Annotated in this window: 53 protein-coding genes and 1 pseudogene (1 of these 54 cut by a window edge); 19 read left to right on the top strand and 35 right to left on the bottom strand. The window is 71.9% G+C overall.

From position 1 onward, the window contains the following. Positions 1-65 precede the first annotated feature (65 nt). The gene (locus tag ABZT17_RS29250) at positions 66-1,025 is read right to left on the bottom strand and encodes a helix-turn-helix domain-containing protein (protein ID WP_356352995.1); all 960 of its coding nucleotides are present in this window, start codon (positions 1,023-1,025) and stop codon (positions 66-68) included. 71 nt (positions 1,026-1,096) lie between these two features. Between ABZT17_RS29250 and ABZT17_RS29255 the strand changes: the two genes are divergently transcribed. Then, complete coding sequence (locus tag ABZT17_RS29255; protein ID WP_356352997.1) at positions 1,097-2,047, top strand: NADP-dependent oxidoreductase; 951 nt, start codon at positions 1,097-1,099, stop codon at positions 2,045-2,047. 1 nt (position 2,048) lies between these two features. On the opposite strand, the gene ABZT17_RS29260 is transcribed toward ABZT17_RS29255, so the two are convergent. After that, positions 2,049-3,155 carry an NAD(P)-dependent alcohol dehydrogenase gene (locus ABZT17_RS29260; RefSeq protein WP_356352999.1) on the bottom strand — a complete coding sequence of 369 codons (1,107 nt, stop codon included), beginning with the start codon at positions 3,153-3,155 and terminating at the stop codon, positions 2,049-2,051. A 48-nt stretch (positions 3,156-3,203) separates the two neighbouring features. Next, positions 3,204-4,658 (bottom strand): aldehyde dehydrogenase family protein, encoded by a 1,455-nt coding sequence (locus tag ABZT17_RS29265; protein ID WP_356353001.1) that lies wholly within the window; start codon positions 4,656-4,658, stop codon positions 3,204-3,206. 103 nt (positions 4,659-4,761) lie between these two features. On the opposite strand from ABZT17_RS29265, the gene ABZT17_RS29270 reads away from it, so the two are divergent. After that, on the top strand, positions 4,762-5,199 hold the full coding sequence (locus tag ABZT17_RS29270; RefSeq protein WP_356353003.1) for a MarR family transcriptional regulator: 438 nt from the start codon (positions 4,762-4,764) through the stop codon (positions 5,197-5,199). A 139-nt stretch (positions 5,200-5,338) separates the two neighbouring features. After that, positions 5,339-5,719 carry an anti-sigma factor antagonist gene (locus ABZT17_RS29275; protein ID WP_356353005.1) on the top strand — a complete coding sequence of 127 codons (381 nt, stop codon included), beginning with the start codon at positions 5,339-5,341 and terminating at the stop codon, positions 5,717-5,719. A gap of 44 nt (positions 5,720-5,763) precedes the next feature. Here ABZT17_RS29275 and ABZT17_RS29280 read toward each other — a convergent pair whose 3' ends face one another. Further along, complete coding sequence (locus ABZT17_RS29280; protein ID WP_356353007.1) at positions 5,764-6,717, bottom strand: ribose-phosphate pyrophosphokinase; 954 nt, start codon at positions 6,715-6,717, stop codon at positions 5,764-5,766. A 190-nt stretch (positions 6,718-6,907) separates the two neighbouring features. On the opposite strand from ABZT17_RS29280, the gene otr(A) reads away from it, so the two are divergent. Next, entirely contained in the window at positions 6,908-8,770 is a 1,863-nt protein-coding gene (gene otr(A), locus ABZT17_RS29285) for a tetracycline resistance ribosomal protection protein Otr(A) (RefSeq protein WP_356353009.1), read from the top strand. A 30-nt stretch (positions 8,771-8,800) separates the two neighbouring features. Here the strand turns inward: otr(A) and ABZT17_RS29290 are convergent, their stop codons facing one another. Continuing rightward, entirely contained in the window at positions 8,801-9,991 is a 1,191-nt protein-coding gene (locus tag ABZT17_RS29290; protein WP_356353011.1) for a cytochrome P450, read from the bottom strand. Between the two features lie 145 nt (positions 9,992-10,136). Here ABZT17_RS29290 and ABZT17_RS29295 point away from each other — a divergent pair, with 145 nt between their 5' ends. After that, positions 10,137-10,799: a DUF4230 domain-containing protein gene (locus tag ABZT17_RS29295; RefSeq protein WP_356353013.1), complete on the top strand. Its 663-nt coding sequence runs from the start codon at positions 10,137-10,139 to the stop codon at positions 10,797-10,799. Here ABZT17_RS29295 and ABZT17_RS29300 read toward each other — a convergent pair whose 3' ends face one another. The 6 genes from ABZT17_RS29300 to ABZT17_RS29325 are packed head-to-tail and all read right to left on the bottom strand — an operon-like array spanning position 10,800 to position 14,537. Beyond that, positions 10,800-12,560, bottom strand: a complete 1,761-nt coding sequence (locus tag ABZT17_RS29300; RefSeq protein WP_356353015.1) for a complex I subunit 5 family protein — start codon at positions 12,558-12,560, stop codon at positions 10,800-10,802. Continuing rightward, positions 12,560-12,919 carry a cation:proton antiporter subunit C gene (locus tag ABZT17_RS29305; protein WP_356353017.1) on the bottom strand — a complete coding sequence of 120 codons (360 nt, stop codon included), beginning with the start codon at positions 12,917-12,919 and terminating at the stop codon, positions 12,560-12,562. The genes ABZT17_RS29300 and ABZT17_RS29305 overlap by 1 nt, the downstream gene beginning before the upstream one ends. Continuing rightward, positions 12,916-13,656, bottom strand: a complete 741-nt coding sequence (gene mbhE, locus ABZT17_RS29310; RefSeq protein WP_356353019.1) for a hydrogen gas-evolving membrane-bound hydrogenase subunit E — start codon at positions 13,654-13,656, stop codon at positions 12,916-12,918. Before mbhE ends, ABZT17_RS29305 begins: the two co-directional genes overlap by 4 nt. Beyond that, entirely contained in the window at positions 13,653-13,913 is a 261-nt protein-coding gene (locus ABZT17_RS29315; RefSeq protein ID WP_356353021.1) for a hydrogenase subunit MbhD domain-containing protein, read from the bottom strand. The genes mbhE and ABZT17_RS29315 overlap by 4 nt, the downstream gene beginning before the upstream one ends. Next, on the bottom strand, positions 13,906-14,358 hold the full coding sequence (locus tag ABZT17_RS29320; protein WP_356353023.1) for an MrpF/PhaF family protein: 453 nt from the start codon (positions 14,356-14,358) through the stop codon (positions 13,906-13,908). Before ABZT17_RS29320 ends, ABZT17_RS29315 begins: the two co-directional genes overlap by 8 nt. Continuing rightward, entirely contained in the window at positions 14,355-14,537 is a 183-nt protein-coding gene (locus ABZT17_RS29325) for a hypothetical protein (RefSeq protein ID WP_356353025.1), read from the bottom strand. Before ABZT17_RS29325 ends, ABZT17_RS29320 begins: the two co-directional genes overlap by 4 nt. 418 nt (positions 14,538-14,955) lie before the next feature. Here ABZT17_RS29325 and ABZT17_RS29330 point away from each other — a divergent pair, with 418 nt between their 5' ends. Next, positions 14,956-15,441 carry a VanZ family protein gene (locus ABZT17_RS29330; RefSeq protein WP_356353092.1) on the top strand — a complete coding sequence of 162 codons (486 nt, stop codon included), beginning with the start codon at positions 14,956-14,958 and terminating at the stop codon, positions 15,439-15,441. Positions 15,442-15,454: 13 nt separating this feature from the next. Here ABZT17_RS29330 and ABZT17_RS29335 read toward each other — a convergent pair whose 3' ends face one another. After that, entirely contained in the window at positions 15,455-15,691 is a 237-nt protein-coding gene (locus ABZT17_RS29335) for a hypothetical protein (RefSeq protein ID WP_356353027.1), read from the bottom strand. 151 nt (positions 15,692-15,842) lie between these two features. Here ABZT17_RS29335 and ABZT17_RS29340 point away from each other — a divergent pair, with 151 nt between their 5' ends. The 3 genes from ABZT17_RS29340 (at position 15,843) to ABZT17_RS29350 (ending at position 18,874) form a co-directional block, all read left to right on the top strand. Beyond that, a complete protein-coding gene (locus ABZT17_RS29340; RefSeq protein WP_356353094.1) occupies positions 15,843-16,883 on the top strand; it encodes a PHP domain-containing protein in 1,041 nt (346 codons plus the stop codon). Between the two features lie 37 nt (positions 16,884-16,920). Beyond that, entirely contained in the window at positions 16,921-17,583 is a 663-nt protein-coding gene (locus ABZT17_RS29345) for an HAD family hydrolase (RefSeq protein ID WP_356353028.1), read from the top strand. A gap of 328 nt (positions 17,584-17,911) precedes the next feature. Further along, complete coding sequence (locus ABZT17_RS29350; protein WP_356353030.1) at positions 17,912-18,874, top strand: SDR family NAD(P)-dependent oxidoreductase; 963 nt, start codon at positions 17,912-17,914, stop codon at positions 18,872-18,874. Here the strand turns inward: ABZT17_RS29350 and ABZT17_RS29355 are convergent. After that, entirely contained in the window at positions 18,871-19,758 is an 888-nt protein-coding gene (locus ABZT17_RS29355) for an alpha/beta hydrolase (RefSeq protein WP_356353032.1), read from the bottom strand. The two genes, ABZT17_RS29350 and ABZT17_RS29355, sit on opposite strands and share 4 nt — an antisense overlap. A gap of 163 nt (positions 19,759-19,921) precedes the next feature. Here ABZT17_RS29355 and ABZT17_RS29360 point away from each other — a divergent pair, with 163 nt between their 5' ends. Continuing rightward, entirely contained in the window at positions 19,922-20,950 is a 1,029-nt protein-coding gene (locus ABZT17_RS29360) for an SDR family oxidoreductase (protein ID WP_356353034.1), read from the top strand. A 76-nt stretch (positions 20,951-21,026) separates the two neighbouring features. Here ABZT17_RS29360 and nrfD read toward each other — a convergent pair whose 3' ends face one another. From nrfD to ABZT17_RS29395, 7 genes are all read right to left on the bottom strand, one after another. Further along, entirely contained in the window at positions 21,027-22,010 is a 984-nt protein-coding gene (gene nrfD / locus ABZT17_RS29365) for an NrfD/PsrC family molybdoenzyme membrane anchor subunit (protein ID WP_356353036.1), read from the bottom strand. Further along, positions 22,007-22,861, bottom strand: a complete 855-nt coding sequence (locus ABZT17_RS29370; RefSeq protein WP_356353038.1) for a 4Fe-4S dicluster domain-containing protein — start codon at positions 22,859-22,861, stop codon at positions 22,007-22,009. The genes nrfD and ABZT17_RS29370 overlap by 4 nt, the downstream gene beginning before the upstream one ends. Then, positions 22,858-26,100: a formate dehydrogenase gene (fdh, locus tag ABZT17_RS29375; protein WP_356353040.1), complete on the bottom strand. Its 3,243-nt coding sequence runs from the start codon at positions 26,098-26,100 to the stop codon at positions 22,858-22,860. The genes ABZT17_RS29370 and fdh overlap by 4 nt, the downstream gene beginning before the upstream one ends. A gap of 20 nt (positions 26,101-26,120) precedes the next feature. Beyond that, positions 26,121-26,339, bottom strand: a complete 219-nt coding sequence (locus tag ABZT17_RS29380) for a hypothetical protein (protein WP_356353042.1) — start codon at positions 26,337-26,339, stop codon at positions 26,121-26,123. An 81-nt stretch (positions 26,340-26,420) separates the two neighbouring features. After that, the gene (locus ABZT17_RS29385; RefSeq protein WP_356353044.1) at positions 26,421-27,710 is read right to left on the bottom strand and encodes an ROK family protein; all 1,290 of its coding nucleotides are present in this window, start codon (positions 27,708-27,710) and stop codon (positions 26,421-26,423) included. 91 nt (positions 27,711-27,801) lie between these two features. Next, positions 27,802-28,785, bottom strand: coding sequence for an aminoglycoside phosphotransferase family protein (locus tag ABZT17_RS29390; RefSeq protein ID WP_356353096.1), 984 nt, complete (start codon positions 28,783-28,785; stop codon positions 27,802-27,804). A 150-nt stretch (positions 28,786-28,935) separates the two neighbouring features. Further along, positions 28,936-29,979: a LacI family DNA-binding transcriptional regulator gene (locus ABZT17_RS29395; protein WP_356353046.1), complete on the bottom strand. Its 1,044-nt coding sequence runs from the start codon at positions 29,977-29,979 to the stop codon at positions 28,936-28,938. Between the two features lie 135 nt (positions 29,980-30,114). Here ABZT17_RS29395 and ABZT17_RS29400 point away from each other — a divergent pair, with 135 nt between their 5' ends. Next, positions 30,115-31,752: a glycoside hydrolase family 13 protein gene (locus tag ABZT17_RS29400; protein ID WP_356353048.1), complete on the top strand. Its 1,638-nt coding sequence runs from the start codon at positions 30,115-30,117 to the stop codon at positions 31,750-31,752. A gap of 99 nt (positions 31,753-31,851) precedes the next feature. Here the strand turns inward: ABZT17_RS29400 and ABZT17_RS29405 are convergent, their stop codons facing one another. After that, on the bottom strand, positions 31,852-32,754 hold the full coding sequence (locus ABZT17_RS29405; protein ID WP_356353050.1) for a DUF3626 domain-containing protein: 903 nt from the start codon (positions 32,752-32,754) through the stop codon (positions 31,852-31,854). A gap of 35 nt (positions 32,755-32,789) precedes the next feature. Further along, positions 32,790-33,788, bottom strand: coding sequence for a zinc-binding dehydrogenase (locus ABZT17_RS29410; RefSeq protein ID WP_356353052.1), 999 nt, complete (start codon positions 33,786-33,788; stop codon positions 32,790-32,792). A gap of 138 nt (positions 33,789-33,926) precedes the next feature. Here ABZT17_RS29410 and ABZT17_RS29415 point away from each other — a divergent pair, with 138 nt between their 5' ends. The 4 genes from ABZT17_RS29415 to ABZT17_RS29430 all read left to right on the top strand — a co-directional run bounded on the left by ABZT17_RS29415 (position 33,927) and on the right by ABZT17_RS29430 (position 38,323). After that, positions 33,927-34,505: an ABATE domain-containing protein gene (locus ABZT17_RS29415; protein WP_356353054.1), complete on the top strand. Its 579-nt coding sequence runs from the start codon at positions 33,927-33,929 to the stop codon at positions 34,503-34,505. Between the two features lie 115 nt (positions 34,506-34,620). Further along, positions 34,621-35,892 (top strand): aromatic acid exporter family protein, encoded by a 1,272-nt coding sequence (locus ABZT17_RS29420; RefSeq protein ID WP_356353057.1) that lies wholly within the window; start codon positions 34,621-34,623, stop codon positions 35,890-35,892. Between the two features lie 34 nt (positions 35,893-35,926). After that, positions 35,927-36,973, top strand: a complete 1,047-nt coding sequence (locus ABZT17_RS29425; RefSeq protein WP_356353059.1) for a hypothetical protein — start codon at positions 35,927-35,929, stop codon at positions 36,971-36,973. A 114-nt stretch (positions 36,974-37,087) separates the two neighbouring features. After that, on the top strand, positions 37,088-38,323 hold the full coding sequence (locus ABZT17_RS29430; RefSeq protein ID WP_356353061.1) for a lactonase family protein: 1,236 nt from the start codon (positions 37,088-37,090) through the stop codon (positions 38,321-38,323). On the opposite strand, the gene ABZT17_RS29435 is transcribed toward ABZT17_RS29430, so the two are convergent. Both ABZT17_RS29435 and ABZT17_RS29440 read right to left on the bottom strand, forming a co-directional pair. Further along, on the bottom strand, positions 38,291-39,010 hold the full coding sequence (locus tag ABZT17_RS29435) for a DUF2470 domain-containing protein (protein ID WP_356353063.1): 720 nt from the start codon (positions 39,008-39,010) through the stop codon (positions 38,291-38,293). The two genes, ABZT17_RS29430 and ABZT17_RS29435, sit on opposite strands and share 33 nt — an antisense overlap. 124 nt (positions 39,011-39,134) lie before the next feature. Next, entirely contained in the window at positions 39,135-39,743 is a 609-nt protein-coding gene (locus ABZT17_RS29440) for a TetR/AcrR family transcriptional regulator (protein ID WP_356353065.1), read from the bottom strand. Positions 39,744-39,861: 118 nt separating this feature from the next. On the opposite strand from ABZT17_RS29440, the gene ABZT17_RS29445 reads away from it, so the two are divergent. Next, on the top strand, positions 39,862-41,418 hold the full coding sequence (locus ABZT17_RS29445; RefSeq protein WP_356353066.1) for a cytochrome P450: 1,557 nt from the start codon (positions 39,862-39,864) through the stop codon (positions 41,416-41,418). Here ABZT17_RS29445 and ABZT17_RS29450 read toward each other — a convergent pair. Next, complete coding sequence (locus ABZT17_RS29450; RefSeq protein ID WP_356353068.1) at positions 41,380-42,210, bottom strand: pentapeptide repeat-containing protein; 831 nt, start codon at positions 42,208-42,210, stop codon at positions 41,380-41,382. The genes ABZT17_RS29445 and ABZT17_RS29450 overlap by 39 nt on opposite strands. A gap of 125 nt (positions 42,211-42,335) precedes the next feature. Beyond that, positions 42,336-43,094, bottom strand: a complete 759-nt coding sequence (locus ABZT17_RS29455; RefSeq protein WP_356353069.1) for an aminoglycoside phosphotransferase family protein — start codon at positions 43,092-43,094, stop codon at positions 42,336-42,338. 104 nt (positions 43,095-43,198) lie between these two features. Here ABZT17_RS29455 and ABZT17_RS29460 point away from each other — a divergent pair. Next, positions 43,199-43,315: pseudogene (locus ABZT17_RS29460) on the top strand (DUF5999 family protein); the annotation flags it as partial. On the opposite strand, the gene sigJ reads toward ABZT17_RS29460, so the two are convergent. From sigJ to ABZT17_RS29505, 9 genes are all read right to left on the bottom strand, one after another. Then, a complete protein-coding gene (gene sigJ / locus ABZT17_RS29465) occupies positions 43,314-44,204 on the bottom strand; it encodes an RNA polymerase sigma factor SigJ (RefSeq protein ID WP_356353071.1) in 891 nt (296 codons plus the stop codon). The pseudogene ABZT17_RS29460 and the gene sigJ sit on opposite strands and share 2 nt — an antisense overlap. 109 nt (positions 44,205-44,313) lie before the next feature. Continuing rightward, positions 44,314-45,615, bottom strand: a complete 1,302-nt coding sequence (locus tag ABZT17_RS29470; RefSeq protein ID WP_356353073.1) for an alpha/beta fold hydrolase — start codon at positions 45,613-45,615, stop codon at positions 44,314-44,316. A 102-nt stretch (positions 45,616-45,717) separates the two neighbouring features. Beyond that, entirely contained in the window at positions 45,718-46,743 is a 1,026-nt protein-coding gene (locus ABZT17_RS29475) for a LacI family DNA-binding transcriptional regulator (protein ID WP_356353075.1), read from the bottom strand. An 82-nt stretch (positions 46,744-46,825) separates the two neighbouring features. Further along, positions 46,826-48,238: a BNR repeat-containing protein gene (locus ABZT17_RS29480; RefSeq protein ID WP_356353076.1), complete on the bottom strand. Its 1,413-nt coding sequence runs from the start codon at positions 48,236-48,238 to the stop codon at positions 46,826-46,828. A 25-nt stretch (positions 48,239-48,263) separates the two neighbouring features. Continuing rightward, positions 48,264-48,584: an L-rhamnose mutarotase gene (locus ABZT17_RS29485; RefSeq protein ID WP_356353078.1), complete on the bottom strand. Its 321-nt coding sequence runs from the start codon at positions 48,582-48,584 to the stop codon at positions 48,264-48,266. A 17-nt stretch (positions 48,585-48,601) separates the two neighbouring features. Beyond that, positions 48,602-49,681, bottom strand: a complete 1,080-nt coding sequence (rhaS, locus tag ABZT17_RS29490; RefSeq protein ID WP_356353080.1) for a rhamnose ABC transporter substrate-binding protein — start codon at positions 49,679-49,681, stop codon at positions 48,602-48,604. A gap of 30 nt (positions 49,682-49,711) precedes the next feature. Then, complete coding sequence (locus ABZT17_RS29495) at positions 49,712-50,704, bottom strand: ABC transporter permease (protein ID WP_356353082.1); 993 nt, start codon at positions 50,702-50,704, stop codon at positions 49,712-49,714. After that, on the bottom strand, positions 50,697-51,803 hold the full coding sequence (locus tag ABZT17_RS29500; RefSeq protein ID WP_356353084.1) for an ABC transporter permease: 1,107 nt from the start codon (positions 51,801-51,803) through the stop codon (positions 50,697-50,699). Before ABZT17_RS29500 ends, ABZT17_RS29495 begins: the two co-directional genes overlap by 8 nt. Then, positions 51,800-53,317 (bottom strand): sugar ABC transporter ATP-binding protein, encoded by a 1,518-nt coding sequence (locus ABZT17_RS29505; RefSeq protein WP_356353085.1) that lies wholly within the window; start codon positions 53,315-53,317, stop codon positions 51,800-51,802. Before ABZT17_RS29505 ends, ABZT17_RS29500 begins: the two co-directional genes overlap by 4 nt. A gap of 282 nt (positions 53,318-53,599) precedes the next feature. On the opposite strand from ABZT17_RS29505, the gene rhaI reads away from it, so the two are divergent. Continuing rightward, positions 53,600-54,760: an L-rhamnose isomerase gene (rhaI, locus tag ABZT17_RS29510; protein WP_356353086.1), complete on the top strand. Its 1,161-nt coding sequence runs from the start codon at positions 53,600-53,602 to the stop codon at positions 54,758-54,760. A 121-nt stretch (positions 54,761-54,881) separates the two neighbouring features. Then, on the top strand, positions 54,882-55,123 hold the beginning of the coding sequence (locus tag ABZT17_RS29515) for an aminoglycoside phosphotransferase family protein (protein WP_356353087.1). 742 nt of this gene lie beyond the right edge of the window; only the first 242 of its 984 coding nucleotides appear in the window; the start codon lies at positions 54,882-54,884; the stop codon falls past the right edge of the window.

Genomic DNA, 55,123 nt, shown 5'->3' on the forward strand with positions numbered 1-55,123 from the left:
GAGAGCACGCCCAGACGCCGCCCGGCCCGCCCTCCGGGCGGACGACGGGACTTTCGCAACACGCCCTAGGGGACCGTCGTCCGGAAGGTGCGCCGGTAGGCCTGCGGTGAGACGCCGATCGCCGCGTGCAGGTGCTGGCGCAGGGAGGCTCCCGTGGCGAAGCCGACCTGGCCGGCGATCTGGTCGACGGAGAGGTCGCTGGCCTCCAGCAGATGCCGGGCGCGGGCGACGCGCTGCTGGATCAGCCAGCGGCCGGGGCTCATGCCGACCTCGTCGTTGAAGCGGCGGGCGAAGGTGCGCAGGCTCATCCGGGCGTGTCCCGCGAGGTCGGCCAGGGTCAGGGGGTCGTCGAGGCGCTCCAGGGCCCACGCGCGCGTGGCGGCCGTGCTCGCGGCGCCGCTCTCCGGTACCGGCTGCTCGATGTACTGGGCCTGGCCGCCGTCCCGGAACGGGGGGACGACACAGCGCCGGGCCACGGCGTTCGCCAGTTCGCTGCCGTGGTCGGTGCGCACGATGTGCAGACAGACGTCGACACCGGAGGCGGCGCCGGCCGAGGTGAGGATCCGGCCGTCGTCGACGAAGAGGACGTCGGGGTCGAGGTCGACGTGCGGATAGCGGCGCTGGAACGCGTCGGTGACCTGCCAGTGTGTGGTGGCCCTGCGGCCGTCGAGGAGGCCGGCCGCGGCGAGTACGAAGGCGGCGGTGCAGATGGAGACGACACGGGCGTCCGGGCGGATTTGGGCGAGCGCGGCCGCGACCTCGACGGGCAGTTCCACGGGAATGTGCGAGGGCGTCATGGACGCGACCACCACCGTGTCGGCCGTGGCCAGGATCTCGGGCCCGTGCTCCACGCCGATGGTGAAGTCGGCGCAGCTGCGCACCGGTCGCCCGTCGACGCTGCACGTCAGCACCTCGTACCGGCCGTCGGCCGCGCCGAAGATCCGGCTGGGGATGCCCAGCTCGAAGGGGTACACGCCGTCCAGGGCCAGGACGACGACCCGTTCCACCCGCCACTCGTCATGCATGGCATGATTCTATCGAAGGTTGGCAATCGTGCCATTTTCCGGAGCGGCGGACCCCGGCAGGCTGGTTCACCATGAGCGATGTGAACACGATGCGAGCCATCAGCCAGGACGTCCTCGGCGGTCCCGAGGTCCTGCGCGTAGTGGAGTTGGAGCGGCCCCGGCCGCGTACGAACGAGGTGCTGGTCCGGGTGCGGGCGGCCGGCGTCAACCCGACCGACTGGAAGCACCGCGCGACCGGCGGCTTCCTGGGCGAGCCGCCCTTCGTCCTGGGCTGGGACGTCTCCGGCGTGGTCGAGGCGGTCGGGGTGGGTGTCGCCCGCTTCCGCCCCGGCGACGAGGTCTTCGGCATGCTGTCGTACCCGTACGGCCACGGCTCGCACGCGGAGTACGTCACCGGCCCGGCACGCTGGTTCGCGCACAAGCCGGCCTCCGTGGACCATGTCCGGGCGGGGGCGCTGCCGCTGGTGTCGCTGACCGCCTGGCAGGCGCTGGTCGAGTACGCCGACGTGCAGCCGGGGCAGCGGGTGCTGATCCACGCGGCGGCCGGGGGCGTCGGGCATGTGGCCGCGCAGATCGCCAGGGCGCGGGGCGCGTATGTGATCGGCACGGCGAGCGCGGGCAAGCACGAGTTCCTGCGCGGGATCGGGGTCGACGAGACGATCGACTACCGCGAGACGGATTTCGTTGAGGCCGTGAAGGACGTGGACGTCGTCCTGGACACGATCGGCGGCGAGACCTCCACGCGCTCGCTGCGGGTGCTGCGGCCCGGCGGGATCGTCGTGTCGATCCTGCCGGTGGGCGGGCCGGAGTTCGAGGAGGAGGCCGGTCGGCTGGGAGTCAGGGCGCTGCGGATGCTGGTCGACGCCTCACGTTCCGGGATGGAGGCGATCGCGGCGCTGGTGGAGGCGGGGAAGCTGAGCGCCACGATCGCCGGCACCTTCCCGCTGGCCGACGCCGCCGAGGCCCACAGGCTCGGCGACACCGGCCGCACCACGGGGAAGCTGGTCCTGACGGTCGACTGAGTCAGAACGTCAGCACGGGCTTGATCGCCTTGCCCGCGCCCATGTCCCGCACCGCCTGGTCGATGTCCGCGAACGGATAGGTGCTGATCAGGCGGTGCAGCGGGAGCCGCCCGTCCTTCACCAGTCGGACCAGGGACGGGATGAAGGACTGGGTCTCGGCGTCGCCCAGGGTGAGGCCGACGACCTGCTTGCCGCCCAGCAACCCGTTGACGTCCAGGGCGACTTCGGTGCCGAACGGCGGGGCTCCCACGACGACCAGGGTGCCGCGCGCGGCGAGCGCGTCGACGCCCTGGCGCAGCACGGAGACATTGCCCGTGGTCTCCACGATGCCGTCCGCGCCCTGGCCGCCGGTGATCGTGGCGAGGGCCTCACCGAGGTCCTCCTCCCCCGCGTGCACGGTGTGGGTGGCGCCCAGCTCCCGGGCGAGGGAGAGGCGTTCGGCGACGCGGTCGACGGCGACGACGGTCGTGGCGGAGGTCAGCGCGGCGGCCATCACGGCGGACAGCCCCACGGCTCCGGCGCCGAGGACGACGATCGCGCTGCCCGCGACCGGCTTCAGCACGTTCCACACGGCGCCGACGCCGGTCTGGACACCGCAGCCCAGCGGGGCGATCGACTCCAGCGGCACGTCCGCGTCGACCTTGACGAGGCTGCGCTCGTCCACCAGCGCCCGCTCGGCGAACGACGACTGACCGAAGAAGTGGCCGCCGAGCGGGGTGCCGTCCCGGCTGATGGTGCTGCTGCCGTCGGCGCGCCGGCCGCCGATCAGGTTCAGCGGGAGCCAGGTGGCGCAGTAGGCCGGGTGACCGCCGTTGCAGTTGCGGCACTCGCCGCACGAGGTGAAGGACAGCACGACATGGTCGCCGGGCGCGACGCCGGTGACGGCCGAGCCGACCGCCTCGACGACGCCGGCGCCCTCGTGGCCGAGCACGCCGGGCAGCGGGAAGGGCAGGCCGCCGCTCGCGACACCGAGGTCGGTGTGGCACAGGCCGGTCGCCACCATGCGGACCACCGCCTCGTGCGCTCCGGGCTCGTCGAGTTCGACCTCGGCGAGGGTGAAGGGCGCTCCGCCGGACTCGACGACCGCGGCGCGGGTGGTGATGGACATCGTACGAACTCCCTTGGTTCTTGGGCGCGTTGAGGATCTGCCGGAAGGTCAGTCGAGCGAGACGACGACGGACTTGACCTTGGTGTAGGCGGCGAGCGCCTCGGAGCCGTACTCGCGGCCGAAGCCGGAGTCCTTGACACCGCCGAAGGGGACCGCGGGGTCGAGCATGGCCCAGTCGTTGATCCAGACGATGCCCGCCTGGAGGCGGTCGGCGATGCGGTGGGCACGGGCCAGGTTGGTGGTCTGGATGCCCGAAGCCAGGCCGTAGGGAGTGGAGTTGGCGAGCTCGATCGCCTCGTCCTCGGTGTCGAAGGGCTGCACGGTGAGGACGGGGCCGAAGACCTCCTCCTGGACGACCCGGGAGTCGTTCGAGAGGTCGGCGATGACGGTGGGCTTGTAGTAGTAGCCGCCGTCGAGGTCGAGCCGCTCGCCGCCCGCCACGATGCGGCCGCCTTCCTTGCGGGCGAGGTCGACGTACTCCTCGACCTTCTTCAGGTGCTTCTCCCCCGCCATCGGGCCGACGACGGTCTCGGGGTCGCGCGGGTCGCCGACCGGGACGCCGGGCACGGCGTCGGCGAGGATGCCGAGGAGGGTGCTGTACACGGGGCGGGAGACCAGCAGGCGCGGGCCGCCCATGCAGAACTGGCCGGTGTTGAAGACGAACGCCTTGATGATCGCGCCGACCGCCTTCTCCAGGTCGGCGTCCTCGAAGACGATGTGCGCCGCGTTGCCGCCGAGTTCCATGGTGACGGGCTTGAGGGCGTCGCCCGCCACGCTCGCCACATGGCGGCCGATGGCGGTGGAGCCGGTGAAGGCGACCTTGTCGATGCCCCGGTGGCGCAGAAGTGCCTCGCCGGTCACCGGACCGGTGCCGGTGACCACGTTGACCACCCCGTCGGGGACGCCGGCCTTCTGGAACAGACGGGCCATGTAGAGCGCGCTGAGCGGGGTCTCGTCGGCGGGCTTGTGGACCACGGTGTTGCCGGCCGCGAGCGCCGGGCCGATCTTCGAACCGGCGAGGATCAGCGGGAAGTTGAACGGTGTGATCGCGGCGACGACACCGAGCGGCTCCCGCTTGACGTACGCGAGGGCGTTCATGGGGGTGTCGCGGACGGAGCCGTCCAGGGAGTGGGCGAGGGCGGCGAAGTGCTCGTAGTCGTTGGCCGCGTTGGTCACGTCGACGGCGTGGCACAGCGAGATGGGCTTGCCGACGTCCAGGCTCTCCAGACGCGCGATGTCGTCCGCGTTCTCCCGGATCAGGTCGGCGACGCGCTGGAGGATCCGGCCGCGCTCCCGGCCGCTCAGCCCGGACCAGCCGCCGCCGTCGAAGGCCTCCCGTGCCGCGCGCACGGCCGCGTCCACGTCGGCGGCGCCCGCCTCCGCGACGGTGGTGACGACCGCGCCCCGGGACGGGTCGACCACCTCGGTGCGCGCTCCGTCCGCGGCATCGCGCCACTGCCCCCCGATGAACAGCCGTCCGGGTTCGATCTCGAAGGTGGTCATCACCGCTCCTCAGCCTCTTCGCCAAGATTTCAACCAACAGGATTCCTGTTGGTCCGCAGTTTCATTACAGACAGGTTTCCTGTCAATGGTCTACGCTGGATTCATGCTGGACACCCAGGCGACCAAGGCGCCTCCTTCCCTGCTCTACATGGTGAAACAGGTGGAGCTCGTCGTCCGTTCCCACCTGGACGAGCTGGTCAGGCCGTCCGGGATCACAGCGCTGCAGTACACGGCCCTCACCGTGCTGGAGCGGCACGACGGACTGTCGGCCGCCCAGCTCGCCCGGGACTCGTTCGTCACCGCCCAGTCCATCGCCGATCTCGTACGGTCACTGGAGGGGCGCGGACTGGTGCGACGGGAACGCAATCCGCAGAGCCGCCGGGAGCTGCTGATCCTGCTCACCGACGCGGGCCGCGAGCTGCTCCAGCGGCACGCGGAGCCGGTGCGGGAGCTGGAGGAGCGGATGGTCCGGGATCTCACGGCGCACCAGACCGAGCAGTTCCGGCAGTCGCTCACGAAGGCCTGGCACGCGCTGTCGTAAGTGCTTCATCGCAATTCGAAGACATATGTCAATCGAACATGCTCAAATTCACTCTATCGAGGGTAACTTGCAGGGCGGGGCACTGTGGTGCGCCCACTCGGGACCCGGGGGCGTCGGAGAGGGTGGAGGCGATGTCGCAGTGGAGCAGGAACCGGCACCGCTCACCCGGCATCTGCGCGTCCGGCAGGACCGGGGGCACACGGTGCTGGAGTTCCGCGGCGAGATCGACATCGCCGCGGCCTTGGAGATCGCCCCGTATCTGGACCGGGTGACGGCACACCCGGACGTCCGGCTGGTGATCGACCTCCGGCAGGTCGACTTCTTCGACTGCTCCGGGCTGCGCCTGCTCTACCGGGCCCGCGCCCGGCTTCTCGACCAGGACGGTGAGCTGCGGCTCGTCTGCACCCATCCGCTCACCCTGCGCATCATGCGGGTGACCGGGCTGACCCGGCTGCTGCCCGCCCATCCGACACTGGACGCGGCCCTGGGCCAGCCCGAGGCCACGTCCGGCTCCTTATGACCGTCGCCTGAGCACCGCTCGCCGCCCCCTGTCCACCGCTGTGTCTATTCGCTTCGGGCCGCGTCGAACAGGGCGCTGACGGACTCACCGTTGTGAATGCGCCGTACCGCCTCGGCGAGGGCCGGGGCGATGGACAGGACGCGCAGTTTCTCGGTGCGCTCCTCCTCCCGGACGGGCACGGTGTTGGTGCACACGATCTCCAGGACGTCGGGCTGCTCGCCGATCCGCTTGAGCGCCCCGTCCGCGAACAGACCGTGGGTGCACGCCACCCGGATCGAGCGCGGCCCCAGCTCCCGCAGCCGCTCGAGGAGTTCGAGGACCGTGCTGCCCTTGGCGATCTCGTCGTCGAGGATGATGACGTCCCGGCCCGCGACCTCGCCGATCACCGAGCTGATGGAGACCCGGTCGTCCGCGAACCGCTGTTTTGCGCCCGCCGCCACCTGAGCGCCGATCATCCGGGCGAACGCCGCCGCCTCCTTGGCGTTGCCGAGGTCCGGCGAGACGACGGTGGTGCGCGAGAGGTCGTAGCGCCGGAAGTGCGCGGCGAGCTCACGCCGGGCGTGCAGATGGTCGACCGGCACCGAGAAGAAGCCGTGCACCTGCGGCGAGTGCAGGGTCATGGTGAGGACACGGCTCGCGCCCGCCGCCACCATCAGATCGGCGACGAGCCGCCCGCCGAGCGAGATGCGGGGCGCGTCCTTCTTGTCGGAGCGGGCGTAGGAGTAGTGCGGCATGACGACGGCGATCCGCGCCGCCGACGCCCCGCGCGCCGCGTCGCACATCAGCAGCAGTTCGACGAGGTGCTCCTGGACGGGCCGGACCAGCGGCTGGATGAGGAAGACGTCCCGTTCCCGGCAGTTCGCCTCCAGCTGCACCTCCAGGCAGTCGTTGGCGAACCGGCTGACCCGGGTGGGGCTGAGCGGGACACCGAGATGGGCACAGACCTCGGCGGCCAGGTCGGGATGGGCACTGCCGCTGAACACGGAGATGTCTCGCACGATCCGCTCCTCGCATGATCATGGCCGGGGCTTCATGCTACTGACGCGGAAATTCGGTTGCGCCCCGCGACCGCTCCGGCGCCATGATGGCGACGACCGAGTTCCCACGCCTCAGGAGACCTCATGCGCCGACTCCTCGGAATCACCCAGCGCCCCTTCCGGACCGCGATTCCCGAGGACTCGATCCCGCATGCACACCCTGAACATCGGCATTCTCGCCCACGTCGACGCCGGTAAGACCAGCCTCACCGAGCGACTGCTCTTCGACCACGGGGCGATCGACCGGCTCGGCAGCGTCGACGCCGGTGACACCCGTACGGACGACGGGGAGATCGAGCGGCAGCGCGGCATCACCATCCGCTCGGCCGTCGCCACCTTCACCGTCGGCGGCACCCGCGTCAACCTCATCGACACCCCCGGCCACTCCGACTTCATCGCCGAGGTCGAGCGCGCCCTGGAGGTCCTCGACGGCGCGGTGCTGCTGCTGTCCGCCGTGGAGGGCGTACAGGCGCAGACACGGGTGCTGATGCGGACGCTGCGGCGACTGCGTCTGCCCACCCTGGTCTTCGTCAACAAGGTCGACCGGGCGGGTGCCCGCTCCGAGTCCCTGCTCGCCGACATCCGGAGCAGGCTGACCCCGTGCGTCGCCCCGATGTCGGACGTGACCGCCCTCGGCACGCCCGGGGCCCGTGTGACACCCCGCCCGGCCGGCGACCCCCAGCTGGCGGAGGCGCTCGCCGAGGTCGACCCGGACATCCTCGCGGCCCTGGTGGACGGCCCCGAGCCCACACCGGACGACCTGCGCAAGGCGCTGGCCGAGCGCACCGCCGACGGCTCGTTCCACCCCGTCCACTTCGGCTCGGCCCTCGGCGGCCAGGGTGTCACCGCGCTCGTCGACAGCCTGGTCCGGCTGATCCCGCCCGCCCCGGCCACCGCCGGCGGCAAGCCGCGCGGCACGGTGTTCGCCGTACGACCCGGACCGGGCGGCGAGCGGACCGCGTATCTGCGCCTCTACGACGGTGAGGTGACGCCCCGTCAGCGGCTGATCTTCCTGCGGCGTGAGGCCGACGGCCGGACCACCGAGGTCGCCGGACGGGCGAACCGCCTCGAAGTCATCGGTCAGGACGCCACCCTCACCGCCGGGAACATCGCGGCGATCACCGGCGTCGGAGCGGTCCGAGTCGGCGACCGGCTGGGTGAACTCACGGACCGCACAGCGCAGTTCGCCCCTCCGACGCTGGAGACACTGGTCCGCTCCCGCCGCCCGGGCCAGGCCGCGCCGCTGCGCAGGGCCCTGCTCACCCTCGCCGACCAGGATCCGCTGATCCACGCCCGGCCCGCCGCCGGAGGCGCCACGACACTGCTGCTGTACGGCGAGGTCCAGATGGAGGTGCTCGCGGCGACGCTCGCACAGGACTTCGGCATCGAGGCGGACTTCGAGCCGGGGCGGGTGCGGTTCCTGGAGCGTCCGCGCGGGACGGGCGAGGCCGGCGCGGAGATGCCGTGGCACCTCGGCACCCGCTACTGGGCGACGATCGGACTGCGCGTCGAGCCCGGACCGCGGGATTCCGGTGGGGTGTTCACCCACGAGACGGAACTCGGCGCCCTGCCCCGCGCCTTCCACCAGGCCGTCGAGGAGACCGTGCACACGAGCATGCTGAGCGGGCTGTCCGGTGCGCCGGTGACGGACTACCGGGTCACGCTGACCCGGTCCGGCTTCGACTCCGTCCTGAGCACCGCCGCCCACTTCCGCGGGCTGACACCGGTCGTGCTGCGCCAAGCCCTGGAGCGGGCGAGAACCAGGCTCTACGAGCCCTACCACGCCTTCGAGACGGAGCTCCCGCTCGACTCGCTCACCCCGGTGACGGCTCAACTCGCGTCCTTCGGCGCGGAGTTCACCGGCACCACGGGCGGGCCGACCGGCTGGCTGGTCACCGGAGAGCTGCCCGCCCGCCGGGTGCGCGAGGTCGAACTGCGGCTGCCCGGGCTCACACACGGCGAGGGGGTGTGGTGGTCGCGGCCGTCGGGCGACCGTGAACTGCGGCCTCACTAGCGGCTGTTCACCTCACTCACCGACGGGCGTTCACCAGGACACCGGCAGCCGCTTCGGGCTTCGTGTCATCTGGCCCTCCCGCCATTCGATCGTCTCGGGTGTGAACTCGGCCCGCAGGCCGGGGAAACGGGCGGCGAGGCGGTGCAGGGCCAGGCCGAGTTCGAGGCGGGCGAGCCAGGCGCCGAGGCAGTGGTGGGGTCCGGCGCCGAAGATCACGGTCGGTGAGGTCAGCGGGGCGAAGGGGTCCGGCGGTCCGGGCGGGAAGACGGCGGGATCACGGCTGGCGGAGCCGGTCTGCGCGGCGACCACGCTGCCGGCCGGGATGGTCACCCCACCGACCTCGGTGTCCTCGACGGCCCGGCGGATCAGGCCGGGCAGCACCCGGCCCTCGCTGAGCGGAACGGCACGCAAGAGCTGTTCGGCGGCTCCGGCGGCCGTCTCCTCGTCGGTCGCGAGTGGGGACCAGGCGTCCCGTGCGTCGGTGAGGAGGTAGACGACGAGGTTGCCGAGGGCCGTCATGGTCGTCTCGTGCCCGGCCACGACCAGCCCGATCGCCAGCCGCACCAGCTGCCGCTCATCGATGTCGAGCCCGTCGGCGGCCGCCACCAGACCGCTGACCAGGTCGTCTCCGGGATTCTTGCGCCGCTCGGCGATCAGCTCGGCGCCGAACGCCCCGAACTCACCCATGGCGGCGACGACCTCCTCACGGGTGTGCGCGCCGCCCGACAGGGCGTGGTCGGCCCAGTGGCGGATGCGTTCGCGGTCCAGGTCGTCCAGGCCCATCAGCCGGCAGATCACCGAGACGGGCAGCGGGCGGGTGAACCCCTCGATGATGTCCGCGGGTCGCTCCTGCCCGGCGAAGTCGTCGAGGAGCGTGTCGACGACCGAGGCCACCCAGGGCCGCCAGCGGGAGATCGCGCGCGGGGTGAAGGCCCGCTGCACGGTGGAGCGCAGCCGTTGATGCGGCTCGCCGTCCAGGTTGACCATCCCGTTCGGGTCGTCCAGCAGGTTCGGTACGACGAACAGCGGCGGGGCGTCCGGCGCGTGCAGGGAGCCGCGGTCGAAGCGGGGGTCCATGAGCACCTGACGCACCTCGGCGTACCTGGTCACGAGCCAGACCGGGGTGCCGGTGGCGAGGACGGCGGGCCGGGGCGGGCCCGGCTGCGGGAGGTCGAGGCGGTGCATGGGGCAGCGGGCGGGGGACGTGCTGTCAGTACTCATCCGGGGCTCCTGGCGTGCCGGTACGGACGGTTCTCCCACGCTAGTGCGCCCCGCCCTCGCCGGCAGAGGCATCAATCGGCCAACGCGGCGGTCTGTAAAGGAGTTTGGCGGGCATGGGTAAGGGATGGAAAGGAGGACCCTCGCCATGACGACTCCCCTCAGGCGCGCGTCCAGGCGCATGCCAGGCTGGGCCAAGGCGGTGAGCGCCGTCGTGCTGGTGCTCGTGGTGTTCTTCGCCGGGATCCGGCTGAGCGTGCTGCCGGGCCTGAAGGACCTGTTGGGCACCCAGACGCACGACCGCTCGGGCCCCGCACTGCTCCAGTCCATCCAGGACATGAGCCGTTACGACGCCGCCTCCGGCAACTTCCAGGTCGTCGTGGACCTGGAGAAGGACACCAAGTACCTGCCCGACGCGATCCGCGGCTCCCGTGTCCTGTACGTGGGGGCGGGCACCGTGGACGCCTACGTCGACCTGGGCAAGGTCGGCGAGGACGATGTGACGGTCAACGGCGACCGCACGTCCGCCACGCTCCGGCTGCCGCACGCGGCCCTCGGCAAGCCGGCCCTCGACCCGGACCGCTCCTACGCGGTCTCCAAGCAGCGCGGTCTGCTCGACCGCCTCGGCGACTTCTTCTCCGACAACCCGAACAACGAGCAGGCCGTGCAGAAGCTCGCCGTGAAGCACATCGGCGAGGCGGCCAAGGACAGCGGGCTGACCAAGCGGGCCGAGACCAACACCACCGACATGCTCGAAGGCCTGCTGCACTCCCTCGGCTTCAAGGAGGTGCAGGTCACCTACGGCGGCTGATCAGCTGCCCAGGACCCCCGGCAGAGCGAGCGCCCCGAACAACACGGCGCCGACCAGCAGCCAGGCCACATAGTCCCCGACGTGCCCGGACTGCAGGCGCCGCAGCGGCAGCGCCCGGTCCGGGGCGGCGAGCAGCCCCGGCCGGGTGACGGCGAGCGCGGCCAGGCCGACGGCGAGGACCGTGGAGAGGAGCCCCAGCAGCACGCCGGCCGGGGTCCACCCCACGGAGCCGGTCACACCGGCCGAGGCCGCTTCGCCGACGGAGCGCGCGACCGCGTCGGCGAAGCCCGGGACCACCCCGACGGCGAGGGCGGCGACGAGCAGCACGGCGGGCACCACCGTCATGGTGTCCGGAACCCGGCTGATCCGGTGTCCGGTCTCGGGCTGCTGGCCGGAGCCGGTGGTCTCGTACCCGGCGTGGTCGGGGGGCTTGGGGCCGAGCCCGAGGAAGACACGCGCGGCGACCCGCAGCACGGCTGCCCCGGTCACCGCTCCGGCGACGACGTACAGCACGGCGAGCGGAACACCGACGGCCTCCTCGGTGACGGCCTTTCCCAGCGAGGTGCCGAACGGGGGCAGCCCGGCGAGTGCGAGTGCCCCGACCACGTACATGACGGCGACGGGCCGCAGTTTCCGGGCTCTGCCGTGCAGGGCGTGCTCGTCGACGCTGCCGTAGCGGTCCAGGAGGATCCCGGTGCAGGCGAAGAGGGCGGCCTTCACTCCGGCGTGTCCGAGGATGTACAGCGCGATCCCGTCGTCGGCCTCCGGCTTGAGCACACCGAGACCGATGAGGAACAGCCCCGTGTGGGCGACCGTGGAGCAGGCGAGCAGCCGTTTGATGTGCCGCTGGTACCAGCACATGAGAGCGCCGATGACGGCCGTCAGCACGCCGAGCACCACCAGCGCCCGCTCGAAGTCCGGGGCGGGCACACCGCCGGGTCCGGCGAAGACGGTGCCGTAGACCCGCCAGACGCCGTACGCGCCGAGTTCGACCATGACGCCGGACAGCAGCATGCACACCGGCGTGGGGGCGACGGCGTGGGCGTCGGGCAGCCAGAGGTGGAAGGGCACCGCGGCCGCCTTGACCAGCAGGGCGGTCAGGACGAGGACGAAGCCGGCGAGGGTCAGCGCGTCGGGTCCGCCGTGCGCGTCGAGGCCCCGGCCGATCTGGGTCAGGGCCAGCTCGCCGGTGCGCGCGTACAGCAGTCCGATGCCCATCAGCATGGCGTACGCGCCCAGCGAGTTGACGACGGCGAAGGTCAGGGCGCCCTGCACGGCCTTGGCCTCCTCGACGCGGGTGCCGGTCAGGGCGTAGGCGGTGACGCTCATCAGCTCGAACCAGACGAACATGTTGAACAGGTCGCCCGCGATCGCGAAGCCGCACATACCGCCCTGGAAGAGCAGCAGCAGCGCCGGGAAGGAGCCCGCGTGCCGGCGCGGCGGCTCGTCGAAGTAGTGCCAGGAGTACGTCAGCGCCGCCAGCGTCAGCAGCGAGGCGAGCGCCGCCATGCCGAGGCCCGGTCCGTCGCCGACCAGGACGATGCCGACGCTCCTGCCGTTCCTGGGTGTCCAGCCGCCCACCCACTCGGTCATCGGCGGCGAGGAGTTCAGCAGCAGCGCGATCGCGAGGCCGGCCGTGGCGGCGGAGACGGCGCAGCCGGCGGACTCGGCCGCGACCCGGGGCAGCCGGCGGCCGCAGGCGACCAGGAGGGCGGCCCCGAGGAGGGGGACGGCGACGAGGAGCGGCAGCAGGTCGTTCATCAGCCGCGCAGCTCGGAGAGTTCGTCGGGGTCGACGGTGCCGTGGCGCTTGGAGATCTGCATGACCAGGGCGAGGAGCAGCGCCGTGACGGTGGCGCCCACGACGACGTCGGTGAGGGTGAGCGCCTGCACGACCGGGTCGACGACCGGCCGGGACCCCGGCTTGACGTCGGAGAACACCGGTGCGGTGGCGCCGTCGCGGTAGCCGACGGCGAGCAGCAGGACGTAGGTGCCGGCCTGGCAGACCGAGAGGCAGCCGACGGCGTGGATCAGGTTGCGGCTGGTGGCGAGGCCGTAGCAGCCGACCAGGAAGACCCAGGCGGCCACCAGGTAGGGCAGCACGTTCAGCACGTGGTTCATGTCCCGCTCTTCTCCTCGATCTCGACGGCCTGGTCCAGGAAGCGGGCGAGCAGTACGACGACCGCGCAGGCGACCTCCATGCCGATGGCCGCGTTCAGCAGGGGGACGGTGCCGCCGGAGGAGAGGGTGTTGAAGGTGCCGTACGGCAGGAGTGTGTTGGCGAGGAAGGCGGTGGCGCCGATGAGTCCGGCGAGGCCGGTGACGAGGTAGGCGGAGGCGGCCAGGGCGTCGCCGACCTCGTAGGCGCCGATCGGTCGCACGCGTTCCAGGGCGCGGTAGTCGGCGCCCAGGTAGAGCAGGTGCAGGGCGGTCGCGGCGACGACACCGCCCTGGAAGCCGCCACCCGGGCTGAGCTGGCCGTGGGCGACGATGTAGAGGCCGCTGAGCAGGGCGACGGGGAGGACGACGAGGGCGTAGCGGCGGACCGGGCGGGCGACCTCGGCGGGTTCGGGGCGCGCGCGGTGCTCGTCGCGGGTCTGGCGCAGCAGGACCACACAGCCGAGGACGGCGGCGAACAGGATGGTCATCTCGCCGAGGGTGTCGAAGGCGCGCTGGTCGAAGTTGACCGAGGAGACGGTGTTGGCGGTGTGCCGGGCCAGGGAGGCGCGGACCGCCCGGTCTCCGTACGGGTGCCGGTCGCCGCCGAAGTGCGGCAGCTTCAGGCACGCGGCGGTGAGGAGGGCGGCGAGGCCGGCGCCCGCCACCAGCAGGAGCCACGTCCGCAGGCGCCGGGTCATCGTTCGCGCTCCTTGCCCTGGCCGCGCCGTCTGACCTTGCGGACGGCGAGCATGAGCAGCAGCGGGGTCAGCGCGGAGCCGACGGCCAGCTGGGACAGGCCGACGTCGGGGGCCTGCAACACGGTGAACAGGACGGCGAGGACGACGCCCAGGACGGCCAGGACGAGGGCCTGGCGCACGGGGTCGCGGGTCGCGACCGCCATGGTCGCCGCGGCCGCGACCAGCAGCAGCGCGACGACGATCGACACGTCAGCCATGGGACCCTCCCCCGAATCCGCCGGACAGGGCGCGCGAGGCGAGAAGGTTTCCGCTGATCAGCAGCGCCCCGATCACCAGGAGCTTGACCATGGCGCGGCTCGGCCCGGTGGCCACGCACAGCGCGATCACGGCGACGGCGCCGAGGCCGGCGACCGTCCAGGTCGCCCCCCGGGCGCGCGGCGGGTCCTCGGCGAGTTCGTCGGCGAGCAGCCGGGCGAAGACCAGGGTGCCGACCGGGCCGAGCAGGGCGAGAACGAGGCCGAGGTCGACGTAGGACGGGCGACCGTAGGCCTGGGAGAGGAGCAGCAGACCGGGGCAGGCGAGAGCGGTGGACAGGTTCTGGGCGACCACCCGGCGCCGCAGCGGACCGGTGGTCACACCCCACAGGGCGGTGCCCAGCCCGCCGCCCAGCAGGACGGTCGCGGCCGCCGTCCAGCCGTTCACCGGCCGGTCACCGCCCGTCGCGCGGCCGCCGCGGCGAGGGCGCCCGCACCGGCGGCGGCCGTGCCGACCACGCGCTCCAGGGTGTCGACGGTGCTGATGAGGACCAGCCACAGCAGGGCCAGCCCGACCCACCAGGCCAGCACCTCGGCCGTGGCGAGGAGTGCCGTACGCCGGTTCACGGGCCACCTCCTCTCACCGCCCGGAGTGCCCAGGCAGCGGGAAGGGAAACGGCGGTGCCGCTGCGGCCGGAACGGCACCGCGGCGGCATCCTCGGCGGCTGAGCGGGTAACCGCCCTACAACGCAGGGAAGTTGAAGACTGGAGGACCGGGATGGCCCGTGCAGCCGTGCGACCGCGCTCAGCGTTTCGCCTGCGTACGACCAAGACCGAGAAAACGGGCAAGACGGGGAAACCCGCGGCGAACGGGAAGAGCGAGAAGAGCCGGAAGAACGAGAAGGTCGAGAAGGTCGAGAAGGTCCAGAAGAACGAGAAGAAGCGCTGGGTGACCGCGAAGGCCTGGAGGAACGCCGGGTCCGGGAAGGGCGCGGAGGCCAAAAAGGCCGGGCGCGGCTCGCGGCCGGCCCCTCGTGAGCGGCATGTGCTGCCCCTGCCGCTCCGGCTGCTGGCGATGCTGTGCGCCTTCGGGTTCATGGTGGCGTTCGCCGTGGTGCTGGCGAAACTGACCCTGGAGCCCTCCCCCGCGTCGGTGTCGATGGCGCACACCAATCTGCATCCGGGCACCACCCTGCGCGCCTACCTGGATCAGCCGGGTCTGCGGGACGCCGTGAAGCAGATCGGCGGGAACGTGGTCCTCGGCATCCCGTTCGGCGTCCTGGTGCCCGTCCTCGCGCCGCGGGCGCGCGGGCTGCTGCGGGTGCTGCTGCTGACCGCCGTGGTGATGCTGATGGTGGAGTTCGCCCAGGGGGCGCTGGTCGAGGGACGCGCCTTCGACATCGACGACGTCATCCTCAACACCACGGGCGCGCTGATCGGCTATGTGCTGGTGGGGCGCCGGCTGTACCGGGCGGTACACGCGAAGGAACGCGTGCGGCCCAGGACCACGAGGAGGACGACGGGGGGCTAGGGCGCAACACGCCCTAGCGCAGCTTCCAGGTGAACTTGTCGCCGCCCACCCAGCGCACCGTGTCCGGGTCGTCCAGGTCGTGGACGGTGATGCCGAACGCGGCGGCGGCCTCCAGGACGTCGGTGACCGCCTTGGCCTCGCCGACCACTTCGCCGTCGATCTCCACGATCCGGAACGGCGGCGTGCCCGGCTGCACTCCGAGCACCATGATCCGCGGGTGGGCGATGTAGGGAGCTGCTTGTTCGGTCATGCAATAGAGCGTAGGACGCATTCGGTCCGGGTGGCTCGGGCGGTTCACCCGGACGGCAGGGCGCGCAGCGCCGCCTCGCCGTGCCCGGATGGCCGGCGGACACACCGTGCGGACCCGCGCGGGCTGGGGAACCCTGGACGTGGAGGTCACCATGGATCCCGTCGAGGCACTGGACCGGATCGCGTTCCTGCTGGAGCGGTCCCTGGCGCCGACATACCGCGTGCGCGCCTTCCGTACGGCGTCCCGTGTGCTGTCCGCCCTGCCCGAGGACGAGGTGCGGGAGCGGGCGGCCGCAGGGACGCTGGAGTCGCTCAAGGGGGTCGGCCCGAAGACGGCCCAGGTCGTCCTGGAGGCGCTGGCCGGAGAGGTGCCGGGCTATCTGCGCAAGCTGGAGGGCGAGGCCGCGGCGCCGGACGGCGACCGGGGCGGTACGAAGCTGCGGGCGCTGCTGCGCGGCGACTGTCATCTGCACTCCGACTGGTCGGACGGCGGCAGCCCCATCGACGAGATGGGCCGGGCCGCGGCGGCGCTCGGGCACGAGTGGGCGGTGCTGACCGACCACTCCCCCCGGCTGACGGTGGCGCGCGGTCTGTCCGCCGAGCGGCTGCGGGAGCAGCTGGACGTGGTGGCGGAGCTGAACCGCACCTGGGCGCCGTTCCGGCTGCTGACCGGCATCGAGTGCGACATCCTCGACGACGGCGCGCTCGACCAGGAGCCGGAGCTGCTTGAGCGGCTGGACCTGGTCGTGGTGTCGGTGCACTCCAAGCTGCGCATGGACGCCCGCGCGATGACCCGCCGCATGGTGGCCGCGGTACGCGATCCGCACTCCGATGTGCTCGGGCACTGCACCGGGCGGCTGGTGACCGGGCGGGGGCGGCCCGAGTCTGAGTTCGACGCCGACGAGGTGTTCGCCGCGTGCGCCGAGACGGGTACCGCGCTGGAGATCAACAGCCGGCCCGAGCGGCTCGATCCGCCGCGCGGGCTGCTGCGCCGGGCGGTGCGGGCGGGTGTGCTGTTCTCGGTCGACACCGACGCGCACGCGCCCGGGCAGCTGGACTGGCAGATCCTGGGCTGTGCGCGGGCGGAGGAGTGCGGGGTGCCGGCCGAGCGGGTGGTGAACTCCTGGCCCCTGGACGACCTGCTGGCCTGGACCCGCGAGCGGCGCACTCCGGCGGGAGTGGCGGATCCCTGACGTGGTACCCGGGCGGCGAGAGAGCAAGGGAGAGCGCATGGAACGGGCGGCCGTCTTCGACGTCGACGGGACCCTCGTCGACACCAACCACCTGCATGTGGCGACCTGGTGGGAGGCGTTCCGGCAGGCGGGGCACCAGGTGCCCATGCATGCCATCCACCGATCCGTCGGACTCGGCTCCGAGGACCTGATCGCCCGGCTGCTGGGCGAGCGCCGCGACAAGGACGAGGACGCCGAACTGAGCGCCGCGCACACGGCGTTGTACGGCCAGTACTTCGACCGGCTGCCCGCGCTGCGTGACGCCGGGCGGCTGCTGCGGCACCTGGACCGGGACGGCTGGCGGGTGGTGCTGGCGACCTCGGCGAGCGGCCCGGAACTCTCCGCGCTGCGCCGCGCGCTCTCCGCCGACGAGGCGATCACCGCCACCGCGAGCGCCGACGACGTCGAGCAGGGCAAACCGGCCCCCGAGCCGGTCGAACACGCCCTGGAACTGGCCGGGGTGCCCGCCGAGCGCGCGGTCTTCGTCGGCGACACCGTGTGGGACATGCGCGCGGGCACCCGGGCCGGGGTGCGCTGTCTGGGTGTGCTGTGCGGCGGGATTCCCCGCGCCGACCTGGAGGAGGCGGGCGCGGAGGCGGTGTACGACGACCCGGCCCATCTGCTGGCGTCCCTGGCGGACAGCCCCTTCGGCTCCGTGTGACGGCCGCCGACCGCACGTGACCGAGGTCACGGAACGCGCCGGAACACCGGCGGGTGGTTGCCCGTTGAACCACACGTGGGTGCGGATGGGACAGTGTCCCCGGGCCTCACCTTTTGCCCACAGGGACGATCGTTCGGCTGAAGCCCTGTGGAGCCTTTCGCCGAGAGGCGACCGCCATCCGTGCCCACCACTTGGCGGCCCCGACCGAGATTCCCCCGTCCGGTCGGGGCCTTTCTCTGTCCGGACGGCTCCGAGCGGGTCGACCACCGGCCCGGCGGCCCGCCTCCCGCTTGACTTGGAGCGCACTCCAATTCGTAGCGTTCCCGGTATGAGCACTGCACAGCAGCACAGGATCGGATCAGATTTCGGCGCCACCAGCACCGCCGAGGACGTCCTGAAGGGCGTCGACCTCACCGGGAAGCTCGCGATCGTCACCGGTGGCTACTCGGGCATCGGTCTGGAGACCACCCGCGCGCTCACCGGGGCCGGCGCCCAGGTCGTCGTCCCGGCCCGCCGCCGGGAGACCGCCGAGGAGGCGCTCGCGGGTCTGGAGGGCACCGAGGTGGACGAGTTGGACCTCGGCGACCTGGACAGCGTGCGCGGCTTCGCCGAGCGGTTCCTCGCCTCCGGGCGGCCCGTCGACATCGTGATCGACAGCGCAGGCATCATGGCCTGTCCCGAGACCCGGGTGGGGCCCGGCTGGGAGGCGCAGTTCGCCACCAACCACCTCGGCCACTTCGCCCTCGTCAACCGGCTGTGGCCGGCGATCGCACCGGGCGGGGCCCGGATCGTCTCCGTGTCCTCGCGCGCCCACCACTTCTCCGGTATGCGCTGGGACGACGTCCAGTGGGAGCGGGGCTACGACAAGTGGCAGGCCTACGGCCAGGCCAAGACCGCGAACGTCCTGTTCGCCGTCCACCTGGACCGCCTCGGCCGCGACGTCGGCGTCCGCGCGTTCGCGCTGCACCCCGGCGGCATCCTCACCCCGCTCCAACGGCACATCCCCAGGGCGGAGATGATCGAGCGCGGCTGGATCGACGAGGCCGGCAACGTCCTCGATCCGCAGGGCTTCAAGACCCCGCCGCAGGGCGCGGCCACCCAGGTCTGGGCGGCGACCTCGCCGCAGCTGGACGGTCTGGGCGGTGTCTACCTGGAGGACTGCGACATCGCCGAACCCGCCACGGACGGCGACCAGAGCGCCGGCGTCAGGGAGTGGGCCGTGGACCCGGAACAGGCCGCGCGTCTGTGGGAGTTGTCGTCGGAGCTGACGGGCGTGAACGCGTTCGCCTAGCAGCGCGCCGGGTCCCCGGGCGGGGCCGCCCGGGGTCGGTCCGCCGGCCGTTCCGCCATGAACTCCCGCAAATCCGCCACGAGTCGCTGGGCGTGGGTGACGAACAGACCGTGGCCGGCGTCGTCGTAGACCTTCAGCGTGGCCTCGGGTGCTAGCGCGGCGGTACGGCGGCCGGTCGTCTCCAGGGGCGCGGAGACGTCGTGCGTGCCGTGCACGACGAGCACGGGCACGTCCAGCTTGGCGACCTCGGAGGTGAGGTCCACGGTGGCGACCGTCTCCTGGACCGCGCTGGAGGCACGGGCGGTGGTCACCAGACAGCGGTCGGTCAGGTAGCCGACGTACTCGGCCGAGACGCGGTTGCCCGGGCGGTGCAGGGCGAAGAAGTCCCTCAGTGTGCCGGTGTCCTTGAAGAAGGCCGCCCGGTCCCGGAGGAAGACCGCGTTGCCCGCCCGCATCACCGCCGGGTCCCAGCCGTCCGGGTTGTCGGCGGTGCGGGCCACACCCGGGGCGATGCCGGCGACCAGCGCGACGCGGGCGACCCGCCGGTCGCCGTGCCGGGTCAGACAGCGGACGATCTCGGCGCTGCCCACCGAGTGGCCGATCAGGGTCGCCCCGCGCAGGTCCAGATGGTCGAGCAGGCCGTGCAGGTCGTCGGCGAGGGAGTCGAGGTCGTAGCCGCTCCACACGTCGTCCGAGCGACCGTGTCCGCGCCGGTCCAGGCCGACGCAGCGGTAGCCCTCGCCCGCGAGGGGCAGTGTCTGGTACTCCCACATCTCGCCGCCGAGGTAGGCGCCGGCGACGAAGACGGCCACGGGGCCGTCCGAGGGGCCGTAATCGCTGTAGTGGAGCCGTGCGCCGTCGACGGGGCTGGTGAAGTACGGCATGGGGGTCCTCCTGCGGTGCGGAACCATCGGGGTGGGTACGTCCCCGATGGTTCCGCGGGCCGCGTCCCGGGTCGATTACCTCGGAGGTCATCGGCGCAGGTCCGCGTGCGATCGCGCGGGCCGGGTACCCGGTGCCGGAACACGCCGACGGAAGGAGCCGAGCGTGAGCGGCACAACGGGCAACAGGATCGTGGTGACGGGCGCCACCGGCAATGTCGGCACCAGTGTGGTGCGCGCCCTGTCCGAGGACTCGGACGTCGGCTCCGTGCTGGGGCTGGCACGGCGGATTCCCGACTGGTCGCCGCCGCGCACGGAGTGGTCGGCGGTCGATCTGTCCTCCCCACGAGCCGATCTGGCCGATGAGTTCGCCGACGCCGACGCGGTGGTGCATCTGGCGTGGGCGTTTCAGCCGACGCATGATCCGGCGACGACCTGGCGCACGAACGTGCTGGGCAGCATCCGGGTGTTCGAGGCGGTGGCGGCGGCCGGGGTGCCGACGCTCGTGCACGCCTCGTCGGTGGGTGCCTACTCGCCGGGGCCGAAGGAGTTCGCGGTCGACGAGTCATGGCCGACGCACGGCTGGCCGGACGCCGCGTACTGCAGGGAGAAGGCGTATCTGGAGCGGACGCTGGACGTCTTCGAGCGTGAACACCCCGAGGTGCGGGTGGTCCGGATGCGCCCCGCCTTCCTTTTCAAACGGGAGTCGGCGAGCGAGCAGCGCCGGATCTTCGGCGGCCGCTTCCTGCCGGGGCCGCTGGCGCGTCCGGAACTCCTGCCCTTCCTCCCGGACATCCCCGGTCTGCGGGTCCAGGCCCTGCACACCGACGACGCGGCCAAGGCCTGTGTCCTCGCGCTGGGCGCCGAGGTCCGGGGCGCCTTCAACCTCGCCGCCGAGCCTCCGGTCGACGCGGAACTCCTCGGCGAGCTGCTGGGCACCCGCTCCGTCCGCCTCCCCCGCGTCGCGGCCCGCTCGGCGATCGCCGCCGCGTGGGGCCTGCACCTGCTCCCGGCCTCCCCGCACCTCTTCGACGCGGTCCTGCGCCTGCCCCTGATGGACTGCACCCGCGCCCGCACGGAACTGGGCTGGCGGCCGGAGCGGACCTCCACACAGGTCCTGGAGGAGTTCCTGCACGGCCTCCAGCACGGTCAGGGAGCCCCGACGGAACCGATGAGGGGCCGCAAGGCCGGCTGACGCCCGGGGGAGGCAGGCTCGGCTCCGGCCGGCTGCCTCCCCGTCTCACTCCTGCCCGTCTCACTCCTGCGGAGTCTCACTCCTGCGGATTCCCCCCGCCGCCCGGCGTCCCGTCCGCCGGTTCCTCCAGTCGCTCCCGCTGGGGGGTCACCGTGTACTTCGGGTCCTCGGCCGACGCCGTTCCCGCCGCGAAGACGCCGAAGCGGGTGCAGACCGAGCCCGCGAGGAGGGCCAGGCCGGAGGCGATGGCGGGGGTGCGGCGGTCGCCGAGGAGGGCGGACGTGATCGCGCCGGCCGCGGTGAGACCCCGTGCCGTCCGCAGCAGCGTGCCGGCCCGGCCCCCCTTCCAGGTCTCCGCGACCATGCCCAGGCGCCGCTCGGCCGCCGTGCTCGCGGCCGTCTCGGCCAGCGCGGCGAGCCCCGCGGCGTACCGGGCGGGCGTGTTCTCCCTCGTCGGAGCGGCCACCAGCGCCATCCCGGCCGCCGCGGCCGTGGCCGACGCGCCGAAGAGGTACGGCAGTTCACGGTGGGCGCCGTGCCAGGCCGGCACCGCGGTGTCGGCGGCCAGGACACCGGTGTACGTGGCGACCGCCGGCCCCAGCAGTGCCGCCACGCCGGTTGCCGCGCCCCCGAGCCGCGGCAGTCGGCCGGTGACGGCGCTCGCGGCGGCCGCACCCGCCGCGGGACCGTAGACGGAGAGCAGCCAGGACCCCATGCTCATGGGCGAGGTCGGCTTGAACACCCGCAGCATGTTGACGAACCGGCTGGGCCTGCCCAGGTCATGGACGAGGGCGACCGCCGACAGGGAGACCGCGGTCAGCGAGGACACCTTGAGTGCCGTGGCGGTGGTCCTACGACCCGTCAGTTGCGCTCCCGCCGCGAGCACCGAACCGGCTCCGGCGAGCCCGCCCAGGAAGAAGTATCCGGCGATGTCGGAGGCGGCCCAGGACGGTGCCTTGATGACCGGGCGACCGTAGTAGGACTCGAACTCGGCGCGGGGGACGACGGGTTGCTCACCGCGACGGCGGCGTCCGCGCCTTGTGCGCTCGGTCGTGCTCATCGCCTGCCCCTTCCCGCCCCGGCGAGTGCGAAGCAGGCCGCGATCCCGCCCAGCAGGGACACGGCGGCCACGCCGGCGTGCTTCCACATCTCGGGCAGATCCCGGGTGGTGACGACGGGGTCGGGGGGCAGGCCGTACACCTCGGGCTCGTCCAGCAGCAGGAAGAAGGCCCCGTCGCCGCCCACTCCGTCGTCCGGGTCGTGGCCGTAGAGGCGGGCATCCGTGACTCCGGCCTCGTGCAGCTGGTCGACGCGCAGGGCGGCCCGCTCGCGCAGTTCGTCCAGCGGGCCGAACTGGATGGACTCGGTGGGGCACGCCTTGGCGCAGGCCGGTTCCTGTCCCGCGCCAAGGCGGTCGTAGCACATCGTGCACTTGAACGCCCGTCCGTCGTGCGGGCGTTGCTCGATGACACCGTACGGGCAGGCGGGCACGCAGTAGCCGCAGCCGTTGCAGATGTCCTCCTGGACGACGACCGTCCCGAACTCGGTGCGGAAGAGCGAGCCGGTGGGGCAGACGTCGAGGCAGGCCGCGTGGGTGCAGTGCTTGCACACGTCGGAGGACATCAGCCAGCGCATGTCACCGCCGGCGGCTCCCTCCGCGTCCTGGTTCCCGTCCCTGGCGTCGCCCTCCACCAGGGGGAGTCGGGTACGTCCCTCCGGGCGCGGCTGCTCGATGAAGGCGACGTGCCGCCAGGTCGAGGCGCCGAGCGCCTGGGTGTTGTCGTAGGACATGCCGGTCAGGGAGAGGCCGTCCTCCGGAATGGCGTTCCACTCCTTGCAGGCGACCTCGCAGGCCTTGCAGCCGATGCAGACGGAGGTGTCGGTGAAGAATCCGACGCGTTCCTGGCTCACTTGCGGGCCTCCGTTCCGGTGTCCGGCGTGATGCCGGCCCGCCTGCGGTACTCGGCGACCAGCCGCGGCAGATCCGGGCCGCGCGGGCGGCGGCCCGGTCGGATGTCGGCGGTGAGCGCCTTGTCCTCCTGGATATGGGCGTTGGGGTCGAGGGTGATGGAGGTCAGCTCGTTGGCCGCATCGCCCGGCGCGACGCCGTTGGGCCCCCAGTGGAAGGGCAGGCCGATCTGGTGGACGACCCTGCCCTGCACCCGCAGCGGGCGCATGCGGTCGGTGACCAGGACCCGCGCCTCCACGGCGTTGCGGGCGGTGACGAGGGTGGCCCAGCCGCCGTTCTCCAGGCCGCGTTCACGGGCCAGCGCGGGCGAGACCTCGCAGAAGAACTCCGGTTGCAGCTCGGAGAGGTACTCCGACCAGCGGCTCATGCCACCCGCGGTGAAGTGCTCGGTCAGGCGGTGCGTGGTGACGACGTAGGGGAAGACGTCGGCGCCCTTCTCGTCGCCGCTGGGGTGGTAGCGGTTGCCCTCGCGGGGCATCACCTGGCGTACCGGGCTGCGCGGGGTGGAGGGGTACAGGGCGTTGGGGAACGGCGAGTCCTGTGGCTCGTAGTGGGTGGGCAGCGGGCCGTCCTCCAGACCGGCGGGGGTGAACAGCCAGCCCTTGCCGTCGGCCTGCATGATGAACGGGTCGTCGCCGCGCAGCGCGTCGGGGCCGACGGCGTCCTTGTCGGGGACGAAGTCCGGTGCGCGGTCGGGGACGAAGTCCGGGACGTCGTACCCGGTCCACCGGCCCTCGTCCGCGTCCCACCAGAGGTATTTCTTGCGCTCGCTCCAGGGCGTGCCGTCGGGGGCGGCCGAGGCCCGGTTGTAGAGGATGCGGCGGTTGGCCGGCCAGGCCCAGGCCCACTCGGCGGCGACCCAGTCCTGTTCCCACTCCGGTTTCTTGCGGGCGGCCTGGTTGACGCCGTCGGCGTGGACACCGCAGTAGATCCAGCAGCCGCAACGGGTGGATCCGTCGTCCCTGAGCTCGGTGTAGGCGCTCAGCGGACCGTCGGGCCCCTGTCCGCCGATCTCGGCGAGCACGGCGTCGGCGACCGGCTCCCGCAGTTCACCGGTGACCGGATAGTCCCAGGCCAGATCGAGGATCGGCCGGTCCATGGGGTCGGTGGAGCCGGCCAGCTTCTCCTTGATCCGGCGGCCCAGGTGGTACATGAACCACAGGTCGCTGCGCGCGTCGCCCTCGGGTTCGACGGCGGCGTGGTGCCACTGCACCCAGCGGTTGGTGTTGGTGAAGGAGCCGGACTTCTCGGTGTGCGCGGCGGCGGGGAAGAAGAACACCTCGGTGCCGATGTCCTCGGTGCGCAGCTCGCCGGTCTCGATCTCGGGGCCGTCCTTCCACCAGGTCGCCGACTCGATGAGGGAGAAGTCGCGGACGACCAGCCAGTCCAGCTGGGCCATCCCGAGCCGCTGGAGGCGGGTGTTGGCGGAGCCGACGGCCGGGTTCTCGCCGAGCAGGAAGTAGCCCTTGCAGTCGCCGTCGAGCTGGGCCATGACCGTGTCGTAGGTGGAGTGGGAGCCGGTCAGCCGCGGGATGTGGTCGAAGCAGAAGTCGTTGTCGGGGGTGGCGGCGTCGCCGTAGTACGACTTGAGCAGGCTGACGAGGTACGCCCGCATGTCGGCCCAGAAGCCCTTCACGGTGCGGGTGCTCTCGACGAAGTTGTCGAGGTTCATGTCCTCGTGGGCGTGCGGCATCGGGATGTAGCCGGGCAGCAGGTTGAACAGGGTGGGGATGTCGCTGGAGCCCTGGATGGAGGCGTGGCCGCGCAGTGCCTGGATGCCGCCCCCGGTGCGGCCGATGTTCCCGAGCAGCAGCTGGAGGACGCTCGCGGCGCGGATGAACTGGGCGCCGGTGGTGTGCTGGGTCCAGCCGACGGCGTAGCAGAAGGCGCTGGTGCGCTCGGGGCCGGAGTTGGCGGTGAGCGCGTCGCAGACCTGCCGGAAGGTCTCGCGGGGGATGCCGCAGACCTCCTCGACCAGCTCGGGTGTGTAGCGGGCGTAGTGCCGCTTGAGGATCTGGTAGACGCAGCGCGGGTGCTGGAGGGTCTCGTCGGTGGGGGCGCGGTGGCCGGTGCGGGCGCCTCCGGAGCCGTGGGCCTCGGCGCCCGCGGACTTGCGGGTGCGCTCCTCGTACAGTTCGTCGGCCTCGCCGGCCGGCTGCTGGATCTCGACGCCCTCGTACTGCCAGGTGGCGGGGTCGTAGTGCTTCTTCTCCGCGTCGAAGCCGGAGAAGACGCCGTCGAGGTCCTCGGTGTCGCGGAAGTCCTCGCCGACCAGGGTGGAGGCGTTCGTGTAGTTCAGGACGTATGCGCGGAAGTCCTTCTCCTCGGTCAGGACGTGGTTGATGATCCCGCCGAGGAAGGCGATGTCGGTGCCCGCGCGGATCGGCACGTACAGGTCGGACAGGGCGCTGGTGCGGTTGAAGCGGGGGTCGACGTCGATGACGACGGCACCGCGTTTCTTCGCCTCCATCACCCACTGGAAGCCGACCGGGTGGCACTCGGCGAAGTTGGAGCCCTCGATCACGATGCAGTCGGCGAACTGCAGGTCCTGCATGAAGGTGGTGGCACCGCCCCGGCCGAACGACGTGCCGAGGCCCGCGACGGTGGACGAGTGGCACACACGGGCCTGGTTCTCCACCTGGACGACGCCGAGACCGGTCAGCAGCTTCTTGATGAGGTAGTTCTCCTCGTTGTCGAGGGTGGCCCCGCCGAGGCTGGCGATGCCCATCGTCCGGGCGGTGCGCATCCCGTCGCGCTCCCATTCCCAGGTCTCCCGCCGGGTACGCAGGACACGCTCCACGACCATGTCCATGGCGGTGTCGAGATCGAGCGGTTCCCAGTCCGTGCCGTGCGGCCGCCGGTACAGGACCTGGTGTTCCCGCGCCGGCCCGGTGGTCAGCTGAAGCGTCGCCGACCCCTTCGGGCACAGCCGTCCCCGGCTCACGGGCGACGCGGGATCACCCTCGATCTGTACGACCTTCTCGTCGCGCACATAGACCTGCTGTCCGCAGCCGACCGCGCAGTACGGGCAGACGGACTGCACGACCCGGTCCGCGCTGTCGGTCCGCGGTCGCAGCGCCGCGGTGTGCGGCGACTTCGCCGCGCTCCCCCGCCCTGTCCGGTCCTCGCCGCCGAGCTGCCGGTAGACGGGCCAGGAACGGACCCGATCGCCGATACCCATGGGTGGCTCCCTGTCGCGGTTCAGGCGGAGGACTCGTCCGGCGCGGGATGGTCGGCGTGCACGGTGGCGGACCGGGGCCCGCCCTCGCGCCCGGTGCCGGCTTCGTCGGTGTCGGGGACCTCCTCCGCCCCTTCCGGCAGCGGGATGTCCAGCGGGTCCTCGCCCTCGCGCACCTGCTGGTCCGGCAGGTCCCGGGGCACGGGTCCACCGCCCTGGCCCGCGTCACGCCGATCGGCCACGACGCACTCCCTTCGCGTTGTCGAGCGACACGCGAGTACCTCCGCCGGCACCTGACAAACCCGGGTGCGGGGAGCATCCCCTCAGGGGCGCGGGGCGCGCTCCTCCAGCACCGCACGCCAAGCCGGCACCGGCCCTTCCGGCACGGTCTCCATCCGCCGCCCCCCACGCCCGAAGAAGTCGGCGAGCGGCAGGATCGCGGCCCCCACGGTCACCGCGTCCGGACCGAGCCGCCCCAGCTCGATGCTCACCTTCCGGGCCGGATACCGCAGTGCGTACGCCGCCGCGTGCCGCCGTACGGCGGGCAGGAACCGCGCTCCCAGCTGAAGCCCGGCCCACCCTCCGACGAGAATCCGCTCGGGCTGGAAGAGGTTGATCAGATCCGACAGCCCGGCCCCCAGATACTCGGCCGTCTCCTCCAGCACTCCCAGCGCGAGGGGATCGGCCTCCCCCTCGGAGGGATACGCGGCGGCGAGCATCGCGGCCAGCGCCGTCTCCTCGTCGGCCCCGCCGGGGGGCCGCCCACCGGCCTCCCGCCATCGCGCGAGCAACGACTCCGCGCCCGCGTACGCCTCCAGACACCCGAGGGCACCGCACCGGCACCGGCGCCCCCGGACCCGTACCGTCAGATGCCCCCACTCCACGGCCCGCCCGTGTTCCACCTCGGGCGTCACCAGACACGCTCCGACCCCGGACCCGAACAGCACGACGATCGCGTTGTGGGCACCACGGCCCGCGCCGAACCACATCTCGGCCTGACCGAGCGTCTTGGCCCCGTTGTCGATGAAGTACCGCACCCGGTCCGGGAGCCGGGACGTCGACCGGAGCAGCGCCTCCAGCGGCACCGCGTCCCACCCGATGGTCTGCCCGTGTACGACGGCCCCCTGGTCCGGCGTGTGCTCGACGATGCCGGGGACACCGATCCCGACGCCGAGAAGCCGGTCGGAGTCGACTCCGGCGTCCGCGAGCACCTCGGCGATCCCGTCGCGGATGTGCCCGACGATGACCTCGACCTCGTACCCCTGCTGGGCGAGCGGGCGTTCGGCGCGGGCGAGCTCGGTGAGGGTGAGGTCGAACAGCTCCACCCGTACCCGGGTCTCGCCGACGTCGACGCCGATCATGTGCCCGGCGCCGGACGCCACGCGCAGCAGGATGCGGGGGCGGCCGCCGTCGGAGTCGACGCTGCCCGCCTCCTCGACCAGTCCGTCGGCGACCAGGTCCGCGACGACATTGCTGATGGAGCCGGAGCTCAGCCCGGTCGCCGGGCCGAGCTCGAAGCGGCTGAGGGGACCGTCGAAGTAGAGCCGCTGCAGCACGGCCGTGCGGTTGGCCCGCCTGAGGTCGCGTACCGTGCGTCCGTTCCGCGCCGCCATATGGCCCCCTTCGCACCCTGTCCGACCTGCAACATACCTCCGGGAGCGGGGATGGCGCGAATTTCCTCCAACCCTTAGTTCACGGTGTGAGCTAAGAGAGGGCCAGCTGCTCGATCTCCTCCAGGGCGACGACGAGCTCCGGGGCGACCACCGCCTGCACCCAGCGCTCATGGTCCTGGTCGACCGCGCGCGGGACCGTCTCGGTGAGCATGATGAGGTACAGGTAGGCGCGGTAGAGGGCCAGGCGCACACGGGCCGGTACGTCGAACTCGGCCCGGCCGCCCGCCTCCCGGTAACCCGCGAGGAACGCCTCGTCCTTCCTGATGTCGCCCAGCAGCGCGAGGGAGACGAAGTCCGCGAGGGGGTCGCCCCAGAACATCCGCTCCCCGTCGATGAGCCCGCCGATGCGGGGCGCCCGCCCCGGCGGGCGGTCCAGCAGGATGTTCCCGTCCCACAGGTCGAAGTGGACCAGTACGGGGGCCGTGACCTCGTCGAGCGCGGGGTAGCCGGCCCGGAGCGCGCCCGCCACCTGGTCGACGGAGCGGGGCAGCCGGGCTCCGTAGTCCAGGGCGTCGTCCAGGACGGCGTCGATCATGGCGGCGAACGCGGTCCGCCAGTCGGGGGCGAGCGGGCCGAGGGCGCCCGAGGGGTAGCCGAAGCCCGGACCGGTCACCGTGTGCAGACGGGCCACCTGACGGCCCAACTCCCGGCGCAGCGGCGCCCGTTCGTCCTCGGCGACCGTCCCGTCCCAGGGCTCGCCGGGACAGGCCGTCATGAGCAGGTGCGGTACGGCGTCGTCCTCGCCGACGGCGACGACACGCGGTGCCACGACCTCGGCCGCGGCCGCCGCCCGGTAGAACTCCGCCTCGGCGGTGAGCAGTCCGCGCTCGTAGCGCATACCGGGAACGGTGGAGGCGGGCGGGACCTTCAGGACGTAGCGGGTGCCGTCGGCGAGGAGGAGTTCCTCGACCGTGTTGTAGGTGCCGCCGCTCAACGTCCTGACTCCGGCGAGGAGTTCGGGGTCGAGGCGGGCGCCGCGCAGTACCCGTCGCGCCCATTCCCAGGAGTCCGCCAACGCCCCGCCCCCTCCCTCGGCCGACGCGTCGGCGTCGGGCGTGTGCTTCCGGAACAGGGTACGGAACACCCCTGCACGGAGGGCGGCGCGACGCGCAACTGCCTTTCGGGGTACAACTGCCTTTCGGGGTACGGGAAACGCGCGAGACCGCTAGTCGGACCTCTGCCCGGACTCCGGCGCCGGGGCGGTGGTGCCGCGCGGGATCAGCCGGGTCGGCAGGGCGACATGCCGCCTGCGGTCCGCCTCGGGGTCGTCGAGCAGCCGCAGGACCAGTTCCCCGGCCGCCCGGCCCATGTCGGACGGCGACTGGGCCACCGTGGTCAGGTCGAACAGCTCGGCCACCGGCTGGTCGTCGAAGCCGAGGACGGACATCCGCTCGGGCACCTCGATCCGTGACCTGCGCAGCGTCCAGATCAGCGAGACCGCGAGCTCGTCCTCCTCGGCGAAGACGGCGGTGGGCGGCTCCCGCAGGCCGAGCAGCCGTCCCAGTGCCTCCGCGACGGCACGCCTGTCGGCGGCCCGTGCCGACACCACCAGCCGATCGTCCGGCCGGATGCCCGCCTCGGTGAGCGCCTGCCGGTAGCCGAGCAGCCGCTCGTGCGAGCTGAAGGAGAAGCCGGTGGCGCCCGGGCTCTGCATGAACGCGATACGGCGGTGCCCCAGGTTCAGCAGGTGCCGGGTGCCGGTCCGCGCGGCCGCCACGTCGTCGACGTAGACGCTCGGCCGTTCCTCGGCGTGCTGGCTGACGTGGACGACCGGCATGCCGAGGTCGTCGAGGCGCGCGCTCTCCTCGTCGGTGAGGTCGAAGGAGAAGACCAGCAGCGCGTCGGCGTTGCGGCGGGCCGGCAACTGCTCGAAGAACACGGCGCGTTCGGCCAGGTCGGGTATGACGTAGACGCTCAGCTCCATGCCCGCGGCGCGCAGCGACGGGGCGAGGCCCGACAGGGCCGAGCCCGTGAACCACGAGTCGAGGGTGGGCACGAGCACCGCCACCACCCCGGTCCTGCCGGTCACCAGGCCCGACGCCTGCCGGGAGACGGCGAAGTCCAGCTCCCGCGCGGCCCGTTCGACCCTGACCCGCACCTCGGGCGACACGTTCGCGAGGCCGCGCAGGGTGCGCGAGACGGTGGAGACGGAGACCCCGGCCCGTTCGGCGACATCGGCCATCGTGGGGTGCCGCCGCGCTGGTGGCATGGGCGGACGCTAGCACGGGTGTGCGCGGGTTGGTGACAGCGCTGCCAGGGCATTACTGGCATGTAGCGCGCGAAGGGTCCACCCTTGATCCTTCAGGCTTGCAAGCGTTGTCATGGCCGAGGAGGACCGCACCCAATGTCCACCAGCACCGCACCTTGGTGGCGCGACGCCGTCATCTACCAGGTCTACATCCGCAGCTTCGCCGACGGGAACGGCGACGGGGTCGGCGACATCGCCGGCCTCCGCTCCCGGCTGCCGTATCTGAAGTGGCTCGGCATCGACGCGATCTGGATCAACCCCTGGTACGCGTCGCCGATGGCCGACCACGGTTACGACGTCGCCGACTTCCGCCGGATCGATCCGCTGTTCGGGACGGTGGAGGAGGCCGAGCAGCTCATCGAGGAGGCGCACCGGCACGGCATCCGGGTGATCCCGGACATCGTGCCGAACCACACCTCCGACCAACACGCCTGGTTCCGGGCCGCGTTGGCGGCGGGACCGGGCAGCCCCGAGCGGGAACGCTACGTCTTCCGGGCCGGGCGCGGGCCCGGAGGCGCCCAGCCGCCCAACGACTGGGTCTCCTCCTTCGGCGGCCCGGCCTGGACCCGGCTGCCCGACGGCGAGTGGTACCTGCACCTGTTCGCACCCGAGCAGCCCGACCTCAACTGGGAGCACCCGGAGGTACGGGCCGAGTTCGAGTCGATCCTGCGCTTCTGGTTCAGCCGGGGCGTCGACGGCTTCCGGATCGACGTGGCGCACGGGCTGATCAAACACCCGGAGCTGCCGGACCTGCCGCCCCGCCCGGACACGGACGGGCCCCGGCAGCACGTCGACCACCCGCACTGGGACCGCGACGAGGTGCACGACATCTACCGGGCCTGGCGCCGCGTCGCCGACGAGTTCCCCGGCGACCGGGCCTTCGTCGCCGAGGCCTGGGCGGACGCCCCGGAGCGGCTGGCCGCCTACGTCCGCCAGGACGGCCTGCACACGGCGTTCAACTTCGACTTCCTGATGTCGAGCTGGGACGCCGAGGACCTGCGGACGGTCATCGACGACTCGCTCGCGATGCTCGGCGCGGTGGGCGCCCCGGCCACCTGGGTGCTCTCCAACCACGACGTCGTACGCCATCCCAGCCGTTACGGCCGCAAGGTCGTCCGGCGCTGGACGGTGAACGAGCCGTACCGCCCGGAGGGCCCGCTGGACCTGGAACTGGGCACGCGCCGCGCCCGTGCCGCCGCCCTGCTGATGCTCGCCCTGCCCGGCGGCGCCTATGTGTACCAGGGCGAGGAGCTCGGGCTGCCGGAGGTCGAGGACCTTCCCGAGTCGGTCCTCCAGGACCCCGTCTGGGAACGCTCGGGGCACACCGACCGCGGGCGCGACGGCTGCCGGGTGCCGATCCCGTGGTCCGGGTCGAAGGCGCCGTACGGCTTCAGCCCGGAGGGTGCGAGGGCCGAGCCGTGGCTGCCGCAGCCGGAGAGCTGGGCGGGCCTCGGGGTGGCCGGGCAGACCGGCGACGAGGACTCGATGCTGGAGCTGTACCGCGCCGCGCTGCGCCTGCGCCGCGAGCACCCCGCCCTCGGCGACGGCGGCCTGCACTGGCGCGACACGCCCTCCGGAGTCCTCGCCTTCGACCGCGCCCCCGGCTTCGTCTGCGTGGTCAACCTCTCCGCCGAGCCGTACCGCCTGCCCGCGCACACGTCGGTCCTGTTGGCGAGCGGTCCGCTGGAGGGCGGTGTCCTGGCGCCGGACCGGGCGGCCTGGCTGGCGGTGTAGCCGCGGTCCCGGCCTTCGAGCCGCGGGATCGCCTGCGTTTCGCCTACGGCGACACCTGTGCGGGACCGCGTCGCGCGGGTCTTCGCTCCGGGCTCGCGGCTATGCGCTCGGCGCGCTGACGTCCGGCGTGCCGACGTCCGGCGCACAGGCGGTGCCCGCGCCCTCGGGCGCGCCGAAGCGGGCGAGGGTGTGCCACACCATCTTCAGGTCCTGGAGCCCGTACCGTCCGGTGCGGGCGGCGTCCCCGATGATCCGTGGGTCGACGCGGCCGTCCTGGGCGATCCGGGCGCCGAGCTCCATGTACTCCCGGCCTCGGTAGTCCGCGTGCCGGCGCAGTCGCGCCACCGTGAGGCGGTAGCCGGGGTGCCACTCGACGGGGCAGGGCAGCCGGCGGGCCGCGGCCTCGACGGGCGTGCCGCGGTAGCTCGCGTCCAGGACGAGCGCCTCCATGTGCCGGGAGAGCCGGACCCCGCCGTGAACCTGGGCCTCGATGTAGTCGTTGAGTGCGTCCTGTTCGTCGGCCTCGGCGAGCGCGATGAGGGACATGCCCGCTGCCACCCCGAAGTCGGTGGGCTCGGCCGCGCTGTCGGGGTAGCAGAAGGTGGACCGGGCGAGCGCCTCGGCGGTGAGCCGGAAGTGCGAGGAGCCGAACCGCGGGGCGGCGCCGACCACTTGGCGCCGGAAGTCGAGCGCGCCGTACACGGGCCGGTCGTGCGGGTCCGCGTCGTCGTAGGCGCCGCCGAAGATCCGGCTCTCCCAGCGCCACCGGTCACCGCCGGGGTGAGCGGTGAGACCGCCGTTGCTGGTGCCGGTGACGAACTGCGAGTGGTAGGCGCCGTCCTGGGCGAGCGCCTGGAGGATGGGGAGCCCGCCGACGAGCCGGTCGGGGTGGAAGTTCAGGGTGATCCTCAGGTCCGTGCCGACCGGAGGGCCCGCCGAGCGGGCGGCCACGTGCCGCAGCGCCGCCAGTGCCCGGGGTGTCCCGGGATCGCCGAACTCCACCGCTGTCCCTTCGTCGAAGCCGCCCCGGCGGTGGTTCAGAGGTCGGCCACCGCCAGGACGATCTTGCCACGGTTGTCGCGACGCTCCAGCGCCTCATGGGCGGCGCGGGCCTCTTCGAGAGGCAGGACGGTCTCGACCGGCACACGGTAGGTGCCCGCGGCGACCCGCTCGGCCAGCTCACGCAGGTCGGGGCGGGGGTCGTATCCGTGGATCTGCAGGTTGGTGAGCTGGAAGCCGACGACGGTCGCGTTCTTGGGATAGAAGTCACGGGTGTCGATCGTGCTGGGCTCCAGGGCGACGTTGGCGAGCGCGACCACCCGGCCGCCGTGGCCGACCTCGCGCAGGCTCCGGGCGAACGCCGGGCCGCCGACGGTGTCGAGGACGACGTCGGCGCCGTGTCCGCCGGTCAGCCGCAGCACCTCCTCGACCTCCGCCTCGTCGGGATGCGCGGAGGTGTCGACGATGTCGTGTGCCCCGAACTCCCCCGCCCACGCGGCCTTCTGCGCCGACCCGGCGAGGGCGATGACCCGCGCGCCCGTCTCGGCGGCGATCTGCACGGCCGCGCTGCCGACCCCGCTGGCCGCCGCCTTCACCACCACCGTGTCCTTCTTGGTGACCCTGGCCAGGTGCCGCAGGCAGTACCAGGCGGAGAGCCAGGCGACGGGCAGCGTGGCCGCCTCGACGAAGCCCACCCCTTCCGGCAGGAGGGTGACCTGGGAGGCGGGCACCGCCGCCGACTCGGCGTAGAAGCCCGGGGCGTTGGCCCCGTCCAACGCCATGACCCGCTGTCCGGCCTCCAGACCGGTGACCCCCTCCCCCACCGCCGCGACGACTCCGGCCGCCTCCACGCCCGGGATCAGCGGCGGCCGTCCCGCTCGGTGGTAGACGCCGGCCCGGACGAGCGCGTCGGCGCGGTTCACGCCCGCCGCCGCGACCCGCACCAGCACCTGACCGGGACCGGCCACCGGCTCCGGCACCTCGACCGGCACCAGCACCTCGGGCCCGCCGAACTCGTCGATCCGTACCGCACGCATACCGCACCTGCTTCCTGTCGCGGCCACACACCCAGCCGACACCGGTTGAAATGGTGTCACCTTCCGACACCACTTCAACCGGTGTCAAGAGGCGTCGACAGAGATACGACACCTCATGAACCGGTGTACGCTCCCCGTATGTCATCCGTCGCCGCCGATCCGGCGCTCGCGTTCCCGTTCATCGGCGGCCGCCCCTGCCTGGATTTCGTGGCGACCCTGGGCCGCCGCCACGCCACCCCCCTGGAGCGCATCCCGGACCCCGCCGCGCTGTCCCGCTGGCTGTCGGAGGCGGGGCTGGCCGTGGGCGAGGAGCCGGTGCGGGTCACCGCGCGGGACCTCACCGACGCCCGCGCCCTGCGCGAGGCCCTCCACCGGGTCGTACGGGCGGCGATGGCCGGGCGGGAACCGGAGCCGGCCGATGTGGAGCTGGTCAACGAGACGGCCGCCCGCCCGGACCTCGCACCGCAGCTGGGGCCGGCCCGCTGGACGGCACAACGGCCCGCCCGGGCGGCGCTGGCGACGGTGGCCAGGGACGCCGTACTCCTGGTGGGCGGCCCGCTCCTGGAGCGGGTGAAGAAGTGCGAGAACCCGGACTGTTCGCTGCTGTTCCTGGACGACTCCCAGGCCCGGCGCCGCCGTTGGTGCTCGATGGAGCGGTGCGGGAACCTGGCGAAGGTGGCCGGCTACCGCTCACGCGGCCGGGCCGCCGCCACCTGACGCTGGAAAGCTCCTCGGGGCCGTGAGAACCTCGGAGTCCGGGCGCTCGCCGTCACCGCCCCGCCCAGGGCCAGAAGGGCCCTCCTAGCCGACCGACCGTTGGGAACAGCCCCCAGTGCCAGATGTACGTGAGTGGAGGGCGTCCCTCGTCCGGTATGTGAAGCGCCGCCGCGACCCGGTGGTCGTCCAGACGCTGCGGTCGGCCGTCGCGGCGACGGTGGCGTACGTCGTCGCCCTGCGGCTCAGCCCGGAGGCGGCCCCGCTGACCGCGCCGCTCACCGCGCTGCTGGTCGTCCAGGTCACCCTGTACGCGACGCTCACCAACGGCATCCGCCGGGTCAACGCGGTGGTGGCCGGTGTGCTGGTCGCCATCGCGTTCAGTCTGCTGGTCGGGCTGACCTGGTGGAGTCTGGCGCTGCTGATCGTCGCCTCGCTGGCCGTCGGGCGGCTGGTGCGGGTCGAGGAGTACGTGCCCGAGGTCGCGATCAGCGCGATGCTGGTGCTCGGGGTGACGACCGTGGGGGACACCGCCTGGGCGCGGGTGGTGGAGACACTCATCGGCGCGGTCGTCGGCCTCGGCTGCAATCTGCTGCTCGCGCCGCCGGTGTGGGTGGACGAGGCGGGCGAGTCGATCGAGGGGCTGGCCAGGCGGGTGCGGCGGCTGATGCTGCGCATGGGCGAGGAGGCCGCGGGACGCACGCCGGTCGAACACGCGACGGAGCGGCTGCACGAGGCGCGGCGGCTCGACCACGACATCGTCGAGGTGGACGCCGCCCTGCGGCAGGCGGAGGACAGTCTGCGGCTCAATCCGCGGGTGCGCGAGGGCCTGCTGCACCGGGTGGTGCTGCGGACGGGCCTGGACACCCTGGAGATCTGCACGGTCGTCCTGCGGGTGCTGGCGCGCACCCTCACCGACCTCGCCAAGGAACGCGACCCGGAACCGCTGTTCGCGCCGGAGACGGGGGCCGCGGTGGAGCGGCTGCTGTCGGAGATCGCCGACGCGGTGGTCAGTTTCGCGGTCCTGGTCACCACCAGTGTGAGTGTGAGCGCGGAGTCGGCCGAGGCCCGGCTCGCCGCCGAGCTGCGCCAGGCCGCGTCGACCCGGGACAAGCTGGCCCAGCTGCTCCTGGAGGAGGTCCAGCGCGACGCCCGCACCTGGCAGCTGTACGGGGCGGTGCTGACCGAGGTCAACCGCATCCTCGACGAGATGGACACCGAGCACCGCTCGCGCCGGTTGCTGGAGGAGCTGGACCGCACCTCGGGCGAGCAGCGGGCCCGTATGCCGCGGCTGACCAGGCTGCGGGAGGGACTGCGCAGCTCCGAGCGACTGCGGGTGCCGGAGGTGCTGCGCAGGAACCATGCCGACGCCGCACGTCGTTCTAAGTGACACAGCCACGGAGGCGAACTAGGGGGGTCGGCGGATGACCGACGGCGTGGTGCGGATCGACGGGAACACACTGAGGCTGCCGGGTGGGGTGGCGGTGCGGTTCGTGCGCACCCTGCGGCTGCCGGAGACCGGCACCCATCCGTTGCCGCCGGGGCTGGGTGAGTTCCCCGTCCGGCGGGTCTCCGACTACCCGGACACCGTGCCCGAGCGGTGGCGTGCGCGGGGCGGTGTGATGCTGCCGGTGTATCTGCGCGAGGCGATGTGGCTGAGCTTCGGCGGGACCGTGGAACCGGCCGCCCTCCAGGTCGGGGTGGGCAAGGTGTGCGCGGTCTCGGGCCGGCCGTGGAGCGACCGGCTGTCCCGGAAGCCGCAGAACTACGTGGTGCTGCCCCGCCAGCCCTGGCTGGACGGCATCAACTCGGGCAAGGGCACCGTCCGCCAGTTCGTGGCGGTGCCGCTCGGCCTCGGCGCGACCGTCGAGGGTCAGGTCACCGGCGAGGAGGTCTGGGGCGGCGTACAACTGCAGGTCTTCGGGCTGAACGAGCGGAAGCTCGCCCAGTGGCGGGAGGCGGAGCGACGCGCCGAGCGGACCCGGGGCCCGGCCGCCGGGGGTTACGGCATGACCCCGATGGCCATGGCGGCACCTCCGGCCCCCGGTTCGGCCCCGGTGCCGGTCGCGGCACGGGCTCCGCGGGCTCCCGCCGCCATGGGCCTCGGCGTCGGCGGCTCCATGCGCCAGGAGGTCTACGAGGACGACCGGCCGCTCACCGACTGGGCGAGGGAGCCCGCCGGACGGGTCTTCGTGCACCTGGTGACGCCCCCTGAATGGCGCCGTATCACCGGCGAGGCTCCCCCGCCGTCGCCGGTGAACCGCGCGGAGTACACCCGCGCGGGGCTGCCCTGGTACGACTACTACGACCAGGACGCGGAGGATCTCGCCCCCACGGACGCCCTGGAGGCCGTGAAGCCGGTCGGCGACTGGCTCGGCGACGACCACGAGCCCTGGCAGGCCCCCTCACCGGACCAGGTGAAGCCCCTGAAGGACGCGGCGGGCAAGCCGGTGGAGGACGGCGACTGGTAGAGCGCCCAAGCGTTGCACCCTGCGCAACGCCGGGTGCCGTTCTTGCACGGCCCCGGCGGTCCGCGTCATGGTGGCTTGTCACGGCAGAGACAGGCGATCATCCGAGGTGCGGACATGGGCAGCGGGACAGGAGCGGCGGGCGGCGGCTGGAGCAGGCGTCGCTTCGTCGGCGCCCTGGCCGGAGTGGGCGCGGTCGCGGCCCTGCCCGCTCCCGCGCCGCCCGGGCACTCTCCGGCGACGCGGGACACCGGCGCGGCCGTCCCGGAGCGGCAGCCGAGCGCACAGCCCACCGCTCCCCGGCCGTCGCCGAAGCCCTCCGGCCCCCGCCCCCTCTACCTCGGCACCTACACCACCGTCGAGGGCGGCGGGACGGGCGTCGGCCTCGCCACCTACGATCCCGAATCCGGCCGTGTCACCGGCGCCGGCACCCTGACCGGGATCGTCAACCCGTCCTATCTGGCCCTGCACCCCGACGCCCGCACGCTCTACACGGTCGACGAGCGCGACGACGGCGCCGTGACCGCGGTACGTCTGGCCGACCGCAGGATTCTGGGCGCCCGGAGCACCGGCGGGGCCGGGCCCTGCCATCTCTCCGTGCATCCGAGCGGCCGCTGGCTGCTGAGCGCCAACTACACCTCGGGCAGTGTGGCGGTGCACCCCATCGCCGGCTCGGGCGCGCTGGGCGAGCGCACCGCCCTGGTCAGGCACACCGGCCCCGCGCCCGGCCCCGGCCAGGACGGGCCGCACGCCCACCAGTTCATCACCGGCCCCGACGGCGGCCATGTGCTCGCCGTCGACCTGGGCACGGACACGGTGTACAGCTACCGCCTCGACGAGCGCGCGGGGACACTCACCGAGGTCTCACGGGCCCGGACCCGGCCGGGCGCCGGCCCGCGCCATCTCACCTTCCACCCGGGCGGCCGCCACGCCTATCTGGCCAACGAGGCCGACGACACGATCACGGTGTGCGCCTACGACCCCTCCACCGGCCGCCTCACGATCGGCGCCCCGCAGTCCACGGGCAGTCGCGCGTCGGTCACCAACTACCCGGCGCAGATCGCGGTCACGGCCGACGGTTCGTACGCCTATCTCGCCAACCGCGGCGACAACACCCTGGCGCGGTACGGGATCGAGGCCGAGGGGGCCCGTCTCCGGCTGCTCGGCACGGTGCCGGTGTCCGGTGACTTCCCGCGGCAGATCGCGCTCTCGCCTGACGGCGCGCTGCTGTTCGCGGCGAACCAGAGGTCGAGCACGGTCAGCGTCTTCCACGTGGACGGGGGCAGCGGTGAACTGCGCCTCGCGGGCGACCCGTTCGCCTCACCCGTCGCGGTCTGTGCGCTGCCGCTGTAGGCCGCGGGGGCAGGAGGCGGTGCCGGCCTGAGCGAGCAGGGCGTGCATGCGCTCGGTGAGCTGACCGACGTCGTCGGCGGGCGTGTGGAACGGCAGGCGTACGTCGCCGTGGGCGCGGGCGCGCTCGATGCGCAGGGTCAGTCCGTGCCGGTCGACGGCTAGGGGCTGGACGCGGACCGCGCCGAGCAGGCAGGCGTGGTCGACGAGCCGGGTGAGCCGCTCCACCGCGTCGGGGTGGCAGTCGGCGAGGTGGGTCAGCAGACGGGCCTCGGCGAGGGCCAGCGGGTCGGGTGCGGCGCCGGCGAACTCGTCGACGCCGACGACCACCGCGCCGGACGCCCGCCGCAGCACGATCCGCGTCGGCCGGAACGCCAGGCGGCCGTCCTCCGCGACGAAGTACCCCGCCATCCACAGCCGGGCCCGGATTCGGTTCCGCACCGGGACGGGTGCCACGTCGGCGAACTCCAGCACCGCGGACGGCTCCCCGCGCGGTGCGCAGATCGCCGCCGTGAGCAGGGCGCCGTCCTCGGGCACCCGCACCAGGACCGTGCCGTCCCCGGCGACGGTGTGCGCGCCGACGAACTCCTCTCGACCGCCCTCCGCGGTGACCGCGCAGGACCATGCGGTGGCGAGCATCGAGCGGGCTCGTTCCGCCGCGGAAGGCGCGGCCGTCCAGCTGTCACCCATCCCAGAATCTCCTTAGGTAAGCCTTGCCTAACTTATCGAAGATCCAGGGGTACGCCAACCATCTCCGGCCGATTCGAGGTGCACCGGCCGCGCGCCGAGGCAGGGAGGGGTCACGCGGCGGCACTCAGGGAGCGAGCGCCCCCAACAGGGCCCGGGCGCACAGATCGCGGACCTGCTCCCGGCTCAGGTCCGAACCGCGCAGCCACTCCAGGCAGACGGCCGTGACGAACGCCAGCCACCCGCGCACGGCGAGCTTCAGATCCGGACGCCCCTGGGCCAGCGGCCCGAGTTCGGGGTCCTCGGCGATCGCCGCCAGGATCTGCCGCTCCTGCGCGCCCAGGGCCCGGTGGTAGACCCGGCGCACGGCCTGGTCCCCCGCCGCGTCGGCGCGATGGAAGGCGCGGAAGCCGTGCGCGTGGGTGTGCACGTACTCCAGGAAGACGTCCAGTCCGGAGGCGAGTTGCTCGCGCGCCGGCACGCCCGGGACGGCCGCCGTCATCTCCAGCATCCGCCTGCTCTCCCGCTCGACCACCGCCAGGAAGAAGTCCCGCTTGGTCGGGAAGTAGTGGTAGAGCAGTCCGCGCGAGACCCCGGCGATCTCGGCGACCCGCTCGATCCAGACGTCGTCGTAAGCGCTCTCCGAGAACAGCCGCGCCCCCACCGACAGCAGCTGCTCGCGGCGCTCCTCGGTGCTCAGTCGACGGCGGGTGCGCGCGCCCGGGTTCGCGGCCATGTCCGCACTTTACTTGACGTCGGTTCAACAACGGGTCGAGACTGGGCGCGTTATTGAACCCACGTACAACAGGCCACGTACAGGCTCGGCCTGCCGCTGGTTCGAGGGAGATGGCGTCATGGCGGAGACGACGACACAAGCCACGCTGCCGAAGGGCTTCCGCGGGGCCGAGCAGAGCTGGCCGGAGCTGCACCGCATCCCGCATCCACCGCGCAGGGTGCCGCTGCTCGGGGACGTGCTCGGCGCCGACCGGCGCGCGCCCGTCCAGGACTCCATGCGGTACGGCAGGCAGCTGGGGCCGATCTTCCGGCGCAAGGCGTTCGGCAAGGAGTTCGTGTTCGTGTGGGGCGCGCGGCTCGCCGCCGACCTGGCGGACGAGTCGCGGTTCGCCAAGCACGTCGGCCTGGGGGTCGCCAATCTCCGTCCGGTCGCCGGGGACGGGCTGTTCACGGCGTACAACCACGAGCCCAACTGGCAGCTGGCGCACGACGTGCTGGCCCCCGGGTTCAGCCGGGAGGCCATGGAGGCCTACCACCCCATGATGGTGGCGGTGGCCGGAAGCCTCACCGACCACTGGGACCGCGAGCTGGCGGCGGGCCGGGCGGTCGATGTGCCCGGCGACATGACCAGGCTCACGCTGGAGACCATCGCGCGCACCGGGTTCGGACATGACTTCGGGTCCTTCGAGCGCGACCGGCCGCATCCCTTCGTGACCGCGATGATCGGCACGCTGTCGTACGCCCAGCGGCTGAACACCGTCCCGTCACCGCTGGCGCCGCTGCTGCTGCGTGACGCGTCCCGGCGCAACGAGGCCGACATCGCGTTGCTGAACCGCACGGTCGACGACCTCGTCCGCGCCCGCCGCGCGTCCGGCGGGGGCGACGGCGATCTGCTGGACCGGATGCTGGAGACGTCCCACCCGGAGACCGGGGAGCGGCTCTCGGCGCGCAACGTGCGCCGACAGGTCATCACCTTCCTGGTGGCCGGCCACGAGACGACCTCGGGGGCGCTCTCGTTCGCCCTGCACTATCTCTCCCGGCACCCCGAGATCGCCGCACGCGCGCGTGCTGAGGTGGACTCCGTCTGGGGTGACACTCGGGCGCCGGGTTACGACCAGGTGGCCAAGCTGCGGTATGTGCGCCGGGTGCTGGACGAGGCGCTGCGGCTGTGGCCGACGGCGCCGGCCTTCGCCCGCGAGGCCCGTGAGGACACGGTGCTGGCGGACGACCATCCGGTCCGGCGGGGCGGCTGGGCCCTGGTGCTGACGGCGCTGCTGCACCGCGATCCGGAGGTGTGGGGCGGCGACGCGGAACGGTTCGACCCCGACCGCTTCGACCCGAAGGCCGTACGGTCCCGGGCCCCGCACACCTTCAAGCCGTTCGGGACGGGAGCGCGGGCGTGCATCGGCCGCCAGTTCGCGCTGCACGAGGCGACCCTGGTGCTGGGCCTGCTGCTGCGCCGCTACGACCTGCGGGCCGACCCGGGCTACCGGTTGCGGGTGACGGAGCGGCTGACGCTGATGCCGGAGGGGTTGCGGCTGCGTCTGGAACGGCGTGGGGTCACGTCGGGCGCGGCGGGCGGGACGTCGGGTGCGGCGAGCGGGACGCACCGGGTGGGCGGCGGGGACGTCACCCCGTCAGAGCCCCGCTGTCCAGTGCACCGGGCGGGTGAGTGACTCCGGGAGCCGGGTGCCCGCGCTGCCGCGGGCGGCGTTCAGCTGGGGCTGGGTGAGGAAGAAGGCGCCGGTCAGATCGGCGCCGGTGAGGTCGGTGTCGCGCAGGTCGGCACCGATCAGGTCGGCGCACCTGAGGTCGGCGCCGGTCAGGTCGGCGGCTATGAGGTAGGCGCCGCGCAGGTCGGCCCCGCGCAGGTCGGCTCCCTTGAGGCGGGCTCCCATCAGATCGGCACCGCGGCGGTCCTTCTTGGGCCCCCGGACGCCGGCCCGGACCAGTTCGCTGGTCCTCAGCAGGAGGACGTTGACCCGCTGCCGGTGCGCGGCGACGTCCAACTCGGCCAGCTCGTCCGGCGTCAGACGGGTGAGCGCATCGGTCTGCGTGAGGAGGCGGCGCAGGTCGGCGTGGACCGGGCGGGCGGCGGGCAGGGTGAGGGCCTCGGTGAGGTACCAGAGCAGCTCGTGCAGCTGCCGTACGAGAGGGAAGACGTCGAACATGCGCCGGGCGTTCTCACGCGAACCGGTGCGCCAGTCCTGTCCGCCGAAGGTGATCTGCGAGACCCGCTGGCCGGCGCCGAAGCAGTCGTAGACCGTGCAGCCGCTGAAACCCTCCTGCCGCAGCCGGGCGTGGATTCCGCACCGGTGGTCGCCCTGGAGGTTGGGGCAGGGGGTGCCGGCCCGCTTGTCGAGGGCGAAGTCGGCGGAGGCGGCGAAGGGCAGGGCCACACAGCACAGGCCGAAGCAGTTGGCGCAGTCCCCGCGCAGGTCGGACCGGTCGACCGTCTGATCTCGCATATCGCACAGTTTATCGAGCCGGCCCGTGCGGCCCGCACCCGTGCCGGGGCGTTGCCGGTGGGCGGTCCCGGAGTCGACGTAGGGCACTCTCACGCGAAGAACGGGAAGGCTTCCTGGCCCAGCGGTCAGCCGGAGAGCAGGGCTCGCTCCCACTGTTCCTCGCGTGCCTCGATGTACTCGGCGTCGCCGCGCCAGGCGTCACCGTGGCCTTCCTCCCAGTGCCTGGTCCAGGGCTGGTTCCCCAGCGCCGACTGGTCGCGCAGGAAGTCGTGCGTGGCGCGGGTGCGACGGCCCAACAGCGGGACCAGGGCGCGCCGTTCGGACTCGTCGAGACCGTAGGCGTCGGCGAACACGCGCAGCCGGCCGGCGGCGTCGGGGGTCTGCCAGTCGGGGTGGGCGGAGAGCGGGACGAAGCCGCGGACGGCGTAGGCGAGGTCCCACAGACGGGAGCCGGGGGCCGCCGTGTCCCAGTCGATGAAGGCCCACTCGTCCTCGCCGCCGACCACCAGATTCCAGGGCGCGAGGTCCTGGTGGGCGATGATGTCGGCCCCCTCGGCCGGCACGAGGACCTGCCAGCGGGCATCCGGCGGCGGGGTGAAGTCCCTTACGGCGTCATGGAACTCGCGGACCATACGAGCCACCCGTGTCAGCCCTGCGACCGGCTCCACCAGGGCGAACCGGTCCGGCCACACCACCCGGCCGGGCATGAAGCTCAGCACCTCACGGCCCTGGTCGTCGACCCCCAGCGGGCGCGGGGCCGCCCGGAAGCCGGCCTCGTGCAGATGGGTGAGCAGGGCGTGCACCGACGGCGTCCAGGGTCCCGCGGGCCTGCGGACGGTGTCGCCGACGCGGACCACACCGGCGCTGACGTTGCCGCCGGTCAACTGCTCTTCCTCTGCTGGCCGTTCCTGTCGTTCCTGCCGCAGCTGAACCTCACCGACGAGTTTCCGGGGTTGTGGGGGTCTCCTCATCCGACAGAAGAGAGATCATGTGCAGCCACCAGCCGCCCTGCCCCGACGCGGACCGCCCGGACCACCACAGCACGGCGATCGTGTCGGCCCACCCCGAACAGGGCTGGAACCCGCTGTGCAACGGCACCATTCTCAGTCGAGGCCGCTGAGGTCGAGGCGGGCGAGCCGGTCGGGGTCGGCCAGGATGTACAGGGCGACGATCCTGTCCTCGGCGACGGTGACCCCCATGACGGACAGGGCCCGCCCCTCGGGAGCGTTGACCACGCCCACCTCGCCGTTGACCAGCACGACCTGTGCGAAGTGAGCGAACTGCCGGAACAGCAGCGCCTGTTCGGCGACGCCCTTCGCCCCGCGCACCGCCTTGGAGGCGGCGGCGCCCCCGACCAGCGCCCCGGAGTCGGCCCGCAGCACCACGTCGGGGTGCAGCACCGCGACCAGCGCCTCGAAGTCCCCGGCGCGGGCCGCCGCCATGAACGCGTCGACGACCTGCCGCTGCCGGGCCAGGTCGGGCTCCGCGGACGGCGTGGCGCCCCGCACCCGGCGCCGGGCCCGGCTGGCCAGTTGCCGGGTCGCCGCCGAACTGCGTTCCACGACCGGCGCGATGTCGTCGAAGGGCACCTCGAACATGTCGTGCAGTACGAACGCCAGCCGCTCGGCCGGCTCCAGCGTTTCCAGGACCACGAGCAGTGCCAGGCCCACCGAGTCGGCCTGGAGCACCTCCTGCTCGGGATCGATAGACGCCAGGGGCCGGATCACCGGATCGGGTACGAACGTCTCGTCGATCGGCTCCTCCCGGCGCAGGGCCCGGGAGCGCAGCATGTCGAGGCAGACCCGCCCGACGACGGTGGTGAGCCATCCGCCGAGGTTGCGGATCTCGTCCGCGTCGGCGCGGCTGAGCCTCACCCAGGTCTCCTGCACGGCGTCCTCCGCCTCGGGGAGCGAGCCGAGCATGCGGTAGGCGACCGCCCGCAGATGTCCCCGGTGTGCCTCGAAACGGTCGGCCGACAGGCCTTGTTCCGTCATCCCGCTCCCCCGGTCAGGTCACTGTGCCGTGCGACGACCGGACGATCCAATCACGCGGCCGACCGCCTCGCGACGCCGTTTCCCGCAGACAGACCAGTGGGTGGCCGGGTCACTCCTCGTCGCGCGTCAGCGCGAGCAGCCGGTCCAGTACGCGGGGTCCGCCCGCCCGTACCCCGTCGTGCTCGAACTCGTCGGTGACCCAGGTGCGCAGGCCGCGGATCGCACGGGCCGTCTCCAGGGCATGGGCCGTGTCGACGTACATGTCGTCGTGGTAGACGGCCGCCGCGACCGGGACGTCGTTGGCGGCGAGGCGTGCGGGGTCGTAGAGGGGCCGCCAGTCGGTGCGGGCGGCGAGGAGTTCGGCGGTTTCGCGCAGCGGGCGCAGGGCAGGGTCGGCGTCGAACATCCAGGGGTGGACGGACTCACCGGTGAACAGGAGCGGGCCGTCGCCGGCCAGCGCCTTGGCCGCGTCGAACTGCGGGAACTCCCCGCGGACGCGTTCGGCCGCCCAGTCGGTGGGGCGCTGGTCCTGGCCGTAGATCGCCTCGTGGACCAGGGCGTAGAGGGGGTGGCTCGCGTACGAGAGGCGTCCCTGTACGTCCTCCAGGAAGGCGTCGGAGAGGACGGTGCCCTGCGGGGTGCGGACGAAGGCGTGCTCCAGCAGATGGTGCAGGCGGTGGCTGCCTTCGCCGCTGCCGAGGACGATGCCGAGGGACTGGAAGGCCTCGACGGTGAGGCGATAGCCGTTCGGGAGGGTCACCTCGTGGGTGAGGAGGTGGTCGGCGATACGGCGGGCGCGTTCGACATCCTGCGGGTAGCGGGCGTAGTGGGCGGCGACCTTGCGTTCGATGCGCGGGTAGGCGGCGCGGTAGACGTCGTCGGCATGGGCGTGCAGGGAGGGCAGACCGCCGGTGATCACGGCCGCGGCCAGGCCCTCGGGGGCGTACGAGAGATAGCTGACCGTGCAGAATCCGCCGAAGCTCTGGCCGAGCACGGTCCAGGGGGCGCCGCCGGTGACGTCTGGGCGGATGGCCTCGCAGTCGCGGACGATCGAGTCGCCACGGAAGCGGGTGAGGTAGTCGGCCTGTTCGGCGGCGCCGCCGCGCAGCGGGAGGGTCTGGCGGTTGGCGGGCGTGGAGTGGCCGGTGCCGCGCTGGTCGAGGAGGAGCACGCGGTACTCCTTGAGGGCCCGGCCGAGCCAGGCGGGTCGGCCGACGAAACGGTTCGCCCCGAAGCCCGGGCCACCCTGGAGGTAGAGCAGCCACGGCAGTTCCCGGTCCGCCTTGTCGCTCGCGACGACCTCACGGGCGTAGAGCTCGATCGTCTCCCCCGCCGGGTCGTCGTGGTCGAGGGGCACGGTGAAGTGGCGGTCGGTGAGGACGACGCCGGGCTGGCGGTACGTGGCGGTCAACAGGTCTCCCGGGACGGACGGACTTTCGGGCCGCGTCCCACTTCACCACATGTTCGTCCGCCGGCCGACCCTCGGGATCATGAAATCGTACTGAATCGAGGATCAGCGGGCGGAGAGACTGGAGCGGCGTACGACGAGTTCGGGCTGGAGCACTACACGCCGGTGCTCGTGTCTCCTGGTCCCCTCCTCTGCCTCCGTCTCCTCCAGGAGCAGTTCGGCGGCCAGGGCGCCCATGGTGACGGCGGGCTGCCGTACGGAGGTGAGCGGGACGGCCGCCGCGGCGGCGAACTCGATGTCGTCGTAGCCGACGATGGCGAGGTCGTCGGGGACTCCTACGCCGGCCGCGTACATGGCCTGCAGCACGCCGAGGGCGAGGAGGTCGTTGGCGCAGAAGACGGCGGTGGGGCGGTCGGCGAGGCCGAGCAGGCGGGCGCCGGCGTCGCGGCCGGCGGCCACGTCGAGACGCTCGGTCGGCAGTTCGCGCAGATGCTCCGGGCCGAGACCGGCCTCGGCGAGGGCGTTCAGGGCGCCGATACGGCGGTCACGGACCTGGTTGAAGCCGGGCGGCCCGCTGACGTAGGCGATGGAGCGGTGCCCGGCGTCCACCAGATGGCGCACGGCCAGCGCGCCCCCAGCGACGTCGTCGACGGAGACCGAGCACTCGGTGGTGCCCTCGGCGACCCGGTCGACCAGCACGAACGGGATGTTGTGCCGACGGAAGGTCTCGATGTTGCGCCCGGTCGCGTCGGCGGGGGTCAGCAGCACCCCGCGCACCCGCTGCTCGGCGAAGAGCGAGAGGTACTCGGCCTCCTCGCCCGCGCTCTGCGCGCTGTTGCAGACCATCACGCCGAGTCCCGCGTCGCGTGCGGCGCGCTCGGCGCCGCGCGCCACGTCGACGAAGAACGGGTTGCCCATGTCCAGCACCAGCAGCCCCATGATCCGGCTGCGGCCCGCGCGCAGCTGCCGCGCGGACTCGCTGCGGACGTAGCCGAGCCGGTCGATCGCGGACTGCACCCGCGCCCGGGTCTCCGTGGCGACCGTGTCCGGACGGTTGATCACGTTCGACACCGTGCCGACGGACACTCCGGCGGCACGGGCGACGTCCTTGATACCCACCGACTGGGCCATCAGGCAGGGACCTCCAGGGGGACGCGGGACGGCGGGAAGAAGACCTTCACATTACCGTCCTCATCCGGCGCGTCATGCCCGGTCACGCGGGCAGTGCGAAGTCGACGACATGGAGCGCCGAGGGGGTCGTACCGCTCGACTTCTCCTGGTACATGAACGACAGGACGTTGTCGTACCTCACCCGCGGCTCGTCGATGACGACCTCGCCGAAGGCGTTGAGGTCACCGCCGTCGAACAGCAGGGTCCAGTCGGTGTACCCGGAGGACCTGGACGCGGCGGCGATCCGGCCGTAGGGGAAGACCGCGTAGGCGTTGTCGTACTTGTCCAGGACCAGCTTGGTGCGCTGGCTGGAGTTGAGGGCGACGGGGATCTCCGTCTTGGTCCAGGTGCCGGAGGAGTTCTTGCGGAGGTGGAAGGCGCGGCCGCTCGCGGTGCGGTCGGCGACGTAGTTCGTGGTGCACTGGCCGAAGCGGCCGGGGACGTAGCTGATGATCGCGTGCGGGAGGCCGGTGGAGTCCGTCCACTGGCTCTCCTGGTTCATCAGGGAGTGGTCGGGGTTGAGCGAGTCGACGACCAGGCCGGGGTCGGTGACGGCGACGGTGTCCGAGGTGCCGGTGGTGGCGACCAGGGTGCCCGCGTCGTTGCGCCAGGTGCGGCCGCGGTCGGTCGAGTAGACGTAGCCCGTGTCGTGGTTGGTGATGCCGCCGCTGTCGCACATCACGGCGGCGTTCTGCTCACGCCAGGTGAAGAAGGAGTGCAGCCGGCCGTTGACGTCGTAGTCGATGCCGTGCAGATACATGTTGCGGGCCGTCGAGGAGCCGTGCGAGCTGGTGTACGTGCCTGTGGAGCCGGACCACTCCCCCAGGGCCGTCCATGTCGAACCGTCGTACTCCGCGAGGGCGTTGCGGCCGTTGCCGGAGATCCCGACCCGGTAGCTGAGCTGCAGCGTGCCCTCGGGGGTGGAGACGAACTGCGGGTAGGTGAACTGGGAGGTGAGCGCCAGGCCGTCGAGCGAGGTCTGGACGGAGCCGAAGACGGACGAGGTCCAGGACGTGCTCGCCGGGTTGTCGAGGAGTCCGGCGACGGACTTCACGTAGAAGTAGCCGTCGCTGTGGGAGTCCATGTTGAGGTGCAGTCGGCCGTCGACCCTGGAGAGGCCCATGGAGATGACGTTGTGGGAGTCGCTGGTCTTGAGCACATGGGAGAGGGTGACCGTCGACCAGCTGGTCCCGCCGAGCACCCGTCGGCCGACCACGGCGTTGCCGGTCGCCGTGTACCAGGCGGCGTACTGGTAGCCCTTGTAGGTGAACAGGCCGTTCTTCTGGAACGAGTTGTTGTTGACCAGACCGTCGTAGGAGACGAAGAAGACGGCCTGGGGGTCGAGTTGGGTGGTGCTCTTCCTGCTGGCGGAGGGGCCGGGATCGGCGGCCCGTGCGATGCCCGGCGTTGCCACGGCGGCCAGTATGGCGGACGCGAGCACGGCGCGTCTTTTCATGAGCGGCTCCAGAGGGGTGGTGCGTTCAGGCGAGGTGGAAGACCTCGGTGAGCGGTTTCATGGCCTCGTCGGGACGGGCGCCGTCCAGCGACTCGAAGAACGGCGCCATCTCCGCCTGCCAGCGGGCGTTGACCTCGGTGGCCTCCATGCCGGCCTGGGCGGCGGCGAAGTCCTCGGTCTCCAGATAGCCCACGAGCAGGCCGTCGTCGCGCAGGAAGAGGGAGTAGTTGTGCCAGCCGGTGGCGGAGAGCGCCCGGAGCATCTCCGGCCACACGGCGGCATGGCGTTCGCGGTACTCGGCGAGCCGGTCCTCACGGACCTTGAGGAGGAAACAGACGCGCTGCATCAAGTACCGCTCTCCCGCTAGAAGTTGAACTGATCGATGTTCTTCGCGTCGAACACGGTCGGCTTGCCGAGGGTGATCACGCCGTCCTTGCCGATGGTGTACTCGGTGGAGCCGGCCTTGAAGGTCTCGCCCTCCTTGCCGGTGATCTGGCCCGAGGCCAGCGCGACGGCGGTGCGGGCGGCGAGGTCACCGAGCTTCGCCGGGTCCCACAGCTCGAAGCCGTCGACGGTGCCGTTCTTGACGTACTTGCGCATGTCGTTGGGCGTGCCGAGGCCGGTCAGCTTGACCTTGCCCTTGTACTTGGAGCTGGACAGGTACTGGGCGGCGGCCTTGATGCCGACGGTGGTCGGGGAGATGATCCCCTTCAGGTTCGGGTACTCCTGGAGCAGGCCCTGGGTCTGCTGGAAGGACTGCTGGGCGTCGTCGTTGCCGTACGCGGTCTTGACCAGCTTGATGTTCTTGTACTTGGGGTCCGCCAGCTCCTTCTTCATGAAGTCGATCCACACGTTCTGGTTGGTCGCGGTCTGCGCGGCCGACAGGATCGCGATCTCGCCCTTGTAGCCGATCTGCTGGGCCAGCAGCTGCACCTCGGTACGGCCGAGGTCCTCGGCGGAGGCCTGCGAGACGAAGGCGTTGCGGCAGTCCGGCTTGGTGTCGGAGTCGTAGGTGACGACCTTGATGTTGTTCTTCATCGCCTGCTTGAGCGCGGTGCACAGGGCGCCCGGGTCCTGCGCGGAGACGGCCATCGCGTTGACCTGCTGCTGGGTGAGCGTGTTGACGTAGCTCACCTGGCCGGCGGTGTCGGTGGCGCTGGAGGGGCCGACCTCCTTGTACTTGCCGCCCAGTTCGGTGAGCGCCTGCTCGCCGCCCTTGTCCGCGGAGGTGAAGTACGGGTTGTTGACCTGCTTGGGCAGGAACCCGACGGTCAGCCCCTTCTTCAGCGCCGCGTTCGGATCGGCCTTCGCGGTCGAGGTGGCGGCGGCGTCGTCACTCTTGGAGTTGTTCTTCGTGGTGCCCCCGCAGGCGGTCAGGGCGAGAGCCAGCGAGGTTCCGGCGGCGAGCGCCGCACAGGCACGACGGAGGGATGACTTACGCATGGTGAAGGTCCTTTACGAGGGAGAGCGGAGTTACGACGTCGGAGTCGAGGCGGCGGCTCTGCGTCCCGCCCTCGCTACGGAGATTTGCCGTGCGACCCGGGGGCCGAGCACGGAGATGACGAGCAGGACACCGGTGACGACGATCTGCGACTGGGCGGAGACGTTGAGGAGGCTCATCACGTTCTGCAGCGCGCCGAGGAGGAAGACTCCCGCGATGGCGCCGCCGAGCGTGCCCCTGCCGCCGTCGAAGTCGATGCCGCCGAGCAACACCGCGGCGACGACGGAGAGTTCGAGGCCGGTCGCGTTGTCGTAGCGGGCGCTGGCGTAGTGCAGTGCCCAGAAGATCCCGGTGAGCGAGGCCATCAGCCCCGTCACCGTGAACAGGATCAGCTTCTGCCGCTTGACCCGGATCCCGGCGAACCGGGCCGCCTCCTCGTTGGCGCCGATCGCGAACAGCGACCGTCCGAAGGGCGTGGCATGGAGGACGACCACGGCGATGGCGAGCAGCACCACGAAGGGCAGGAAGGCCTGCGGAAGGAAACTGTCCCCGACCCGACCCGCCGCGAAGTCCAGGTACTGCGTGGGGAAGTCGGTCACCGCGTTCGAACCGAGCACGATCTGGGCGATGCCCCGGTAGGCGGCCAGGGTGCCGATGGTGACGGCGAGGGAGGGCAGCCCGAGCCGGGTCACGAGGAGACCGTTGACCAGCCCGCAGACCGCGCCGAGCACCAGGCACAGCGGAATGATCGTCTCGATCGCCATGCCGTCGTTCCACAGTTTGCCCATCACCGCGCCCGAGAGGCCGGCGGTCGAGGCGACGGAGAGATCGATCTCGCCCGAGACGACCAGCAGGGTCATCGGCAGGGCGATCAACGCGATCGGCAGGGTGTTGCCGATCAGGAAGGACAGGTTGAGCGAGTTCCCGAAGCCGTCGACCGTGCCGAACGACAGCAGGAGCAGGACGACCAGGAGCGCGCCGACAACCGTGTCCCAGCGGACCGCGCGCGTCAGGGACTCAGACATGGCGGACGTTCCCCTTCTTCGCGTTCTTCGCGTTCTTCGCGTTCTTCGCGTTCTTCGCGGCCGAACTCTTCGCAGCCGACTTCTTCAGGGCGGAGGCCACCCGCAGCGCGACGATCCGGTCGACCGCGATGGCGAGGAGCAGCAGGACGCCGTTGATGGCGAGCACCCAGACGGAGCTGACACCCAGGGCAGGCAGCACACTGTTGACGGAGGTCAGCAGCAGGGCCCCCAGCGCGGCCCCGTACACGCTCCCGGACCCGCCGGTGAAGACCACACCGCCGACCACCACGGCGCTCACGACGGTGAGTTCGTAGCCGTTGCCGGTGCTGGAGTCGACGTTTCCGAAGCGCGCCAGGTACATCGCTCCCGCCAGGCCCGCGAGCCCGCCGCAGAAGGTGTACGCGGCGAGGATCCGCTTGCGCACGGGGATACCGGCGAGACGGGCCGCCTCCGGGTTGGAGCCGAGCGCGTACAACTCCCGCCCGCTGCCGAAGTGCTTGAGGTAGTACGCCGTCGCCACGAGCACCGCCAGCGCGATCAGCGCCAGCCACGGCACCGCGGAGATGCCTCCCGACCCGAAGTCCACGAAGCCGCCCGGGAGATCGGCCGCCGTGATCTGCCGGGAGCCGACCCAGATGGAGTCGATGCCCCGGATGATGTACAGCGTGCCGAGGGTGACCACGAGCGCGGGCACCTGGCCGAGGCTGACCAGAAGGCCGTTCAGCAGGCCGAAGCCGACGCCCATCAGCACCGCCAGCGCCACCGCCACGACCGCGTTCCCGCCGCCGTGCAGATAGTCGCCGGCGGCGAAGGCGCTGATACCGAGGGTCGAGCCGACCGACAGATCGACGTTCCTCGTGATCACCACCAGGGACTGGCCGGTGGCGACCAGCACCAGGATGGTCGCGTTCAGCAGCAGGTCCTTGATGCCCTGCTCGGAGAGGAACTCGCTGTTGCCCGCCTGGGTGATGCCGATCATCACCAGGAAGACGAGCAGGATGGCGAGTTCACGCATCTTGAAGACACGGTCGACCAGCCGGGTGCCGCTGGACCTGGGCACCTCGGCGACGGGGGTCTCGTGGGGAGTGGTCACCGTCATGCGGCGGCCCTCCCGGTGGCTGCGGCCATCACGGTTTCCTCGGTGGCTTCGGCGCGTGGGATCTCGGCGGTGAGCCGGCCCTCGTGCATCACGAGCACGCGGTCGGCCATGCCGAGGATCTCGGGCAGGTCGGAGGAGATCATCAGTACGGCCACCCCGTCGGCGGCCAACTCGCCGAGCAGTCGGTGCACTTCGGCCTTGGTACCGACGTCGATGCCCCGGGTGGGCTCGTCGACGATCAGCACCTTGGGGCCGGTGGCGAGCCACTTGGCGAGGACGACCTTCTGCTGGTTGCCGCCGGAGAGGGTGTTGACGGTGTCGGCGATGCGCGCGTACTTGACCTGGAGCTTGACGGCCCAGTCGAGGGAACGGCTGCGTTCGGCCCCGCGGTCCATCAGCCCGGCCCTGACGGTCGTACGGAGTCCGGTGAGGCCGATGTTGCGCTCGATGGACATGTCCATCACCAGGCCTTGCGCGCGCCGGTCCTCGGGGACGAGCGCGAGCCCGGCAGCCATGGCGGTGGACGGGGCGCCGTTGGTGAGCCTGCGCCCCTGCACCTCGACCTCGCCCGCGTCCCAGCGGTCGATGCCGAAGACGGCGCGGGCGACCTCGGTCCGGCCCGCGCCGACCAGCCCGGCGAGGCCGACGATCTCGCCGTGCCGCACCTCGAAGGACACGTCGGTGAAGACGCCCTCGCGGGTCAACCGCCTTACGCTCAGGGCGACTTGGCCGTGCTGCACATCCTGCTTGGGATACAGCTCGTCGAGATCCCGGCCGACCATCCGTCGTACGAGATCGTCCTCGGTCATGCCCTCGATCGGCTCGCTGGAGATCCAGGCGCCGTCGCGCAGGGTCGTGACCCGCCCGCAGATCTCGAAGATCTCCTCCAGCCGGTGCGAGATGAACAGCACGGCTGCGCCCTGCTCACGCAGGGTGCGCACCACTCCGAACAGACGCGCCACCTCGCTGCCCGTCAGGGCCGCCGTCGGCTCGTCCATGATCAGGACCCGGGCGTCGAAGGAGAGGGCCTTGGCGATCTCGACGATCTGCTGATCGGCGATGGACAGGCCGCGGGCGGGACGGTCGGGGTCGAGTTCGACACCGAGGCGCTTCATCAGGGCCAGGGTCGCCCGATGCGTGGCCTTGTGGTCGATCCGCCCGAGGGCGCGCCGGGGCTGGCGGCCCATGAAGATGTTCTCGGCGATCGAAAGGTCGGGGAAAAGTGTGGGCTCCTGGTAGATCACGGCGATGCCGGCGTCGCGGGCGTCGCCGGGTCCGTGGAAGACGACGGGCTCACCGTCGAGCAGCACCCGGCCGGCGTCCGGCCGGTGCACACCGGCGAGCGTCTTGATCAAGGTCGACTTGCCCGCGCCGTTCTCTCCGGCGAGCGCGTGCACCTCGCCGGGGAACAGCTCCAGGGAGACGTCCCGCAGCGCACGCACGGCGCCGAAGGACTTGGAGATGTCCTCGAGCGCCAGCACCGGGGCCGGTCCCGTGTCGGACGGGTGGGTCATGAGGGGCTCCTCGACGACACTCGGCGAGGCCCTCGAGCGGCCCTCACAGCGTCGTGAAAGGTTTCAACTTGGTTGCCGGGACGTTAGGCGCGGCGAGCTTGTCACGTCAATGGGTCCGCATCGAAAAACTTTCGAGAGCGCCCCGAGAGCCAGAGGTCACGGTCAGGCCACGGTGCGCGGTCTTTGCCGGAAGGCTTGACACGCGTTCGGGGGGCTCTTAGCTTCCGTTACTGAATCGATTCACATTGAAGCTGTTCGGACCGACGTCACAGGAGCCCTGAAGTGACCGAGCTCGCCGCGGTGAAAGCCGCGCTCAAGACCCAGGCAGTCGAGACGCCGTCATGGGCGTACGGGAACTCGGGGACCCGGTTCAAGGTGTTCGCCCAGCAGGGCGTTCCCCGCACACCGCACGAGAAGCTGGCGGACGCGGCGCAGGTGCATGCCGTGACCGGGGTGGCGCCGACGGTCGCCCTGCACATCCCGTGGGACAAGGTCGACGACTACGGCGCGCTGGCGAAGTACGCCGAGGATCATGGACTGAAGCTGGGCGCGATCAACTCGAACACGTTCCAGGACGACGACTACAAGCTGGGCAGCATCTGCCACCCGGACGCGGCGGTGCGCCGCAAGGCCCTGGACCACCTGCTGGAGTGCGTCGACATCATGGACGCCACCGGCTCCCGCGACCTCAAGCTGTGGTTCGCCGACGGCACCAACTATCCCGGCCAGGACGACATCCGCGCACGCCAGGACCGCCTCGCCGAAGGCCTCACCACCGTCTACCAACGGCTGGGAGACGGACAGCGACTGCTCCTGGAGTACAAGCTCTTCGAACCCGCCTTCTACACGACCGACGTCCCCGACTGGGGCACCGCCTACGCCCACTGCCTCAAGCTCGGCGACAAGGCACAGGTCGTCGTCGACACCGGACACCACGCACCCGGCACCAACATCGAGTTCATCGTCGCCACCCTGCTGCGCGAGAACAAACTCGGCGGCTTCGACTTCAACTCCCGCTTCTACGCCGACGACGACCTCATGGTCGGCGCCGCCGACCCCTTCCAGCTGTTCCGCATCATGTACGAAGTCATCCGCGGCGGGGGATTCACGACCGACGTCGCCTTCATGCTGGACCAGTGCCACAACATCGAAGCCAAGATCCCCGCGATCATCCGCTCCGTCATGAACGTCCAGGAAGCCACCGCCAAAGCACTCCTCGTCGACCGGGAAGCACTCGCCGCCGCCCAGCGCACCGGTGACGTACTCGAAGCCAACGCCGTCCTCATGGACGCCTACAACACCGACGTACGCCCCCTGCTCGCCGAAGTCCGCGAAGACATCGGCCTCGACCCCGACCCCATCGCCGCCTACCGCCGCTCCGGATGGGCTGAGAAGATCATCGAGGAGCGGGTCGGGGGGCAGCAGGCGGGTTGGGGGGCGTAGCGGCCGGGTCTCGTCTGCCGGGTGCTGTTGTTCGCGGACCGCCGGTTGTGGGGGGCTGGTCGCGCGGTTCCCCGCGCCCCTGAGGGGCCGCTCCTGGAACCGTCGGCCGATAGGGAGCTGTATGCGTGACGCAGGCGGCCTCGTTGCCGAGGTGTACTCGCTCGGCGGCGGGAGCTGGTCGGTGGTGCCGGTCACCCGCGGTGCTCTGGGGCAGATCTGGAAGCTGTCGGGAGGCGGGCGGTCCTGGGCCGTGAAGGAACTGCTCTTCGAGTGTGATGTGGAGCAGGTGGGGCGGGAGGCCGCGTTACGGAACGCCGCCGAGGAGCTGGGGATCGCTTCGCCTCGGCTCCTGGCCAATCGTGA

This window comes from Streptomyces sp. NPDC005648, assembly GCF_040605395.1.
In the GTDB taxonomy this organism is placed as follows: Bacteria; Actinomycetota; Actinomycetes; order Streptomycetales; family Streptomycetaceae; genus Streptomyces.

What these genes read in the sequence shown, in the direction of transcription:
- ABZT17_RS29345 (WP_356353028.1), top strand. Translation starts at nt 16,921, where the DNA reads ATGGAACGGGCGGCCGTCTTCGACGTCGACGGGACCCTCGTCGACACC.
- ABZT17_RS29355 (WP_356353032.1), bottom strand. Translation starts at nt 19,758, where the DNA reads ATGCCGTACTTCACCAGCCCCGTCGACGGCGCACGGCTCCACTACAGC.
- ABZT17_RS29350 (WP_356353030.1), top strand. Translation starts at nt 17,912, where the DNA reads ATGAGCACTGCACAGCAGCACAGGATCGGATCAGATTTCGGCGCCACC.
- ABZT17_RS29400 (WP_356353048.1), top strand. Translation starts at nt 30,115, where the DNA reads ATGTCCACCAGCACCGCACCTTGGTGGCGCGACGCCGTCATCTACCAG.
- ABZT17_RS29300 (WP_356353015.1), bottom strand. Translation starts at nt 12,560, where the DNA reads ATGAACGACCTGCTGCCGCTCCTCGTCGCCGTCCCCCTCCTCGGGGCC.
- ABZT17_RS29255 (WP_356352997.1), top strand. Translation starts at nt 1,097, where the DNA reads ATGAGCGATGTGAACACGATGCGAGCCATCAGCCAGGACGTCCTCGGC.
- sigJ (WP_356353071.1), bottom strand. Translation starts at nt 44,204, where the DNA reads ATGACGGAACAAGGCCTGTCGGCCGACCGTTTCGAGGCACACCGGGGA.
- ABZT17_RS29335 (WP_356353027.1), bottom strand. Translation starts at nt 15,691, where the DNA reads ATGACCGAACAAGCAGCTCCCTACATCGCCCACCCGCGGATCATGGTG.
- ABZT17_RS29485 (WP_356353078.1), bottom strand. Translation starts at nt 48,584, where the DNA reads ATGCAGCGCGTCTGTTTCCTCCTCAAGGTCCGTGAGGACCGGCTCGCC.
- ABZT17_RS29340 (WP_356353094.1), top strand. Translation starts at nt 15,843, where the DNA reads ATGGATCCCGTCGAGGCACTGGACCGGATCGCGTTCCTGCTGGAGCGG.
- ABZT17_RS29315 (WP_356353021.1), bottom strand. Translation starts at nt 13,913, where the DNA reads ATGGCTGACGTGTCGATCGTCGTCGCGCTGCTGCTGGTCGCGGCCGCG.
- ABZT17_RS29395 (WP_356353046.1), bottom strand. Translation starts at nt 29,979, where the DNA reads ATGCCACCAGCGCGGCGGCACCCCACGATGGCCGATGTCGCCGAACGG.
- ABZT17_RS29290 (WP_356353011.1), bottom strand. Translation starts at nt 9,991, where the DNA reads ATGAGTACTGACAGCACGTCCCCCGCCCGCTGCCCCATGCACCGCCTC.
- ABZT17_RS29450 (WP_356353068.1), bottom strand. Translation starts at nt 42,210, where the DNA reads ATGCGAGATCAGACGGTCGACCGGTCCGACCTGCGCGGGGACTGCGCC.
- ABZT17_RS29410 (WP_356353052.1), bottom strand. Translation starts at nt 33,788, where the DNA reads ATGCGTGCGGTACGGATCGACGAGTTCGGCGGGCCCGAGGTGCTGGTG.
- ABZT17_RS29425 (WP_356353059.1), top strand. Translation starts at nt 35,927, where the DNA reads ATGACCGACGGCGTGGTGCGGATCGACGGGAACACACTGAGGCTGCCG.
- ABZT17_RS29500 (WP_356353084.1), bottom strand. Translation starts at nt 51,803, where the DNA reads ATGACGGTGACCACTCCCCACGAGACCCCCGTCGCCGAGGTGCCCAGG.
- ABZT17_RS29495 (WP_356353082.1), bottom strand. Translation starts at nt 50,704, where the DNA reads ATGTCTGAGTCCCTGACGCGCGCGGTCCGCTGGGACACGGTTGTCGGC.
- ABZT17_RS29440 (WP_356353065.1), bottom strand. Translation starts at nt 39,743, where the DNA reads ATGGCCGCGAACCCGGGCGCGCGCACCCGCCGTCGACTGAGCACCGAG.
- ABZT17_RS29265 (WP_356353001.1), bottom strand. Translation starts at nt 4,658, where the DNA reads ATGACCACCTTCGAGATCGAACCCGGACGGCTGTTCATCGGGGGGCAG.
- ABZT17_RS29260 (WP_356352999.1), bottom strand. Translation starts at nt 3,155, where the DNA reads ATGTCCATCACCACCCGCGCCGCGGTCGTCGAGTCCGGCGGAGCGCCC.
- ABZT17_RS29305 (WP_356353017.1), bottom strand. Translation starts at nt 12,919, where the DNA reads ATGAACCACGTGCTGAACGTGCTGCCCTACCTGGTGGCCGCCTGGGTC.
- ABZT17_RS29250 (WP_356352995.1), bottom strand. Translation starts at nt 1,025, where the DNA reads ATGCATGACGAGTGGCGGGTGGAACGGGTCGTCGTCCTGGCCCTGGAC.
- ABZT17_RS29445 (WP_356353066.1), top strand. Translation starts at nt 39,862, where the DNA reads ATGGCGGAGACGACGACACAAGCCACGCTGCCGAAGGGCTTCCGCGGG.
- ABZT17_RS29435 (WP_356353063.1), bottom strand. Translation starts at nt 39,010, where the DNA reads ATGGGTGACAGCTGGACGGCCGCGCCTTCCGCGGCGGAACGAGCCCGC.
- ABZT17_RS29480 (WP_356353076.1), bottom strand. Translation starts at nt 48,238, where the DNA reads ATGAAAAGACGCGCCGTGCTCGCGTCCGCCATACTGGCCGCCGTGGCA.
- ABZT17_RS29415 (WP_356353054.1), top strand. Translation starts at nt 33,927, where the DNA reads ATGTCATCCGTCGCCGCCGATCCGGCGCTCGCGTTCCCGTTCATCGGC.
- ABZT17_RS29475 (WP_356353075.1), bottom strand. Translation starts at nt 46,743, where the DNA reads ATGGCCCAGTCGGTGGGTATCAAGGACGTCGCCCGTGCCGCCGGAGTG.
- ABZT17_RS29385 (WP_356353044.1), bottom strand. Translation starts at nt 27,710, where the DNA reads ATGGCGGCGCGGAACGGACGCACGGTACGCGACCTCAGGCGGGCCAAC.
- ABZT17_RS29430 (WP_356353061.1), top strand. Translation starts at nt 37,088, where the DNA reads ATGGGCAGCGGGACAGGAGCGGCGGGCGGCGGCTGGAGCAGGCGTCGC.
- rhaS (WP_356353080.1), bottom strand. Translation starts at nt 49,681, where the DNA reads ATGCGTAAGTCATCCCTCCGTCGTGCCTGTGCGGCGCTCGCCGCCGGA.
- ABZT17_RS29505 (WP_356353085.1), bottom strand. Translation starts at nt 53,317, where the DNA reads ATGACCCACCCGTCCGACACGGGACCGGCCCCGGTGCTGGCGCTCGAG.
- ABZT17_RS29295 (WP_356353013.1), top strand. Translation starts at nt 10,137, where the DNA reads ATGACGACTCCCCTCAGGCGCGCGTCCAGGCGCATGCCAGGCTGGGCC.
- fdh (WP_356353040.1), bottom strand. Translation starts at nt 26,100, where the DNA reads ATGGGTATCGGCGATCGGGTCCGTTCCTGGCCCGTCTACCGGCAGCTC.
- nrfD (WP_356353036.1), bottom strand. Translation starts at nt 22,010, where the DNA reads ATGAGCACGACCGAGCGCACAAGGCGCGGACGCCGCCGTCGCGGTGAG.
- ABZT17_RS29270 (WP_356353003.1), top strand. Translation starts at nt 4,762, where the DNA reads ATGCTGGACACCCAGGCGACCAAGGCGCCTCCTTCCCTGCTCTACATG.
- mbhE (WP_356353019.1), bottom strand. Translation starts at nt 13,656, where the DNA reads ATGACCCGGCGCCTGCGGACGTGGCTCCTGCTGGTGGCGGGCGCCGGC.